Origin of the sequence: Butyrivibrio sp. TB (assembly GCF_900110805.1) — a bacterium.
Lineage (GTDB): Bacteria > Bacillota > Clostridia > Lachnospirales > Lachnospiraceae > Butyrivibrio > Butyrivibrio fibrisolvens_C.
On the sequence record NZ_FOER01000005.1, the window covers coordinates 57,672 to 115,342 of the forward strand.

A 57,671-nucleotide genomic window follows, 5' to 3' on the forward strand; every position below is an offset into this window, starting at 1 on the left:
GTTGTTATAACAACTTCAAGCCTAGGATGAGGAATTGTCTTAGAATCAAGAAGTGCAAGACAATAAGCAACAGCAATACCGTCATCACCACCAAGAGATGTACCCTCAGCCCAGATCTTATCACCATCTGTAACAGGCTTTAAAGGCTGAGTAGCCATATCAATATCATAATCAGCATCATGAACAGCTACCATGTCCATATGCCCCTGAAGGATGATCGGCTCCCTGTCTTCATATCCTTCACTAGCTTCACCGAATATGATAACATTTCTGGTCTCATCCTGTATGTACTCAAGATTCCTATCCTTGGCAAACTTCACAAGATAGTCACTGATCATCTGAACATTATTTGATCCATGAGGGATCTGTGTTATCTCCTCAAAAAAATGAAATACTGACTTTGGCTCTAAATTATCTAAAACGCCCATTATCAAGTCCTCCTGTTAATACAGATTTATTTAGTATAAGTAAAATGTCTACGCTTCTAGTGTACTGACTCGTTCATATTTAATCAAATATGAGCCAGTCAGCATACTAGATGTAAATACTAATACTTAAATCAGATGTATATTCTATCACATATCAAAGCAATCAAAAAGACCCACGTCACACCTAAAGTGATCAGTGGATCTTTATAAATTCATGTTAAACTCACGAATTCTGTATATTAAGCGATCTGCTTCTTAGCAACTTCTGTAAGAGTCTTGAAGCCTTCTGCATCATTAACTGCCATCTCAGCAAGCATCTTGCGGTTGATTTCAACACCAGCAAGCTTGAGGCCATGCATAAGAGTGCTGTAGCTCATTCCGTTAAGTCTAGCAGCAGCGTTGATACGAACGATCCAAAGTGATCTCATATCTCTCTTCTTCTGCTTACGACCTGCGAATGCGCTTGTAAGAGCTCTCATTACAGACTGCTTTGCGATTCTATACTGCTTGGAACGAGCTCCTCTGTAGCCCTTTGCAAGCTTTAATACTCTATTGTGTTTCTTCTTGGCATTTAATGCGCCTTTTACTCTTGCCATTGTAATTTCCTCCTAAATAATCTAAAAAACTACGAACTGTCTTACTAAAAATTAAAGGTAAGGCAGGATCTTCTTCATTGTCTTAACAGATGTAGCATCTACAAGAGCTGGCTGACGAAGATTTCTCTTTCTCTTTGTAGACTTCTTAGTCAGAATGTGACGCTTGTATGCCTTGTTTCTCATAAGCTTGCCTGTGCCTGTTACTTTGAAGCGCTTGGCAGCTGCTCTGCTTGTTTTCATTTTGTGCTGCATAATAAAAATCCTCCTATTTCTTACGGTATCTGCATGTACTTTTTTATTTCTTCTCAGCTAAGAACATAACCATGCTTCTGCCTTCTGCTTTAGGCTGCTTCTCAACTACTGCGCAGTCTTCGAGCTCCTTGGCAAAATCAATCAGAACATGAACGCTCGCTCCCATATGAGCCATTTCACGACCTCTAAAACGCATAGTTACCTTGACCCTATTGCCTTTTTCAAGGAATTTCCTTGCAGCATTGATCTTAGTATTAAGATCGTTTGTATCGATGTTGGGAGAAATACGAATCTCTTTAATCTCAACAGTCTTCTGTTTCTTACGCGCTTCTTTAGCTTTGCGAAGCTGTTCATACTTGTACTTGCCGTAGTCAACTACTCGGCAAACAGGGGGTTTTGCATTTGGTGCGATCTTGACAAGATCAACTCCTGCTTCCTCTGCGACTTTGCGTGCATCCTGGATTGACATAACTCCAAGCTGCTCACCACCTAGTCCTATCACACGAACTTCCTTGTCTCTGATCTGTTCGTTAATAAATAAGTCGTTAATGGTTATTACCTCCGATTAAAATAAAAAAGTGGACACGCGAGACGCATCCACTTATAATCAAACCGTACAGACAAAAGAGTCTGTCTGAAGTTATAAACACCTGAAGCATATGCCGCAGGGTGAGAGTGGATACTCTGCTTTGTTTTCAAACATTAGTAGATTATCACGATAGTAACACTTTGTCAATAGTTTCAGTTCAAAAAGGCAAAATAAAAAAATGATCAAAAACAACAATTTAAAAAATAATATCAGCAATACAAACTTTGATGTCAATCTTGAATACTATAAGATATTCTATCATGTGGCCAAAAACGGCGGGATAACCGCTGCCGCCAAAGAGCTTAGCATGTCACAACCTGCTGTAAGTCAGCAGATATCAGGTCTTGAAAAGCAGCTGGGCGTATCTTTATTTAAAAGAAGCGGACGAGGCATCGCTCTTACATCAGAAGGAAGCCTCCTATATAAATATGTAGAAAAAGGCTACGAAGAAATACTTCAGGGTGAAAAACGCCTATCTCAGCTTCTGCATTTGGAAGCAGGAGAAGTCAGAGTCGGAGCAAGCGATATGACTCTTCGCTTTTTCCTTCTGCCATACCTTGAGAAATTCCATCAGCTATATCCCGGTATCAAAGTCACCGTAACCAATGGACCTACTCCCGAAACCCTCAAATACCTCGAAGATGACCGAATAGATTTTGGCGTTGTATCATCTCCGTTTCCTGAATATATAAATAAAGAAAACATCACTTATATAGATGTTCGCGAAATTCAGGACTGTTTCGTAGCAGGAAGATCTTTTATCCAATATAAAAATCATATGATAGATCTTCAAGAGCTTGAAAATCTGCCGCTTATAACCCTTGAAGGCCAGACGTCAAGCGGCAGATATGTAACTGAATTCTTAAAAAAGAACAATATAACCATACATCCTGAGTTCGAACTAGCCACCAGTGATATGATCGTTCAATTTGCAGAGAGATCTCTTGGCGTTGGCATGGTTGTCAGGGATTTTGCAAAAGAAGATCTGGACAACGGAAAACTCTTCGAACTAAGATTCAAGCAGCGAATCCCTCCAAGACACCTGCGACTTGTGACTGACACCAAACGTCCTCAGTCCCTTGCATCTGCAAAGCTGCTGGAACTGATCAAAGCCAAGGATTAAATGCGCTTTATTCCAAGCTTTTTAAGCTCATCCATCATCTGCTCGATACTTTGGAAATGGATACCCTTTATCCCTGATCTGATGGCTCCGATGACATTTTTCTCTGTATCATCTATAAATACGCACTTATCAGGGGTGAGGTCGTAGCGTTTTATGATCAGTTCGTAGATATCGCTATCAGGCTTGATCACATGGTCCTTATAACTTAAGATACCGCCGTCAACATAGTCCAAAAAAGCCATCTCTGCCTTGTTGGTATCTACTGCATTCTTGGAAAAATTAGACAGAACAAGCACTCTGTAATGTGCTTTCTTGAGCCCTTCGATAAGAGGAATTGATGTACTTCTAAGCTTAACTATGCCCTTGAAATCATCAAAGCCCATATGTATATACTCGGAAAGTTCAGGACTCTGTTCACAGAGCTTATCAATAATCTCTTCATGGCTCATGATGCCACGGTCAAACTCGTTCCAGATATCAGTTCTTACGGTTGCATCGCCAACCTTCTCAATAAGATCTTCAGGAATTCCCTTATCTGCAAGCATCTGCCTCCAGGAGAAGTCTACAAGAACATTGCCTATATCGAAGATGATCGTATCAATATAGCTTGAAGGCTTTCTCGGAACTGCATTACCATACTTGTCATGATCCTGATCGGAAGTCATAGCATCAAGAGAAGCTATTGTATGTCTTCCTGTAAAAAGACCTATCACCCATATCATAAGCCATATAAGTATCGTAATACCTACTGTTCCGCCTACAGCTGTTATAAACAGTTCAAAAGAATTGGCAGGAAAGATAAATGCCAATATAAGCAGGGCTACATACATCCCCACAAGAAGTACAATACCAATTATTGCGGCTATTCTCTTAGCCGTCCACTTATTTGCTGAATTATTATCGCTCAAAGTAAATCCTCCTAACTAAATTCATAAGATCGTCTATACCACAATATGACATATGCCTTTTAAAGTCAAAGAAGCTTTATAAAAATATCGCAGCCACGATCTTTGATCAATAGCTGCGATATACTCAGTCAACATTTTTCTGAAAAATCTTTTTTTCTAAAATGACTTTTTTAAAATATCTTTATTTCTAAAATAGATTTATTTCTAATAATTCTTTTTCTAAAATATCATTTCTTAAGAGGGCTCTCTCTGTAGATAATATCCTCACGAGCAGGACCATTAGAAACCATTGTGATCGGGAATCCAATCTGCTGTTCGATGAAGTTAACGTAATTCTTGGCATTCTCTGGAAGCTCGTCAAAGTTCCTTATTCCGCGGATATCGCACTTCCATCCCGGAAGAGTTACATATACAGGCTTAGCCTTCTTAAGCTCTCTTGTTACAGGGAACTCTGTAGTCTCCTTGCCATCAATCTCGTATGCTACACATACCTTGATCTCATCAAGATATCCAAGATCATCAAGTACTGTAAAGGCTACATCTGTAGCGCCCTGAAGTCTGCATCCGTACTTACTTGCAACACAGTCATACCAGCCCATACGTCTGGGTCTTCCTGTTGTAGCACCGTACTCTCCGCCGTCTCCGCCGTGATTACGCATAAGGTCAGCTTCTTCTCCAAAGATTTCTGATACGAACTCACCTGCACCTACCGCAGAGCTGTATGCTTTGGTTACAGCTACAATCTCTTTGATCTCATAAGGAGCGATTCCTGCTCCAAGTGCGCCATAAGCTGCAAGTGTGTGTGAAGAAGTAACCATAGGATAGATGCCGTGATCAGGATCCTTCATAGTACCAAGCTGTCCCTCAAGGAGGACTGTCTTGTTCTCTTTAAGAGCCTTATCGAGATACTCAGAAACATTACCAATATAAGGACGAACCTGCTCTCTCCAGTCTACGATCGTATTGAAAAGTTCTTCCTGGTTAATAGGATCTGTATGATACAGGTGTACTAAAAGTGTATCTTTAATAGAAGCGATATTAGCTATCTTCTCCTTGATAGTCTCATCATCCTGGAAGAACTCATTGATCTGCCAGCCGATCTTAGCAAACTTATCTGAATAGAAAGGTGCAATACCGGACTTGGTAGAACCAAAGCTCTTACCTGCAAGACGAGCCTCTTCAAGTGTATCGAACAGAATGTGATATGGCATCATAACCTGAACTCTGTCAGAGATCATGATCTGTGGCATCGGAACACCCTTTTCAGTAACTTCCTTAAGTTCTCTCATAAACTTAGGAATATCGAAAGCCATACCATTACCAATAATATTCATAATATTCGGATGGAATACTCCGGACGGCATTGTATGAAGAGCAAATTTACCATACTCATTTACAATAGTGTGACCTGCATTGGCACCACCCTGAAAACGGATAACAACATCTGCGTTATCTGCCATCATATCTGTAATCTTTCCCTTGCCTTCGTCGCCCCAATTGGCTCCTACAACTGCCTTAACCATAATTATTATCCTCCTGAAATTGTTATCTCCAAATAACAAATAGATTTTAATGACATAAGACATGAACCTGTCACCGTGATTACTATAAAACATTTTTGCTCATAAGTAAAATCAATATTTTTTATATTACGCATAAGCCACGCTTATATATTTTGAAAATTGTCAATATCGAGCAAAATTTAGCCAAAATTAGCATTATATTAGATTGCAAGCGCCATATTTTTATATTAAAATATAGTTGTTTGAAATATTTTAGTAATTTGTAAATCATTATGGTAAAGATGACAGATCTCATCATCTTATTCTTAAGGTCAAATGTGTTTTCTTCAAACACAAACGTCATCATATGTATTGATCATAAGCAGATAAATTGAATTACTGTATAGGGGGTATCATGTTACATATCAAATCTCTTTCAGAAGGACTGGACCTGTTCAAAGCACTCGGATCAGATATCAGAGTGGAGATCGTTAAGATTCTTTTGGACAATAACGGAATGAATATGAACGAGCTTGCATCTCGTCTCAATATCACCAACGGTGCTCTTACAAGCCATATCAAAAAGCTTGAAGAATGCGGAGTTGTCACAGTATCATCTGAAACCTCAGGACACGGCAATCAAAAAATATGCTCAGTACATCTTGATAAAATACTAATCGACCTTCAAGATGAAGCCAAGGATGAAAACGTATATACTACTTCGATAAAAGTTGGTCTTTTTTCAGACTATGAAGTATATCCTACCTGTGGTATAGCATCCGGATCACAACTCATAGGCCAGGTTGATGATACAAGATACTTCTCTCATCCAGACAGGTATCATGCTGATATTCTATGGTTTACTAAAGGTCATGTAGACTATGTGATTCCTAATTTCATTCCTTTTTCACAAAAAATTGATGAGATCTGCATCTCAGCAGAGCTTTCATCAGAAGCACCTGGTGTCAACAACGTATGGCCATCTGATATTTACTTTTATCTAAACGATGTAAGCCTTGGCTACTGGACATCACCGGGAGATTTCGGAGATGTCAAAGGAATCTTCACCCCTGACTGGTGGTTCCCTAACTGGAATCAGTATGGTCTTCTAAAGATGCTGGTAATAAACCATAAGGGCACCTTCATTGATGGTCTTCAGATATCTGACGTTACCATCGACCGATTCAATCTTACAAGTAAGAGCAACATCAAATTCCGCATGGAAGTTCCTGATACAGCTGAGCATGTTGGTGGTCTTACTATCTTTGGTAAGTCATTTGGCAATTACAATCAGGATATCGAAGTCAGAATGAGCTACAGTCCAATAGACTCAGAATAAAAAATGGTATTCACAATCGCACATTCTTCGAAAAACATGTTCTATCTTTCGTGACATGAAGTCAAAACATTTTATAAACACCTGAATCATAAAGAATAAAAAATTATATCACTAAAAAGAAAAGGGGCTGTGAAATAATCAGCTCATGAAAAAAAGAGAAGAAGCTGTGAAATAGTACCAACCATCATCTCCCTTGATCACATAAGGATCTGCCCTTTGAAGTATCCAGGGTTCATTAAATTTAAGTTCTGTCTCTTTCATGCTCATGCTCCTTACTATTGCAATAGTTTTCTACTATTTTTGGGGTTGTGTAGTGATTGTTTTGAAAAAGAGATTAGTATTTTGTACTTCTTAAGTTTTTCTTCAATATTTGCTTGTGAAGCTCAGCGAATTGTGCTTTTGATCTCAAAACTTTTATGCAACATAAATTACTTTACTAATTTCTAAATTATATTTGCCCAAACCGTTTTTGGCAAGCCCATTTTCATGAGTTTGCTCTAAAAATCGCTCTATTTTTACATTTTTATCAATTATCACCAAATTGCTTTAGCAAAAACTGTAACTATTTTATTCATGCATTTCAATTTAAAGCCAAAAAAAGGCCAGCCATTTCACTATCTAGTGAAACGCTGACCTTCTTTGCCGGCAAAGACAAAACTAAAAAACAAAGCTTCACGCCATCAAACGTTGATTTCTGCCGTAAGGCCGAGTTCATCCTTATTGGCATCAAGGATAGGTGTAACTACCTCTGCAAGGAACTTCTCAACCTGATGAGCGCTGCAGCCCACGTACTTGGAAGGATCCATGGATTTCTGAAGATCCTCAAGTGACATATGGAATGCAGGATCGGCAGCGATAAGTTCAAGGAGGTTATTGTCCTTACCTTCAACTTTGACATTCTTGCCGGCTTCCATAGAAAGCTCTCTGATCCTCTCATGAAGCTCCTGGCGGTCTCCACCTGCCTTAACAGCATCCATCATGATATTCTCAGTAGCCATGAATGGAAGCTCAGACATAAGGCGCTTCTCAATAACCTTAGGATATACCACAAGGCCGTCTACAACGTTGAGACACAGATCCAGAATACCATCTGTTGCAAGGAATCCTTCAGGAACTGAAAGTCTCTTATTGGCAGAATCGTCAAGTGTACGCTCAAACCACTGAGATACCTCTGTGATTGCAGGGTTAAGAGTATCTACCATGACATATCTTGCAAGAGAGCAGATACGCTCTGATCTCATAGGATTGCGCTTATAAGCCATAGCTGATGATCCGATCTGGCTCTTCTCGAAAGGCTCTTCTACTTCCTTAAGGTGCTGAAGAAGTCTTATATCCTGTGCCATCTTAGTAGCAGACTCAGCGATACCTGCAAGGACATTCACAACCTTGACATCGATCTTACGTGTATAGGTCTGACCTGAAACTGATACCCACTTATCAAAGCCCATCTTCTCAGCGATCATGGGATCAAGCTTATCAACTTTAGAAAGGTCTCCTTCAAAAAGTTCAAGGAAAGATGCCTGTGTACCTGTAGTACCTTTGCATCCAAGGAGTCTCATATTATCGAGAACATAATCAAGATCTTCAAGATCATATGTAAAGTCCTGAAGCCACAGACAAGCTCTCTTACCTACTGTAGTAGGCTGAGCAGGCTGGAAATGTGTGAATCCAAGTGTAGGAAGGCTCTTATATTTATCAGCGAACTTAGACAGTTCTGCAATCACATTAACAAGCTTCTTACGAACAAGCTTTAAGCCTTCTGTCATTATGATAATGTCAGTGTTGTCACCAACGTAGCATGATGTAGCGCCAAGGTGGATTATAGGTTTAGCCTTAGGGCACTGAACACCAAAAGCATATACATGGCTCATAACATCATGACGAACTTCTTTCTCACGAGCCTTGGCAACATCATAATTGATGTCATCCACATGCTCTTTCATCTCATCTATCTGTTCCTGAGTAATACCAAGTCCCAGTTCTTTCTCTGTTTCTGCAAGTGCGATCCAGAGCCTTCTCCAGGTTCTGAACTTCTTATCCTGTGAAAAAATATACTGCATCTGAGGGCTTGCATAACGCTCAGATAATGGACTGGAATAACGATCCGTACTCATAACATCCTCCTGACCTTTGCTATAGATATACAAACTGATTCTATTTGGCATATGCTTAAGACTAGTGCACTTTCTTTGTCACATCCTAATGCAATCGCCTTTACATTTATAGCAAATCTCAAAGAGATAATCAAGCATTTTTGAACAGTTGTTCAAATTTTTATTTATCCAAAGGCTTCCCACTTGTAAAAAGTACACCGCCCATTGCGGATCAACTTGCAATGGGCGGTGTACTTTTTCCTACAACTCCACTCCCTGGAATCTTGCTACCTGGTCAAGGATTTCGCTAGCATAGCGCGGATAGGTACGCGCCAGATCTTCTATTTCTTTCCTGGCTCCGCCTATGACCATCTCTCTGTTATAATCCATACGTTTTCTAAGGGACTGTCGTTGAACGATAAGATTATGGCGCACCTCCACTTCCTCATTATGATTGATGAGTGCCTCAGGCTGGTGAAGCCATATTTCAGGTGTGCGTATCTGAGAATTCCTAAGAGCACGAAGGAGCTCTCTTTGATCATCAGCAAGTTCTTTTTCCGCTTCTTCAAACTGAATGCGCTGAGCTCTTTCTTCATGATACCTCTCTATCATGGACTGAAGCTGAGAACTTGATTCGACACCATATTTTAGATACATATAATCAAGGAGATTAAGGTTATTAACATATCTTACCTTAACTGTATTCTGAAGCTGTATGAGCCTTGCCTTGGCAGCTCTTACAGCCTTCCTTTCCTGCATGCAGGATCCGTGCCTCATATATAGGCCTACTATGGATAGGGCAGCCACTAGTATTACCAGCATATATGCAAGTGTCACATCAAGTCTCATAACCGTCTGTAACGATACAAGAACTATCAAGATAACCAAAAGTGCCACTACTGTAAATATAGAAAGATTTCTATTAGTATTAAGCGCTTTATCCGCCTCTATCTTCCTAAGGTCATAGGCCTGACGCTCATTATCAAGCCTGATAAGGTCTTTCCTTATCTTCCTGTGATAATCCTCAGACTCTTTCATCTTCTTTATTATCTCATCTTCCTGACCCTGGAGCTTTTCTACATGCTCGTATTCTTTGTCAGTCATCTTGCCCTGACGTTTTAGATATTTCTGGCGCTGCTCTTCATTATCATAGATCTTTTTGGCATAATCGTTGATAATGGCACGCTCTTCTTTGGGAAGCTCATTTATAAGCTCCATATCATGAAGATAACCGGTTACTGTCCTATACTCATATTGAAGTGCTTCTATCTGACGAGTACCTTCTTCCATCTGTGTCAGACAGCTTTGAACATAGCCTCTTCTCGAAGCGGCATCATCGATATTGACACCTTCTCTTGAATAGACTACTTTCTCCCAATCTCCTACTTGATGCCTTCCACGACCTTGGCTTTTGGAAGGCTTCTCATCATCAGATTCTTCAAAGTCACCTTCATTATCTGCAAAGCCGGATAGTTCAAGGTCTTCATCATCTTTTTTTCTTCGAAACAAGTCCAGGATTCCCATAATTCAACCTCATGTCGCGAGTGAAACGAGTGACTAATGGTTCGATATTGGTGTCGCGAGCGGCACCAATTCGGGTTTGAAAGCGTTCCACTTTCAAACTTGTACTCATTCCTTTCCCAAAGAAAAGATAAACTTCAGCTGCACATACCTCTATATTCTTCTTTCATATTTCTTATTATCTCATTCATTCCGTCTTTATAAGCAGTCAAATTACCTTCTGCTTTGTATACAGACAATGTAGCAAGCTGATGCTTGTCTTCGCCTGCATCATATATAAGTCCTGCATCGCTCATCTTCTTTTCAAGTTCCATCGAAAGAAGATATGCATCCTTATTGTCGGCCATATAATCAATATACTGCTTCTCTGTCATGCATATTCTTACAGCATACATATAGGACATTAGCGCACTCTTGGTATGAGCTATATCATATTCTTTCCTGAAGCGCTCTGCAGCCTCCATAAAGTAGAACTTTCTGGCAAGGATAACGCCCTGATTGTGATATACAACAGCAAGTTCATTAAGAGCACCATCCGGAAGGCTGTCTTCAAGATATCTGTACTCTTCTTCTGCACTTGAGAGCTTGCCCTGATCCAGATACATACGGGCTTTATTAAGCTTTTTGTCAAACTGATCCATGTGAGAGCTTTGTTCCAGCAAGGATCTGACTTCTCTCATCTCCTTCTCTGTATTGTAGCCAACGTAGCCCAGGATCGTCATGACTATCTCAAAAAGACCTGCCTTACCGTTTTTGAGATTTATAAGCATATCTGAAAGAGGATTAAGATGAAGGCGGTCCCTTATCCATTCTATAAGATTATCATCGAAGTCTTCCTCTTCCAGCAAAAAAGCATTCTGGGTAATGATGTAGCACAGCTCTTCTATGCTATAAAGCTGCGTATCAAAGTGCTTCATATAATACGGTGTATCTGATCTGGCACCGACACACATTTTGACATTGCTCATACTAACTCCACCAATATCTCAAATATTTTTTAGATAATATTCTCTATTTCTATATTTCTCTTACATGGAACATCAAGACTCCATGTAATTCCACTTGCAGGGAATATCTCTCCAAATCCCTGATCCTCAACATATACTGTCAGTATCTCTTCGGATTTCATTTTTAGATCTATCCTTAGCCTTGTAGTTCTCTCAGGCCGCTGGGGCAGTTCTTTTAGTTCCAAAAGCTCTTCGTGCTGCGTTCCTTCTATGACTGATGTCATGATCAGCTTAAGTTCAGGTTTCTTGTCCAGTATCACACTTATGGAAGCTGCGGCATCATACCAGGATATTCCTGCATCCAAAAGGGCATGGTATACCTCTTTGCCGGACTTATCAACAAGCATTCCGACATTATAGAACAGCTTGTCTTTCCTAAGAAATACGTAGTCAGAAGCAAAACTACTGGGACTTATCTTCTCCCTTGCAGCTATACTTGCACCTTTAGAAAAAAGATTATTGCCAAGAAAAACCCTTCTGCCGGTACATAAGAATTTAAGACTCTTATGCATCCATTGTGACCTGAAGCCGTTACCAAGAAGATATACGGAATTAACGACCGTATTCTCCATCAGATGACGAAGGATGAATGAAAGCTGCTCATCCATCATATCAATCTTCTCCTGCGAAGTTGGAAGCTCCGGATCAGCCAGAGCCAGATCATCATAATACGAAGTATCTACGCAGGATACGATAGGACTAAGTCCCCTGTTATAACGAAGCATATATACATACATCCTGCCAAAGTCATAACTTACAGCTACAACGTTCTGTCTCTTCAGATCCTCTGTCTGATACAGCATATAATAATATAAACTTTCTTCATAACTTTGGTAGAAGATATCGCAGCTATCAAGACCCAGATTCTCTACTACCGCAGATAAGGCTTCTATCATCTTGTCATCAAGATCTCTTGCTGTAAAAACAATTGCCTTGACAAGCTCCATGGACATCTCCATGGACAAAAGTGACAGACTCTTTTTGATAAAAAGAGAAAGAATAGCTACCGGATTATACTCGGTACCATCAACTTCTATCATGTCCATCTTGCCGACCTTCTCAATAAGTCCTCTTATCTCAATATCACCATTTTCTTCGATTCTCTTTTGAGCTTCCTTGCCATAATACCAGTTGGAAGTTCCTTTTTCTTTGGAGAGAACTGTAGGAATATTATAAAGTTCAGCTCCTGCCAAAACAGACAGAGTCTGTGGCATATCACTGTCAGATGACAGATAAGAGATCTGACAGAAGGAATCGGACAGATCATATCCTAGTACATAGCTTTTGGATTTTTTGGTATCAAATATCATACAGGTTTAAAAAACTCCTCCACAAGGAATTTATTCTTAAAATATTCTGATGCGAGCTTGAACTGCGCTCTGTCATCATTTAGTGCTTCAGACATCATCATGTCATTGATAAGGCCATACATACCCTGCCTAAGACCTGCAGTAAAATTCTCATCTGTAACAGACAAAACGCCGCTTTCTGTAAGCTTTTGCGGCTTAACATGTCCATTTTCATCAAGTCTTTCTTCGGGTTCTTCTGTAATATAATACTGAATCTGCTCACCGTAGAAGACTATAAAGCTTGTAGCATAGATTCCATCATACATCTGCCTTAGATCACAGACCTGATACTCACCGGTATCATCTGTGTTCTCATCTGTAATAAGAAGGTAGTGCACCTTGCATCTGATGTTCGGTCTTGTATGGTATTCAAGAATAGTCCTATCTGCAAATGAATACATCATAGATGACAATGTAGCATAGTTCTTAAAGAATCCGAAATACAGATCCTGAGACATAAGATCTTTGAGGAAAGCTTTACATACCTCATTATTCCTTGTGATCCCGTTATCTTTTTTGTAGGATTCAAGATTTTTGACTACAACTTCTCTTTCGATAGGATCGGCATAAGCATAAAACTTAAGATAAGCCATCTTGGTAACAAGAGGAAGCAAAGCCCCGCTTTTATACAGTGCCTCTATACGGCTGTAAATGTAAGGCTCTGTAACCTTGTCTCTTACCATATAGTCATAACAGCACTGTGACAGATATGCTATCTCAAGATCAGGATAAGCGCCTGTTCTAACATAGTTCTTATAAAGCTCCACATGATCGCCCAAATAAGAACCTGTATATAGCATCTGCTCAAGGATTCTCTCCATAAGGTCTCTGTTCTCCATGCCATAGGATTCAGACGCTTTGAACAGATCTCTCATCTCCCTTATAGTCCCCTTAAAACAGTTACACAAGAACAAAAGGGTAGGTTCATCATACTTGCCCTGCTGGAATGCATACCATGCAATCTCGCTAAGAACCATGTCACCATAGTCTCTTTGATAATCAAAGGCTCTTCCACACAGGCGCATTATGATCTTAGGATCTATGTTATAACAGCCGTAGCGCCTTAGCCACTTTATAGCCTTTTCAAACATGCCTGTGAGTACCATGAGCTCCAGCATCTCACCGCGCTGCCTTTGTGTAAGTTTCTCGGGCTCTATTATGTTAAGATATTCCGACAACTGTCTCATAAAATCATTCTCATAATAAAATCTTATAAGATCTGATCTTATCTGCGCACGGACATCTTCTCTTATTACATCTGAATCCGCAAGATCTCTGTATCTTGAAGCATTCTCAAGCGTTATGGTATATGCGCTTCTTCCAAGCTCGCACAGGAACTGATCAAGGTTCTCAGTTCCGCTTTGAATATAAGGTGTTGTAAGAGATATAAGATCTCTTGGATTCATAAGCTTGGTAATAGTATACGGCGCAGAAGCTGCATGGCGGTCTCCGTTAGCATCAGCAAGAAGTATCGTATACTCGCTTCCGTATAAAGGAAGGTCACATATTCTGCCTACAACATCATAATGCATCTGGCTTCGGCACTTATCATATATTACTATTACTTCACGTATATCAGGATCTTCTACAACTATTCTGCAGGTATACAGGATAGCAAGAAATTTCTGTGCATTCTGAGCATCTATCATCTGGGCAGTCACTACATGCTCATACAACCAGCCAAGAGCCGGACTTATATGCTTTTTCTCAATCTCTCCCACAAGGAACTTCTCTATCTGGAACCTGTAAGATTCATAGAGCTCCGGATAATCATCCTTATGCTCATATATATATCTGTACAAAAGTGCATTCTTGTCCCAGGGAAGACTACTCTGATAGGAAAAATACATAAGGACAACCCTTGGTATATCTTCTATAGCTCTTCCATCCTCGTCTTCAGGCAGGGACATCATATAATATTCGTATAGTCTTGTGAGACGAAGCTGCTTAAGTGCACCTTTTCTATACCATGTATAGCTCTCCTTGTCGCACCTTTCACCTTTCATCAAAAGAGAGCATAGTGAAAGCAGCGCGTCATCACTCTCCTGACTCTGGTAACATGCCTTCAGAATCTTAACAAGACGCTTATCATAGCTTCTTGCATTGCCGGACAGATATATAACCTGCTCCATTACAGGTATAGTAAGTATGCCCTGATCTGCCGCAAACTCAAGAACAGATATAGTAAAATCATCTATTCTAAGGAAAAGATCCGGCTTGTTCTTAAGAATCGTAAAAGCGTCCATATACACAATAGGAGAGTTACATCCACGCTCATACTGACTTTGGAGAAGCATCCACTTATTCTGCGGATTAAGTGAATACTCATCAGATACATAACCTAGTATCCATGCGATACGCCAGTTATCCGGATGCCTTTTGAACACCTCTTCTATAAGTTCTGTCGCTCTTTGTATATCAGATTCTTCTCTGCTTATAAGAGTCTGAAGATAGAGATAATAACAGTATGTCTGCTGTCCATATTCGTTGCCAAGGCGGGCCAGTCTGTCTATCTCCGGCATGATCTGCTCGAGTATATATTGTCCCTGACTAAGTCTTCCTGCCGTTATAAGGAAGTGAACACCGTACAGTTTGAACTCTATATCATCGGGATCCTCTGTGAACATGCGGCTTATAAGCTTGCCTGTATCAGCCATCCACTGCCTTGAGGATACACGTCTTCCTCTGAAAGCAAGATATGATCTTAAAAGTTCATGTGTAAGACGTTTTTTCCTTACATAAGAGCTGTGCTTTTTCTCATCAAAATCCACTGTAGATACAGTTACAGGGATCTTGATATGTGTATACTCATTATATATTTTTATACATCCAAAGTTTCGACCACCATGGAGAAACTGAGGATCTATCCTAAAATGAAGATAGGCTTTACTTCCAAGAAAATCATCATCTGTCAGGTAGTTCTTCTCACCATACAGGAAGTCTCCCTCAAAATCCACCTTAAGATGAGCATATCCCCATCCTCCCTTGGTTAGGACGATACTTCTGTCTGTGATCTGACTTGGAGCCTCTTCCTCAAAGCTTTGCACGTCACATTCAATGGTCACAGGGTGCTTTTTACTTATAGCAACAAGGAACTCATCCATGTTGTGCTGTGACATGTTCTCCTTGGCAAGTCCTCTGTAAAGGCTCTCGTACTGGGCATCATTGCCCTTAAAAATATAATGGAACTGATTGGAATAAAATAGATGAAGTGCCTCATCCCAATGCGTCCTTGCAAGGTTAGCAAAATGAAACAGATTCCTGATATCTCCCAGGCTTGAAGATATCTTGGGCTGTTCTACCGTTACAGTAAAGGGAAGCATATACTCTCCCCTGTTAGAGATAATTCGAAAATAGCCTTTTATGACATCAGAACCAGTAAGGCCTTCTCCATGGAAACGATAAGAGATCTCGCTCTTTTCTCCTGAAAAGCTGTCAGTAAGAACCTCCATTCTGATCTCTGTAGAGGAAACTGTCCCTTCTGATAGCTTCTCTTTAGGGCCTGTAACAGTAAAAGATCCTTCTATCTCTTCTCCCTCATGTATGTTAAGTTCGAGATGCAGGAAAGAAAACGAAAGCTCACCTCTGTCATACTCAAACTGTCCTTTTAATATCCGGTCAATACATTCTTTCAAAAAAACGTCCCCCGCCTAAGCATTTAATATAATTATGATACCACAAAAATCCCCGAAATACATATTTCTACGTATTTTCGGGGATTTAATCATTTTATACTTTTAGTATTAATTTTTTTCTTCAGTAAGAAGTACCATAATGTCGTTGGAACGGTTTATGAACTTTGTCATGTCATCACCACTAAGTGGAGCATTCTGGATTCTGGCAAGGTCATAGAGCTGTTCGCAGATCATCTTATTGTTCTTATCATCTTCATGCTCCATTACATACTTAACAAGTGCATGATTAGCATTAAGAACAAGTGTCTGACCTTCCTTGGACATATCAGGCATAGAACCCATTCCGTTAAGAGCGTACATCTTCATCATATCCTGCATACGACGACTCTCTTCAGATACTGTAAGGATCGCTGATACCTTCTTGTCCTTGATCTTCTGGATCTTGACTGTAAGAGTGTTGTTATCAACAGCCTTACGCATCTTGTCCTGAAGCTTAGTAGCAGCCTCTTCAAGTTCCTTCTCTGCCTTCTTGGATGTCTTAGCTGTAAATGTATCAGTAAGATCAGCATCGATTCTCTGGAACTTGATGTTCTGATTCTTCTGCTCTATTGACTGCATGAAAGGTGTATCAATGTTGGAATTAAGAATGAAAGCAGTCATCTTGTGAGCCTTGAACATATTGATGTACTGGCTCTGCTGCTGTTCATCTGTTACGTAATAGATGGTGCGAGGCTCTTTTTCCTCTTTTTTCTCTTCTTCCTTATCCTTGGAAGCATCATCTGCCTTGTTTTCAGCAGTTTCATCAACTACGTCAACATCAACCTTGTTGCCATTTTCATCTACAGCGCCCTCTTTGGCAGCCTCTTCTTCTGCTTCCTTATTGATCTGAAGTGCTTCAGGAAGTGTAGAATACTTGCCATCAAGATCCTTGAAGAGGATATAATCATTGATCTTCTCTGCAAACTTCTCATCCTTGAGATAGCCATATTTGATAAAAGGAGCTATATCATCCCAATACTTGTCATAGTTCTCTTTATCAGTCTTGCAAAGGCCTGAAAGCTTATCAGCAACCTTCTTACTGATATAATCAGAGATCTTCTTAACAAATCCATCATTCTGAAGTGCTGATCTTGATACGTTAAGAGGAAGATCAGGACAATCAATAACACCCTTAAGAAGCATCAGATAATCCGGGATTACTTCCTTGATATTATCAGCGATGAATACCTGGTTGTTATAAAGCTTGATAACACCTTCAATGGACTCGAACTCCATGTTGATCTTAGGGAAGTAAAGAATACCCTTTAAGTTAAATGGATAATCCATATTCAGGTGGATCCAGAACAGAGGCTCCTTGTAATCGTTGAATGTCTTTCTGTAGAATTCAAGATACTCATCCTTAGTACAGTCATTAGGAGTCTTGGTCCATAGAGGATGTATATCATTAAGAAGCTGTGGACGACGACGGATCTTGAACTTCTTTTCTTCAGGCTTCTTGTTTTCTTCCTTCTTGTTTTCTTCCTTCTTGTCATCAGAAGGCTTAGCCTCTTCCTTGACTTCTTCAATTACTACGTCACTGTCAAGCTTCTCAGATTCCTTAACAATCTCTGTTCTATCTTCTTCTGCCTTGGAAAGGTAGATTTCGTAAGGCATGAATGAACAATACTTCTGAATAACTTCTCTTGCCTTATATTCATTACAGAACTCAAGGCAGTCCTCAGAAAGGTGAAGTGTAATAGTAGTTCCTACACTAGTCTTATCACTGTCTGTCATCTCGAATTCAGATGATCCGTCACATGTCCAGTGAACTGCTGTGCTTCCTTCTTTATAGGAAAGAGTATCGATATCTACTCTCTCAGATACCATAAATGTAGAATAAAAACCAAGTCCGAAGTGACCGATGATCTGATCATCAGAAGCCTTGTCCTTGTACTTCTCAAGGAATGCTGTAGCTCCTGAGAATGCAACCTGGTTGATATACTCTTCGACTTCATCAGCTGTCATACCGATTCCGTTATCGGTAATTGTAACTGTCTTATCCTTGTCATTAAGAACAACATCTACTCTGGGTTTGAAGCCTTCAGGGAGTTCATAATCTCCCATAGCATCCATCTTTCTGACCTTTGTGATAGCGTCACAAGCATTGGAGATTACTTCACGATAGAAGATATCATGGTCTGAATACAGCCATTTCTTGATGATCGGGAACATATTCTCCGAATTAATACTTAAATTACCCTTTCTCTGTGCCATTCCTGGTGCCTCCTGAAACAAAAAAATTGATAGGCTCAAACTTCTCACTTTGACGATGGAATACACTCAAAGGCTTGACGGGAGCACGTGAACTTCGGGCGGACAGAATATAAATTATCGCCACGCTGTTAATCATTCTATAAATTCATGGCATGATATCTGGATTTTTTATTCTGTGGTCCAAACTCGCTTCGCTCAGACATGTGGACCACAGGCAGAATAAAAAATCCATATATCACACTCATGAATTTTATATAATGATTAAAAAGCGTGTCACTAATTTATATTCTGTCCGCCCGAAGTTCACGTGCTCCCGTCAAACCTTTGAGAATAACAAGCCGTAAGGGGTGAAGTTTGAGTTATTATTAGCAGCGTTCCGTCAAGATGTGGAACACTTTGCACTTTTATTTAGTTTACTTTGTAATATTAATTCTCGGATGACTAAAAGTCAATAAAAAATTAGCACTCAGATAGTGCGAGTGCTAACAAAAAGCTCTTATTGCTGTATTTATGCGGGTTTAGGGAGTTCTTAAACTTTTATAAACTGCCCCTTTCTGTAAATTTCCTGGTGATACTACGCCGCCTAAGCGGTAATTTTCGGGTCAGTTATTTCTACTATTTTTGATCACTCTTTTTATGACTTTCCAGGGATAGAATATAAACTCGGGGTATACCATCTTTTCAAATATGAAAGCGGTAAGTATAGAGCCTGCAGTTCCTGCTGTAAATCCAAGGAGCAGGTGTATCCATACTGACTTGACACCTGTAAATATAAGCAGTGTCCTGACGCTGGCTGCATATATCGTATGTAATAAATATATTGGGAAGGAATACTTTGCGATCAAGGTTACAAATCTGCTATAAAAGCCGCATGCCTCTATATATCTAAAAAGCATTGAAAGTCCCAGGCAGGCAAGCGTTCCAAGGATGATCGTAAAGATTGTGAATGTTGCTCTGTATCCATATGAATATAATGCACAGGACGTGCCTGTAAAGATGATAATAAGAACCAGTGATGCAAAAATAAGGCTTGCAGATTTTTTCAGATCTCCAAAGCCAAGATTACACATCAGCATACCAAGGACGAACCAAAAGCCGTACTGTGCCATAGAATATAAAGCAAAACTAAATACAAGTCTTCCTGATATCAGGTACAAGCCAAAGAATCCGACAGCAAGAGGTATAAGTATCTTATTGTTCTTGATATTTGGGATAAAGAGAAATAAAAAGAACAGGGTGTACAGATACCAATACTGAGCCAAAGCAGGCGATGTAAACAAAAAAGCTATCAGATGTCCTGTTCTTATATTAACAAGATCTATGAATCGGCTTTTTAAAAGCCAGGTAATAAGTGAAAAAGAAAAGTATGGGATACCAAGCGCCACAAACTTATATCCTATGTAGTGCAGCCAGTCTCTAAGGCTCCCTGCCTTGTCTTTTTTCTCATGCAGATAACCACTGCACAGGAAAAACAGCTGTACATGAAACAGGTATATAAACCAGAGAAAAAAGGCAAACTTTCCATTACGCACAAGTATCCCCGTGCGCTGAAGTCCTTGGACCAGATGCCCCACAAGGATAAGAGTACATGCCAGAACTTTTATGCTGTCTATCCAGTTCTCTCTTTTGTCCATGTCGCCTAATCCTCAAAATACTTATTGTATATATCAAAAAAGTTCTTAGTCGTAACTTCCGGATCATCGCATAAAGTGATACTATCCCACAAGGAGGAGTTGATCTCTTTGGTAAGTCCCTTGGCAAATTCATCATATTCTGTAGCAAAGGCTTCACTTCTTCGCTCTTCTGCTATTCGGATCTTATTAAGCTCTGTCTCTTCCTTATCGAAGGTAGTAACACACTTTATAAGCATATAACCATCTTCTGTTTCTATTATATCTGAAATCTGATCGGTTGACAGATTAAAAGCTGCCGTCTCAAGACTTTCATCAACTTCGCCTTTACCAAAAGAAACGGTTCCTTCATCAGCTTCATTATAGGTTTCTACCATGCTTTCGAAGGATGCACCTTCATCAAGTGCTTTGACGATTTCTTCCATCTTTGCATAGACAGTTTTTTTCTCGCTATCAGACATCGCGGTGCGATTGCCGCTATCATCTACTGTATAAGTCTTTAATAGGATCTGCTGGACAGTCAGCGTTCTGGCCTCGTCATCGCTTACTTCAGGATTTATATCTCTTATCGTATATTTATATAACTTACCTGCAAGGGCCTGTTCTTCATAAAGATTTTGTATAGTATCTTTTGTAACATTGTCCATTGCCTTGATATCAGCTTCTGACAAAGATTCATAGTATTCATTTGCAGCATTTAGCGCAGCTTTCTGCTCAGACTCATCAAGCATGATCCCGTTGTGCTGAGCCAGAAGTACCATGGTCTTGATCTGAGCAAGTCGGGCAAGGCATGAAGACTTGAGGTTCTCAGAAAGTGAAGAGTCAGTCTCCCATATACCATCCCCCAGAGTACTCTGGTAGGAATTCTGCATATTCACAAGGTATACTTCCACTTCTGCAAGGCTGCAGGATATATCCTCTATACGGAATACCTCATCTTTTGAAAAGCCTGTAGTAAGGACTACGCTGATACTGTCTTTGCCACCCTCAAAAGGGTTGGCACACCCTGAAAGAACAAGGCATGCCAGTATAGTTATCGCATATATTTTTATTCTTTTAGTATTAGATAAAATATTCTGCCACGAATTCATATGTTAAATTCTCATTATTCTTTTGCTGCAAGGATACTTCTAGCAACGCTTATACCGTTGGCACTGGCCTGCTGAAGTCCTCTTGTAACACCTGCTCCGTCACCAATTGCATGAAGTCCTTTGATGCTGGTCTCGAAATTCTTGTCAACGATTACCTTGTTGGAATAGAACTTAACTTCAACGCCGTACATAAGAGTCTCTTCGGATGCAATTCCGGGAGTTACCTTATCAAGTGCCTGGATCATCTCATCGAGGTCTACCATGATCCTGTGAGGGAATACCAGTGACAGATCGCCGGGAACCGCATCCTTGAGTGTAGGAATAAGGTTGTTCCTGCACAGACGCTCGTCTGTTGTACGTCTTCCACGCTTAAAATCTCCATAAGTCTGAACAAGTATTTTGCCACCACAGAGCATATTAGAAAGCTGTGCGATCTGCTTACCATATTCAATAGGTGTATTGAAAGGCTTTGTAAAGTTCTTGGATACAAGAAGCGCAAAGTTAGTATTATTGGTCTTGTACTCCTTGGCCTTATATGCATGTCCGTTAACTACAGCAAGATTGTCATCATAGTATTCTGTAGCAACCTCTCCTGAAGGATTGGTACAGAATGTACGAACCTTATCATCAAATGTAGGAGTGTGATATATAAGCTTAGCTTCGTAAAGGTTCTCATTAAGAAACTGCATTACTTCATCACGAACCTCAACTCGTACACCTACATCTACTGTTCCCGGCTTTGTCTCAATTCCAACTTCATGACATAGATCCTTGAACCAGTCAGCGCCGTCACGTCCAACTGCTATAACTACTCTGTCTGAATTAAAGGTCTCACCCTTTTCTGTAGTAACGCTTGTAACTCTGCCATTTTCAATACCAAGAGAAGCTACCGGGCTATTGAAGAGAAGATCAACTCCTGCTTCTTCAAGATGCTTTTGTAAAAGGCCATAGATCTTGTAGCCCTCTTCTGTACCAAGGTGACGAATAGGACACTCAACAAGCTTAAGGTTAGCATTAATAGCTTTTCTTCTGATCTCGCGGATCTCTTTGGCCTTGTCTACGCCATATACGCTCTTGTCTGCACCAAATTTAAGATATATCTCGTCAGACTCATTGATAAGCTTGGTAGCTTCATCATAGCCCAGAATCTCAGGAAGGTTACCGCCAACGTCAGGTGAAAGTGAGAGCTTACCATCCGAGAATGCTCCTGCTCCTGCAAAACCTGTTGTGATAGAGCAAGGCTGGCAATGAGCGCATACTCCTGTAACACGCTTAGGACACTGGCGCTTTTCAATGCTGCGTCCTTTCTCTATTAATAGAATCTTCATGTCAGGCTTTTTCTCTTTAAGCTCATAGGCACAGAAAATGCCTCCCGGGCCTGCTCCGACAATGATAACGTCATAATTTTTGTCCATAATAAAAATCTCCTCTGCCAAATAATGATATTAAGGCTTCCCCCATTAAGCCCATATCAGCATATCTAAAACATTGCCCAAATGCCGTTAATAAGCACTTCTATAATACCACAAATCAGTCTCTATGGGGACGTTTATAGCTTAAGGGCCAAGCAAATATAGTACAGTAACTGCCTGCTCATGTCAAAGGAGTTTTCACTTATTTTTATTCAACCTTCCCAATTGGACGGTGCAGCATCATCAAAGCGGGAAGGTTGAGTAAATTATACAAAGAAAAGAAATACATTAATTTTTATCAACCAAAGTGATTAAATTTATCACTATTATAATTAAATTATTGTGTTAAGATAAGTTTTATCAACTAAGATATTATAAAAATAATATGTTGTTCCGATGTATGTATAAATAAGATCAAGAAATAAGACCTTAAACATTGTAAATTCAAGTTTTTTAGATATAACCGGATTATGGAGGAGCAGTACAATTATGAAGAATTATCAGAAGTACCAGAGACAGTATTTCATGCCACCGACATGCACCTACGATTGGGTCAAAAAGGACTATATAGATCATCCTCCAATCTGGTGCAGTGTGGATCTGCGAGATGGCAACCAGGCACTCATCGAGCCTATGAGCCTTGAAGAGAAGCTTGAGTTCTTTACTATGCTCGTAAAGCTTGGTTTTAAAGAGATAGAGATCGGATTCCCGGCTGCATCGGACACTGAGTTTGAATTCGCAAGAACTCTTATCGAGAAGAATATGATCCCTGATGATGTTACTATTCAGGTTCTCACACAAGCAAGAGAACATATCATCAAGAAGACTTTTGAAGCTGTAAAGGGAGCACCAAGAGCCATCATCCATCTCTACAACTCTACTTCTGTTGCCCAGCGCGAACAGGTTTTCCATAAGGACAAAGATGAGATCATGAAGATCGCCGTAGAAGGTGCCAAGCTTCTTGATAAGCTCACCAAAGAAACCGACGGCAACTTTTCTTTTGAGTATTCACCTGAATCCTTCCCGGGGACTGAAGTTGACTACGCTGTTGATGTATGTAATGCAGTTCTTGATATATGGAAGCCGACTCCTGATCACAAGGTCATCATCAATATCCCAACTACAGTTGAGATCGCAATGCCTCATGTATTTGCAACTCAGGTTGAGTATATTCACAAGAACCTCAAATACCGTAACAGCGTAACATTATCACTTCACCCTCACAATGACAGAGGAAGCGGCGTAAGCGATGCCGAGCTTGGAATGCTTGCGGGCGCAGACCGTATCGAAGGAACTCTCTTTGGTAACGGCGAGCGTACAGGTAATGTTGATATAGTAACTCTTGCTGTAAATATGTTCTCACATGGTATCGATCCTGAACTTGACTTCTCCAACATTCAGGAAGTCGGCGAAGCCTATGAAAGGCTTACAGGAATGCATATCCACGAACGTACTCCCTATGCAGGAGCCCTTGTATTCACTGCATTCTCAGGATCACATCAGGATGCTATCTCCAAGGGCTTCACATGGCACATGGAAGGCAAAGACGACGGATTCTGGACTGTGCCTTATCTTCCTATCGATCCAAAGGATCTTGGAAGAAAGTACGAAGGCGATGTTATCAGGATCAACTCCCAGTCCGGTAAAGGCGGCGTAAGCTTCATCTTAAAGACCAGATACGGACTTACTATTCCTAAAGAGATGCAGCCTGATGTCAGCTACACCATGAAGGGCATCTCAGACAGAGAGCATGCAGAGCTCACACCTGAGCGTATCAGAGATGAATTCGAAGCTAAGTATGTCAGAGGCGCAGGCGTATTCCAGATCCTGGAATGCCACTTCAAGCAGGGCGAAGGCATCCTTGCAGAGCTCACCATCCTCCACGGAGGCAAAGAGCACGTTATCGAAGCTTCCGGTAATGGTCGTCTTGACGCTGTAAGTAACGGTCTTAAGCAGTATTTTGATATTACTTATGAACTTTCCACCTACGAAGAGCACGCTCTTTCAAAGGGATCCTCTTCCAAGGCTATCGCTTATGTTGGCATAACCAAGGACAACCAGACCTACTGGGGCGTAGGCAATGATGAAGATATCATCCGCTCTTCCATCAACGCTTTGTGCGTAGCTGTAAACCAGCTCGAGCAGATCAAAGAGCTCCTTAGTAACAAGGACGAGCGTATCAACGCCATCATCAACTATATACAGGAGAACTTCCTTACAGTTACACTTGACGATCTCTCCCACAAGTTCTATCTCTCAAAGCCATATCTTTCCAAATACATCAAGGAAAAGAGCGGCAAGACATTTGGTGAGAACTTAAAGCAGGTAAGACTTAAGAAAGCTTCTACACTGCTAAAGAACGGAAATATGAAAGTAGAACGAGTCGCAGAAGCATCCGGCTACCAGAACGTGGAACACTTCAACAGACTCTTTAAGAAAAAGTATGGAATGACACCTGTACAGTATCGTACAAGTGCAAGAAACTAAATCAATCATGCCTCGTACTGCCACTGGCTGTATGAGGCATGATAAGCGTTATATTCTAGTATTTATCTAACCAATATCTTTAGAAGTTCCTCACAGCCGGCATATGTCTCATCATAGCAGGTCTGGAAATCTCTGGTATACCAAGGATCTGCGATCTCACCGCTATCGCCTGTATAGCTCTTTAAAAGGTGAACCTTATGTCCTATATCAGGGCCGCATATTCTGGCTATCTCTCTTACATTCTCATTATCAAATGCAATAATATAGTCCCAATCCCAGTATTCATCATGTTTGAGTCTTCTGGCTCTCTTCTTGCTGCAATTAATGCCATGCTCTTCTAATAGCTTTTTAACAGGCGGATAGACATGATTGCCTATCTCCTCTGTGCTTGTGGCAGCTGACTCTATAAGAAGATCAGCTTCTGTCCAGCCCTTTCTGGCTGCTATATCTCTTAGTAAATATTCTCCCATTGGAGATCTACAGATGTTGCCGTGGCAGACGAATAAAATTTTTATCATAGATTTTGGCTCCTTGTAATTCTGAGTTATTCCCTGTAATGCGCACCGTTACGGGATATAAATAGTGTTCATATATCACGGTGACAGCCTTCCTATAAACAACGTTATATCTAGTTGTCTTTTAATTGCTCCATAAGCTCCGGAATATCGTATTTGAGCGTTTCATACACAATCTCAAGATCCACATTTCCATAATCATGTACTATCCGATTTCTAAGCCCCGACATTGCATCCCACGGAATTTTACTATTTTCAGCCTTATACTCCAGTGATAGCTTCTTAGCATTTTCAGAAATCTGAATCATTCTAAAGAGCATTGAATCAAGAAGGATTTCGCTTTCATTTAGCCCCTGTAAATCTACATCCTTCATGTGAATTACAATAAATGCGATATCTTTCTTTATCTTTTCAAGATAATAATGATCATTTTTAATATTATCCATAAATTCTAATACCATCCCTTAATATTTCATTTGTAAGTTCCAGATTATCTTTAAGCTGATCCAAATTAAGGACATCTACTCTTTTATGCAATGTCGTTCTTAATTTCTCGACAAGGCCATAAAATTTCAGTCCCTTAATATCAGTTGATATAAGAAAATCAAGATCACTGGACTCGTTGGCTTTTCCCTTTGCATAAGAACCAAACAAAATGCAATAATGGACAGGATATTCATCAAATACTTCTTTACACTTGCCTTTGATAAAATCCATATCTAAAATACCATGCTCTTCATCAATAGGATTCAATGCCTTAAGTCTATCCAAAATGTAGGCATATTTGATTGTACCCTCTTTATCCGTATCGTTTTCATATGATTTATATGATCTAAGCGAGATTCCAATCAAATCTGCAACCTGCTGTTGTGTAAGTTTTTTTTCTAATCTCAGTTCTTTAATCTCGCTCATTTTGCACCTCTTATTCAGAACGAGTGCAATATTTGCACTTGCATATATAAATTATGCAATATTTGCACTTTATTGTCAAATCCGAGTGCAATTAGTATAATCCTGCTTTCTTTATAAAAAGAGGAATGTCATATTCATCTTTGCCATTTGGAGTAAATCCAATAGATTTCCAAAATCTGATTAAGTCCTCTTTAGTACTGTTTATTTGTTTTAATATATTACTGAACCCAAGAATATTTAATACTATTTTTTCTTCAAATTCTTTATTTTGTCCTTCCATCGCGGTTCTTTAAAATTTATTTGCACTACAACTTGTGGCGTAATTGATAGATAATAAAAAACAGGGAAAAATATAGACCAGTACGGGATGGACTTCCCCAAGGGTACTGGTCTATGTAAGGTTCTATTTAGTTTTCAATCGATATACAGGCATTTACGCAGTTAGCTTCGAAAATAATCTGCATATCACAAAAATAAATCATCTAATGTTATTATGTTAGTAAATATCCCGCTATATTCATTTTTCTTCAGTCCAAAAGTTGTTATCAAGGTGCTCCGAACGACAGTCTTTTTATTAACTTCTTTCACTAACATCTCCTGCCTTCTAAGCAGTTTTCGATAATAATCGCCCGTTACAGCAAAATCATCGCCATAGAATTTTACTTCACACATATTTAATACATTGTCATTTCTCAAAAGCAGTAAGTCTATCTGTGCTCCTTCTTCATCATCTTCACGTTTCGACCAAGCTGACGCAGAGGTTGTAACGCCTGATATTCCCAGTGCTTTTTTTATTTGAGGAATATGGTTGAAGCATACATTTTCAAACGAATATCCTCGCCAAACAACTACTGACTGAGATGCCAGATTATGTTGCCAATACTCATCGTCACCACTTTCGATTGCTTCTCGAAAATGAAGATAAAAAAGGCAAAATGGGTCAGTAAGTTTATAATGCTCCTCTCTCTTTCCCAAACCAAATGGCACATATTTTACAACAAAATCACTGGTCACCAAAGCTTTTAAGTATCTGGATAATCCACCTCCATTTGAAAAACCGGTTCTTTCAGATATTTCCTTCCTGGTGTAACCGGCGTTTCGTGTGAACAACACCTCCAGTATTTTTTTCATTGCTTCAGGATTAACAAATATCGATTCAAATAAACGGTTATATTCATCCTTAAGTGCAGCATTTCTTTCAAAGAAAAGCTTATCTATATTTTGAGCCAAACTTAATTCCGGGTCAAAATATCCCATATAATACGGTATTCCACCTAATATCATATAGCTTTGGACTATATCATAGCTTGATAATGCAACATAATTCTCTTTATAGAATTCCTCACATTCTCTTAAAGAAAACGGGGATAGTTTGATCTGATAAGTAACCCTGTTATACAGTCCACCATGATTATTTATAAGGTTATCGAGAATCCAAGAATTTGCACTTCCGCAAACTACAACCATGAGATTCTTTCTGTGACAACCCCAATTATTCCAAAAGCCTTCGAATGCCCTGAGGAAATCTGATCTGGGTGTATCAAGCCATGGCAATTCATCTATGAAAACCAATTGTCTGGATCCATCATCTATTTTCTGAAGGTATTTTTCCAACAAAAGAAAGGCATCAAGCCAATTATTCGGTTTTTCACACTCTTCCATTCCTTGAATTATCAAAGAATTATAGAAGTGATCCAGTTGTGCTCTTAATAGGCCGTTAGCTTCCTCGCCCTCTGGAGATAAGCCTGCATGTCTAAATGTTATTCTACCTGCAAAAACTTCATCAACCAAAAAAGTCTTTCCTACGCGACGTCTACCATAGATAGCTACCAGTTCTGCCTTATTTCTGTCATATAGTCTATTAAGATCCTTAATTTCCTGGTCTCTTCCTACCATAATATCCGCCTCCGTTTATTTGGCTCCGAATTATATTTTTTTCATTTCGGAGCCACTTTAATTTTATGATATTGGTTTTTAATTTGGCTGTCAACTGATTTTTTCTTTGTTCGGAGCCACTTAAAGCCAAAATATGGCATAATCTTTCATTCAATATCTATATTCCATGGTGTACCATCAGAGTTAGTGAACGGAGTTGTTTTATTTATGCCTGCAATCAATTTTTGAAGTTGCTTTGCTATGATTGCACGCTCTTTACCATGAATTTCAAGAGTATTAAGAGCTTCTTCTAATATTGTTAGTTTCACTATGATTCACATAAAAAACAGCCGATGATTTTCTTCATCAGCTGTTTTTTCTCAATATCTCTGCGTATTTCTTTAACTTCTACTTAAGATATACTCAATTTGTCCATATTTGTGCCAATCCATTCAGTCATTGCCTTGTTAGTCCTGTACAGTTCCTCGTATTTATCTTTTCCTGCAAAGAAAGCTGTAGACACAAACTGATTTGCCAATATCATATATGGAATAGCTTTCTTTTCCGCTTCTGTCAATTTTACAACACTGTCATATCCGTACATGATCTCTTTCATGACTTCTACCCAGGTAAGTAACTTTTCTTCATTTCCTTCTTCAAAAGTCTCTGACAGTATGGCTGTTGCCGCATAACATGGATCAAATATCCGGGCGTTTTCCTCGCTTAGTTCAAAATCAATAAATCCCCACTTGTCCTTCGCCAGGATAATATTGCTCGGATTCGGATCCCTATGAATCACCTGGCGTGGCAAATCCCTATAGAGATCACAAAACTGCGCTGCATATTTCTCCATAGCTTCCGGATTCATATCGATTTTACCCTTCAAGGCCGGGACCGCCCACTCCCTGACACTCTTTCCTAAGTCCGCTTCATCCGCAATCGTGTCTATCTTGGCAAGCGCAAGATCCAATTGTCCAACGATTTCCCCGATAAACCGTGCTTTATCTTTATAATCGTCAAGATAAAGCCCGCTCGCCATAACTCTCTCGCCTTCAACCTTCCTTGTAAGCGTAAAGTAGAGTTCTCCGACTGTAACATATTCTTTACCATCAATAGTCGGAATAACCGACGGAGCAGTAAGTCCAACACTGTTAAGCGCTTTGGAAATCTGGGTTGCCTTCTTCACCGAGCCAAGATTTGCCGTAAACTTAATCACCATATTGCTTCCTACATACTTTGCGCAGTCGCTGATCTCTCCAGTCTCCGGAAAGACGATATCAGATACTTTCTCATCCTGAAGTTCCCAATTTAAAAGCACCTCAGATATTAACTTGTTACTTACCATGATGTGTTCCTCCTGAAAAACATTAATCCTATAAGGCTTTTTTGCCTTATATTCCCGGAGGTACTGCGCCGGCGTATATCCGATCTCGCGGATAAAAGCTCTATAGAAGCCCGAATATGTTTCGAAACCATACTCGTAAACCACTTCGTTTTTCTTTCGTTCCAAGCCTATCTCATAGATAACATACAAGAGCTTTCTCCTTAAAACATACTGCATAACCGGTATTCCAACAGCTGATTGGAACAATCTGTAAAAGTGAAAAACAGAATATCCCGCAACTTCAGCTAATTCTTCCGCAGTAATGTCTTCTTTTATGTTGCCATCAACATAATCCAATGTTTTCTGGATCATCTCCCTGATCATGCGCAGTTTCCTCCTTTCTGTAATATTTCGTAGCTACACACCAATCTTAGTCTTCTATCATCATAATAGTATTTCCGTTTTTGCTATTTATAAAAAAGCATGTTGCTCGCAACATGCTCGCGCCGAGCGCGGTTGCATTTATGCAACATATACCTTACGCGCGAGTGCGCATCCATAGCGGAGCGCTTTTTATGATATAGGAATTTCGGAGAAATTTCCTATATCATAAAATACCCGCGATCATCCACGTATAGCAGATAACCGCGGTATCATTATTTAGATTTTTGTGTTCAGGACCCAGGCAAAAGCCTTTGCAGTCCTAATGTCAGCATCTTTGAAATGATTGCCCTTGTTCCATTCAAGAATACAGTTCACGCCTCTTTCTTTTAACAGACTCTGAGCTTCGCGTATCCTGTTACCTACAGTCGCCATAACAGGATTACGTGCCTTTTCCTCCTTATCTCCAAGACTAAGATAAACTGTATCCGTTTTAATCTCATTCTTTTTCATATAATCATCAAAACCCGGGAACCACATGGAAGGGGACGCAGCTGCAACGCCTTCAAAAATATCAGTCTGATAAGCAGCCCATAAGGCAAACAGACCTGCCAGAGAATAACCGCCAATGAAATATCTTTTATCCTTGTCATCACATAGCCTGACCAATTCACTAAGAGTCTTTGATGCATCGCCGCCAAAGTTATCTTTACCAAATACAGCCGGCGCCTCCCAGGGGGATAGCTCATTGTTCCAATTATTTATCCTGACAGCAGTCAGGCGCACGCTCATACCGCAGCTACTGGATATTGCCTCAAATTCATTTTCGATTCCCTCAAGGTCATGATCGTCAACAGGCTGGATCAGGACAATGTTGGAACCTGCATTTCCAAATTCGTATGTTTTCATAACTTTTCCTTCTATAATCTGCATCCTGTCAAAAAACATGGTTTAAAAGTTCCGGTCATACCTACAGAAATATATCTGACAGATATTGTTCTCATTTCCTGTATTATACTAAATAAAGTTATACAGCTGTTCCTTATTCATATGATCAAAAAGCCTCCTCTTAGGATAGATTCAGACGTCCTAAGAAAAGGCTACTCGAATTAAAAATTCTTTTCAAGTTAAATCTAAAAATGATAGGTATTAAATCCGCCTAACCATGTTGCCTATCTATAAATCACTGACGTTTTTATCCCCAAACTTCGTTAGCAATTTCTTTAACAAGCTTAAGCTTAGCCCACTGCTGTTCTTCTGTGAGCTTATTGCCGATTTCACATGATGCAAAACCGCACTGAGGACTAAGATAAAGCCTTTCGAGCGGTATATAATTTGCTGCCTCATTGATTCTTGCGCTAACTTTTTCTTTATCCTCAAGAACCGGAGACTTTGTGGTAATAAGACCAAGAACAACCTTTTTATCTTCAGAAATCTTTGAAAGCGGTGCAAAGCCGCCGGATCTCTCATCGTCATATTCAAGGAAAAGGGCATTCACATTTTCTTTTGCAAAAACATAATCAGCAACAGTATCATATGGTCCGCTGGTAAAGTATGTAGAATGATAATTACCTCTGCAGATATGAAAATTGATCACCATATCCTCTGGCTTGTTCAAAAGTGCGAAATTGTTGACTCTAAGAAGCTGCTCCTTAACTTCCTCAATATCTATTCCAACCGACTCATTATTATTCGCTACCCTTCTTCGTAATATAAAGCACATAAGTATCATTAAAAACGATCCTGTCTCCGGCTTCCTTCACCGCACTTCTAAGAGCTTCAAAAAACTCTGTACGGATCGGTTCCGGAATCACAATATGATCACAATGCGTTCCAGAAAAAGCCACATACTCGTCTGCGCTGAACACTCTTTGACCTTTGAACTCATGCTTTTCGACTTCGGTGTATCCGTACTCCGGAGCCGCAGTGTAATGGAACGCTCCATGTTTGTATGGAATGTCCGGCTTATAGTACCTGTCATATAATCCCTGAATCTTATCATACAGCGCTTCATTGGTCGATCTGTACTCAGCGGAAGTAAGCATCATTGCAAGCGTTCCACCGGGTTTTAACAGTTCAAAGGTTTTGGTAAACGCGATCTCCTCCGGAATCCACTGAATGGTAGCCGCCGAATATATCATATCAAACTTCATATCGCCAAAATCATGGGTGATAAAGTCATCGTTCACAATATTAAAGTTTGGCAGCTTTCCGAACTTTTCCTTCATCTTACGATACAGATGCACTCCTAGTTCAATCGCATGATATTCACATCCTGTGCGAAGCACAGGCTCTGTCGCCTGACCGGTTCCAGGGCCGATCTCAAGTACGCGTTTGCCGGGGCCGATCTTTGCTACGGCATTAAGAAAATCAAACAGTTCTTCACTATACTCAGGCCGAAACTTATCAAACTGATCCGGGATAGTGTCAAATACTCTTCTAAATTCATCCTGCTCCAGCTCTTTGATATCTTCGTCCGTAATCGTGCGAAGTTCTCTGTTTTCAACGCGCCAGATCGTTCCGACAGTTTCTATCCGCCCTTCTTTTATAAAAAAAGCACTCATGTCTTCCATTGCATAAACCACGCGGTCCTCAGACATGCGAAGTGTCTGTTCATATCGCCATGTATCCTTCGGATCGTGATGACAGCTTACCGTAATGTTAGTAAACTCAAGTCCCCGGAAAGGTTCCATCGATTCTGAAAAATCCACGGTATTTATGGCCATGTTCATGGAGCCTGCACTTACTCCGAAGATTGCCGCATGAGAGTCAAGTAGTGCCTCGTAGCAATCCTTCCTGCGAATCAGGTCAAGCTGCTCCTCACATACACCGCCGCCCATAAGGAAAATACAATCTGCATTCTCCACCATTTTCTTTGCATCAGAAGGTTCAGTTCTATTATCTATTACACAATGATTCTCAAAAGAAAGCCCCTGCTCGGCAAACATTTCATGCATGCCATCGCAGTCATCATCATTCTGAGCATAGTCATTCGGACACGCCGTAATAAAAACTATACTTTTTCTATGCTTCAGCTCTTCCCGTAACCGCTTCGTTATTTCTTCTGAAAAGTGATGATCCGGAAAGCCGCTGAATACCGCCAATAATTCTTTTCTCATGATCCCCTCCATAATAATCTCATTTATTCAGGCTCATTATATTTTTAATATACTTGTCCCACCTTTATAAAATCTTCAAAATGACTCGCCTAGTCTATACTCAGGGATCCCCAGCTCCTTCGATGCCATTTCAAAATAGTGGTCATCGATATTGGGCCAAGGCGTTGTATCGCCAGCCTTCCTAGCAAGTTCTGCTGCAAGCGATACCATATCTGCCGCATGGTCTATTCCTGTCAGAAGTATCTGGATGTTACTATTAACAAACCACTTTCCCTTTTCATACATTCCTCGGTAAAAGATGTCTTCAATCACTTTATGATTATCGTAAGGAATCTTCAAAAATTCAGGTTTCCAGACATCTTTTCCATCCTGAATATCATCCCATAATATCATGCACTGGGCAAAGCCTGCATCCTTAATAGCTATTCCGACGCATCCAGCATTGAAGTAATATTTATCTTTATAAGCAAACTCTCCCGGAAAATGAGTATGCGCGCAGATCATATAGTCACAGTCGTTCTTCTCAAGCCAGTACTTGGCTTCGTCACTTCCAAGCTGAACAAGCTGCCTTGAATTATCAGGAGATCCGTGACAGCACTTGATAGTAGGATAGCCTTCCTTTACGTAATCAAAACTGATTGGGAGGCTTTTAAAGAACTCAAGATCCTTGTCATCAAGCAGTTCATAAGCATATTTAAGATTCCCGCTTGCTGAATTATAAAGCCATATATTTTCACTAATACCAGTTTCTATATCCCTTTGCTGACCCAGCATATAATCTTCGCGATTACCTCTTAGAAGATGGCATGTATGCGTATCTATAAACTCATACAGATAATCAAGTGTCTCTCTCGTATAAGGTGTGTCAGAAATATAATCTCCAAGGAATAGATCCTCATCGCACCCTTCCTCTTCCAAATACTTGGTGCAAGCTTTAAAAGCCACAATGTTACTATGTATATCTGAAATTACGCCTATTTTCATTAACCTAGACTCTCCTTAACTAGTATTGCTCCACAATAAAAACTATTGTAATAGTAAATGCGAAGCCATGTAAAGCAGATCTTCTATAAAACACTTTCTCTGTAATACGCTTCTTCTGTAATACACTTCCTATGTAAAGCTCATCTTACGCATCTTAAAAATCTGGTATTAATAAAATATCCAAAACTGAACATTTCAACAATACCAAAGTTCAGAGTATATTATTTGTCATAGCAAAGCGTTAAAGGAGTAAAGAAGCGATGAAAAAAACAGACAGCAGAATCTACAACATAACACTAACAGGAATATTCGCAGCACTTATCACTATTTTCACAGCCTATATCGGACATATCCCGGTGGGGGCCCATGGAGGCTATGTCCACTTTGGTGATGGACTTATATATCTTGCGGCAGCAATACTGCCAGCTCCCTATGCAATGGCTGCCGGAGCAATAGGCGGAGGACTTGCAGATCTTCTGACTGCACCGGCATGGGCGATCGCTACCATCATCATCAAGGCACTTTTAGTCCTTCCTTTTACAAACAAAGGATCAACTATACTAAATAAAAGAAATTATATTGCTCCGATAATAGCATATTTAATCTCTCATACTGGTTACTTTATAGCTGAAGCGGTAATGTTCGGGATTAAAACAGCGCTTCTTTCAGGGCTTACAGGAGGTCTGGTACAATCAGGAGGAAGCATGGTCTTCTTCATTCTCCTTGGACAGGCTCTTGACAAGATCAGCTTCAAGTCAAAAGTGGAGGTAACCAATGGCTGATATAATCTACACCTACAAAGACAGCGTATATGCCAATATTACCAACAAGTGCAACTGCCGCTGTACCTTTTGTATAAGATTTGTAAAAGATGGAGTTGGCGATGCAGATACATTGTGGCATCAGGTTAATCCGTCAAAAGAAGAAGTTATTGATGCGATCAAAAGCTTTGATTTTACAGGATATAAAGAACTGGTCTTCTGCGGCTATGGTGAGCCAACCTGCCAGCTTGATATTCTCCTTGATGCTGCTGCCTATGCCAAAAAAGAAAAAGGCCTTAAGATAAGGCTCAACACTAATGGACAGGGCTCAGCTGAGAATGGCCGTGACATAGTCCCTGAGCTTTCCAAAGTAATCGACAGCGTATCTGTAAGTCTCAATGCTCCTTCAAAAAAAAGAATACGAGGATGTCACAAGGCCTATTCTCACCAACGGTTTTGAAAATATGGTTGAATTCACCAAAAGATGCAGAGAGGTTATAGGGGATGTCAGATGGTCTATAGTAGATGTACTTCCGGAAGAAGAAAAGGATAGGTGCATTGCTTTATCAAATGAACATAATATACCGCTTAGAATCAGGAAATACAGCAATAACTAAACATCAATTCTATATAAAATGGGCAGTCGCACTAAGCAATTAGTGCGACTGCTCATTTTCTCTGAACACTTTACACTCTTCTTTGACGAGCAATCTCTACAGCATAGCTTTTTTCTGCCAATTCTGTCGTTTCTGTCAAATCTGTCTAGAAACATTTTTTCTACAAGTTATCCAGCATACAATCTTTTCGCTTTAGTACATTGCCCTGAAGTTTAAGCTCTTTTCCCGAACCAGTAAAAATCAGTATTAAATATCATATTCCTTGGATTTAAGAATCGTGTATTTATCCTCAAACAGTTCCTGACACATCCTAAGCTCTAACTCCTGCCTGTGCTCTAAATGCGCAAGCAGTCCTTCATTCCCGGATACACCATACTTCTTTGCATAAGGCGATTCATCAAAATACCTGATCATAAGCGGATACCACATCTCATTACCATCATCATCAGATCGTTCCTTCCTTATAATATCTATACTTTCAGGAATATTTTCCGTTTTTAAGTAATAGATATGCATGTCCTTACCCTCAAGAGCCTTACAAACTTCTCTATAGAAATCGATTATCTCTTCATCTGACAAGCACCTGTACAGGATCATATCTTCAACTGTATTCTGGAAAAGAGAGCATTCAAAGATCATCTTATCCGTATTCCACCTGCGATATCTGCCAAGTACGATATCCTTAAACTCGTCAAAATCCCTTCGCCCATTATAGATCTCATGCTGCTCAAGATCCCTGTGGAATCCCGGAACATCAGTAATGATCTGCGTATAGCAGATGATCATATGTCCATCTTCCGAGACGCTCTTAGACTCTATTAAAGGCTTTATCTCACTATATTTTTCTAAAATACTGTCGTACTGATCCATGCTCACATAGGCACACCATGCAAGCTCAACCGGTGAATAATCGCCTTCACGAACGGCTTCATGATCCTTATATTTATCTGATAGTTTCCCTACCAGAGTACTCTTACCACTTCCCTGCAATCCTTCAACGAAATAGTTCATATATCACTCAAGTCCTTTCTCTGTCAATCTATATGTTCTGGTACATACTTCTTCTATATATTTTCTGTCATGTGATATACTTATCACCGCTCCTGGAAAAGAAGCTATCATCTTCCTGATAACAGGTCCTGACAGGGGCGAGAAGTTTCTCGTAGGCTCATCCAGAATAAGCACATTGGCATCAGACAGACTCATTTTAAGAAGAAGCACCTTGGCCTTCTGACCACCGGATAACTCTCTTATTGGATGATCCATCTCATCAGCTGTATATTTTAGCGATCCAAGATAAGTCCTGATGCGGGTCCTTACTGCCTTATCTCCTGTATCATCAAGAAATTCAACAGGAGTCACATCAAGATCTAGAAGTTCCTCATAGTTTTGTGGCATGTACTGCGCTTTAATATCGCTCCTTGCAAGAAGCTCTTTAGCCACCTTTTTAAGAAGCGTAGTCTTACCTGCGCCGTTAGTTCCGACTATGCATATCTTCTCGGGCCCTCTTACCCGTAAGAAGATGTCTTTGGCCAGAACCTTAGAATCATCAGGCGTTCTCAGCTCATCGAGACTATACTCTATAACGGTCTTACCGGCAGGCATCGCGGCATCTTCCTTGCCCAGTTTTAAAAAAATAGCCTCTTCCTTTTCAGGCATCTTGGTCATATTTTCATCTTCCTTAGCAAAACGCTTGCCCATAGTTTTTACCGTATGCATCTTGTCTTTGAGATTCTTGCCTACTGCCGGCGCCTGCCTGGATACATTAGATAGAGCATGCTCAACGCTGTTATATACTCTTGCATACTTTTCATCGCGGCGCTTTTTCTCTTTCTTGTCATTAATAGCCAGCTGTTCCTGACGCTGGAAATTCTCAGCTCTTTTTTGTATATAATTTTTGTAATTGTCTCTGACAATAGTATATCTACTCTTTGTTTTCCTAATGATCTGCTCAATATGGATCACCACATTGGCGGTGTTCTCAATAAGAGTCTCATCATGAGATATGAACAAAACTATGTGTTTCCACCCCTTTATAAGCCTTTCCAGCAGTTCCAGCGTACTTATGTCGATATCGTTTGAAGGCTCGTCCAGTAGAAGGACCGTAGGCTTATCCATCAGAAGTCTTAATAGCTGAGCCTTAACTTTCTCGCCGCCTGATAGACTTCCCATTTTCTGATCACTATAATAAAAATCTGTAGAAACCCTGAATTCCTTAGCAAGTTCTGATAATTCTTTTGGATCTTTGTCAAAAAATAGTTTGGCTTCCGAAAAGTATTCATACACCGTTTTATCTTTGTCAACATCTGGCAGTTCCTGAGGAAGGTATCCCATAACCTCTCCGGAAGTTATCAGCTCCCCATCGAATTCTGTATATTCTTCAGCCATCAGCGGATTATATATCCACTTCATAAGCGTTGACTTGCCATTACCTTCTTCCCCGATGATAACAGCCTTATCCCCATCATTTAAAACCATGTTGAATTTATCAAGAATAATCCGTAGATCCTTCTTGTGTGTGATAGTCAGGTCTTTAATCTGTAACATTCAGGCATCCCTCCTTAGACTAAATGCTGCACAAAAATAAGCCTACTTTGCATACGCAAAATAGACTCACACAAATAGACCTACTATTAGTATAAAAAAACAGGCCACGAATGCATGATAATCCAGTTTAAGCGTACACAAAACAGCTGCCATAAGCAGCATTTTCATTACTGATAGTGTTCACTCAAGCTAAATTATCTAATGCTCATTTCATCACCTGTACGTTAGACGCTCTTTCTTTATATTTTCAAAATGATGATAACATCAATGACAAATGGATGCAATCATTTATTTATAATCATGTATCCCTGTTAACTTTGCAATGTTCTCGTTATTCCAATAATCGTTTTCCCATCGAAAATAAACATCTTTTCGCTTTTTAAAAATCCTAATTGGGCTGTCTGTATTGTCATACACATGCAATATATCACATACATCAACCAACTGTCTTTGCCATCTTTGTAATAGTTGATTTTCCACTTCCATTAGGTCCAGCAAAAACAATTACCTCCGGCTTTAAACTCTTCTCTTTATCAGACATACCCTTTCCTCCCGTCAGGGTAAAGTATATATGCACGCTTTGATTCGGCATCATAACCTGACGTAGGAAGTCCTTTAATTTTTCTTATCTCTTCGTCTATACGTATGGATTCCTTAAATCTTTCAGTTAGTTCATCATCTGAAATTCCACAGGTATAATCTAGCTCATTTTTCTCATTTATTTCCTGCATAAGCAACTCCTCAGCTTACTATGTAGTAAAAAGCGACCGCTCTTACCAACATAATACTACAAATATTTTTTTCGCGCGAGTACGCATTCTTAGCGGAGCTTATTTTTGCGTAATAAAAACACTACCCTTTACACCATTCGATGATTATGCCCATCCCCCTTCAAGCGCCGAAAGGACTGCTAATGCAGCCCTTTCGCTCTGAACGTTTTACCATTACTATTATTTTTTCCTATAATCCGTTTAGATCGGACTCACGCTCTTTAACCAATTCCTCTACTTTGTCATCTGCAGACTCTTTTGCTGCTTCTATTTCTTTGTCGGTACTGCCAAGTAGTTTCTCCCATTCTTCATCAGTAAGCTCCCATAAGTCCTTATCTCTTTGTTGGGAAATGAAAAGATTCCGAGTATCTTCAAGCATTTTTAAAACAACTGATGCATCAATAGTCTCATTTGTCATAACTTTTGTAAATGCGATTTTTGACGAAGATATAGCATTATGCCAGTCTTGTTTCTTGGTGACTGCCTCCTCAATAGAGGCATAAATGTTTTGCCCAAACGGATCAACAACCGATTTCATGGAATGGAAGCTTCCAAACTTGTCTGAGGTTCCGGTTCCGTGTGCATCAGCATACTGACAAAATGCAAACATTTCGATAACAGTAGCATTCTTCGGGTCAACCTCATCTACATTTACATCAATAACCTGATCATGCACATGAACCCGAACTATCTTATCTTCAGATCCTGGCTTTATGACCTCAGAAGCGGTCATGACATAGTTGTTATTCTCTCCTACCGGAATTGATCCAATTCCGTGAAGCGGAGTCACTAGCAGTTCGCCAAGATATTCCTCACTTTCAGCTTCAGTAGTCTTTGTATCAACAAGTTCAGATGCATCTATATCTCTTGAGCTCTGATAGGTTATGGTCTGGAACTGGTGCATTATCCCTTGATAAGAATATGCTGTTCTTCCATCATCCAGCTGTGATGCACCAAATTCAGAGTTCCAGACATTAGCAGTTACGACTCTTGTATATCCTTTTTGGGCAGACTTATCATCAATAACTGCTTCCTTTAGTTCCAGTGTGCCATCATTTTTATCAATGACAGCGCTTTGAAAGTTATCTTTTCCAAAAGTCTGATTCGAATAATAGTGGGTACTCTGTACAAATGCACTTTGGGTGTAATAATAACTTCCGTTTGTAATTGTATCTGACATAAGTGTTCCTTTCTGCAGCTAATCTGTCATTCAAAGCCGCACCACTCTCCGTAAAGGGCCAAGTGGTCATAATAGTTTCTCTTTTACATCCCCATATCGTGCTCTTGACACAGAAAATGTACTCCCATCACTTAGTGTAATTACATAGTTCTTTAGTGATACAGCAAAATGGCGGTTTATCATGTAGTACCTATGGCACCTGATAAATCCATGTTTTTCAAACTCTTTCTGAAGAACATCCAGTTTTCTGTATATCTGGAACACTCTTCCATCTACAGTATGAAAAACACATTTCCGTCCGCAGGTATCAATGAAGACAATGTCCTCGTATCTCAAATCCGCATCCCCTTCTACCAACGGAAAACTCATTAGTGCATAAACACCTCCTTTCATAACTCAGGAAACAAAAAGCCGGATATCATGGAATTGTTCATTCCTTTGATATCCGGCAGATCCTTTGCTAATAACTGTATCGGCAAAACAATCAGTTAATTAACACCAATGTAATGAATAGACGGTAACGGTATCCATCAAGTTCCATATAGCTCTTTTCTACGCTCGATGGCTTTTTCGGTCAGCTTTTTGTTTAATTCTTTACGTTTCTGATGTTCTTCAAGCTGTTTTTTCTGCCTGGCTTCTCTTTGAGCACGGCGCCTTGCATTATCACTACTATTATTGCTGCGCCTTCTCTGAGAGCTCTCGCTGCGCATCTTCTCAAGAATCTCATCCAGCTTTTCTGCTGAGCTCAATAGCTCTGACTCACGTCCCTTAATTGCAAGGTCAACATGCTGAATTGTTCCTGCTCCACCGTTTTCCTTAAGAAAGAATCCTGTCTTTCTTACCTTACCGTCCAAGACTCCATCTGTACCATCCAATGTGAACTCAGTATTTTCTGCACCAAGGTATATGGCTCCTACTCCTGAATCTTTGAGGCTCTTTAGCTCATCCTTCCCATCATCTGTCTTGTTCCAGACCTTGAGCTTATCAAACGACTCATCATTCTCATCGATCCAGCCATTTCCATCAGTATCGTACTCCGCCAGATCCTTAAAACCATCTCCGCTCTTTACTCCAAAGAGCTCTTTGCCATCATTTATCTTGCCATCACCGTTTTTATCAATGGCAAGGAATCCGCTTCCAGCTTTGGTCATGGAGATCTCGTCCTTCTTACCATTCGCATCTAGATCAAATGTAAACTTCTTATCACTTAGCCCGGAAGTCTGCGCACTTGTATTAATGATCAAGGGATCAAAAAGATTATCCAGAGGTGAAGACATAGCTATGAAAGTTTCATGTTCTTTTTTTCTTGCCATGCTTACATCAATATCTACCTCGATCTGCCTTCCATCCTCTGTCTGTACCTTGCCGGATGCTCTGTAATCCGTTTTTTCTTTTTCAACATACTTTTCTACAAATCCTGCAAAAAATTCGCCAGTCCCTGCACCAGTTGTTGCCAAATCCTTTTGATAGCTGTAGTTTGCACCTGAATTCACAACACTATTGGCTATCTTCATAAAACTCACCTCTTTATCAACACACACTTATCTGTTTCCATTAAATCCAGCTTGAAAACATGGATGAAAGAAGTGATGAATAGCCTCCGTACCCGCCTAGAAAGCTGTTTGCTGCGTATATGCCATTAGGACCATATATTCCGCTCGTAGCTATGTTATACCTTGAAGCCGCCACAGCTGCCTGAGATGTAAGAGAAGCATTGCTTCTCATCCTCTGGCCAAAGGATGCACTTTCTCCAAAAGTTTTCTTTACTTCAGCTTTATCTGCGCCTTTAAACACAGCTTCATCAACAGACAGTTCACCTGTTTTGCTGTTAAAACCTATACCTATTTTCCTCAGATCTGATATATTTTTATATACATCCTCTCTCATCCATCCTGCTTGGTTTCTTACTGCTGTACTTGTGAAATTTCTGGCACTTCTATTTACTTCGTTATAGCCTTCCACAAAGTTCTTCACAGTCTTTAAAAGCTGATCAGAATTTTCTTCCTCATACAATGCATCATTTGAAAGCTTCATACCGGCATTCTCAACTTCAACTGCGCCAAGTGCAACGCTCTGATCTGACATATAGCTATTGTTGTACGTGGAATTGAAGGCTTTATTCATAGCCTTTATAGTATTCGGACTAAGCCCGAAATGACTATTATTAAATCCAAGCTGTGACGTTCGTGATGTACCACGAACACCTGTGATCATGTTCCTGCTGTTTATTTGAGACGTTCCATGTCTGTTCCAGATACTGGAGGCTCCGCCTATCCTGCTTGTAAGGACATCAAAATAGCTTTGTCCAAAGTTCATAAAATCACCTCCTTCTATGAACGTACGCTTTGTTTCAAACTTAACCTCATGTCGCGAGCAAAGCGAGTGACTAATGGTTCAAATTGATGGAGCTCGCTTCATCAATTTTGGTTTGAAAGTGGAATACTTTCAAACTTAGTATCGTCCTTAGAAAGAGGCGTATAAATAGCTTTGGCATGAATGGACATTCTGGTGTAATGAATAGTTATCATCTTGCATTTTGCAGCATTACTTTAACTTCAAAAGTCCTATCTTCTGTTTTAATATCTACTGCTCCCAGATACTTTTCTGCTATACTGGCAACACTCTTAAGCCCAATGCCATGAGGACCCAAGTCAGGATCAGTTTTCTTTTTGCTGATTATTCCATTATCATTATTCCGAATCACCTCTCCATCATAAGAGTTTTCGATTCTGATCAGATAAAAATTAGCCTTTGATGCTCCACTAAGCCTTATATATCGCTCATCTGCAGGAATAGATGTTATGGCTTCGATCGCATTGTCCAAAAGGTTGTTAAGAATAATTGCCATATCTATAGCCGTGATTCCTTTATCTTCGGTAAAAGAGAAATCGCAGTCAAATATGCATGACTTTTTCTCACAGATAGCTGCTGCCTCATTTATGACAACATCGGTAACTGCATTCCCTGTAGAGTATTTCACTGCGCCACTACTAAGTTCTATATCCATTTCACTAAGGAACTTCGAAGCATCTTTATATCTGCCACCATCCAGAAAGCTTTTCAGGATCATTAGTTTTCCAGCCATATCATGGCGGAGTGTTCTTATCTGTTCCTGATACTTTTCTGTGTACTCTATCTTTTTTCGTATATATCCCTGCTCCTGCACCTGTTCCTGAAGTAAAAGATCTTCTTCCTTTAATCTTCTGTATCTTTGCCATGTTGCAATGGCTGACATTTCACCTATAAAAATGAGAGTCGCCAGAACAGGCATCATCCATTCGAGATCTTTCTTTTCATCAAAAAGTATAAAGACCTCGTTTTCCAAGGGAACTATCATGACCTCTGCAATCATGTACACCATAAAATAAGAGATTATTGAATAGACAGACAGATACAGAGCTTCAGTCCAGGACATATCATATTTCTTTTTGCATATCATTTTAATAATACAATGCGAGATCATAGAAAAAACTATCAAAAGAATAATTGAGATGGCAAAAAGACATGCCATCCTTCCATACATCTCGTCCATTACATTTTCTGATGAATAATTCAAAGTCTCTATGAGCAGGTCACTAAAAATGTCATTAGTCACTATATTTATCAAAAACCATACATAGAAAACATTGGTCCATAGAAGCAATACAAAAGCGATATGCGGCATATACTGCCTGTTATAGAAAAAGAAGACAGCAAGAACCGTGATAAGACTTATATATGTCCATATACCTCTTGTTGATATGGGTAGAGAAAATAAAACTAAGCCTTCTACTGTCACTACTGCTGAAAGAATTATGTTTTTCTTTTTATCAAGTACAGAGTCACTGATAAATGTCTTTATCATCAGTCCTAGAAATATACCTCTAACCAGGATCATGGCATAACCATAGCCATCCTGAAATACAGAAAAAAGTTCTTTTGACATAAGCCATCAACTCCCAACTATTTTATGATATAAAATCCATGTATGCTTTGGTAAAGTCAGGATACTTATACTTCGAAATTAAAAGAAAATCACCATTGTCCATATAAACTTCTGTTCTTGAATACCCCTTGACATGCTGCATGTTTACCAGAAATCCTCTATGAATCCTGAAAAATGATCTACCCAGTATTTTCTCAAACTCCTCCATCTTTTTGTAAACATCATATGTATTATCTTTAAGATGGACCATAGTCTTTCTCCCGCTACTTTCAATATAGAGGATATCCTTAAGGGCTGCATTTACAGTTATTCTCCCAGATTGAAAGGTAATGCTCTCAGCTTCTTTTTCCTCATAAATGGTCTCGCATACCATCTGCGCATCCAGTCTTGACAGCTCATCTACTGCTCTTTGAAGCTCAGCTTCGAACATTTCACGTGTTATAGGCTTTAACAGGTATCCATATGCCCTTACCTCAAAAGCATCTCCCATCCTGTCTGGAATCCCTGTTACATATATTATCAGAGGCCTTGAAGCACGCATACTTCTGCCACTTTTTTCTATTCTCTTACCAAGTTCTCTTGCAGTATCGATACCATCAGCCTCGCCCATTGCTATGTCTAGAAAAAGGATATCAAGCTTCGCTCCGGCATCAATATCTTTGAGCAGCTTTTCCCCAGAATCATATTCTTTTATCACCCCTTTATATGGGCTCTTTAAAAGCCAACCGGCAATCAGGCTTCTGACAACTTCCTCGTCATCACATACTGCAAAATGATATTTATCCATTTGCATTTTCCTCAATTCGCATTTGTTTGGTGATATGCCTTGATAACACAAAAATGCTTAGCACGGACATCCATGTAAGCATTTATACTTAAACTATATTTATAATATTATCATGAATCATACTCTTTATATATTCATGTCATGAACGGACAGTTTATTGTAATGAATAGAACTTAAATATTCATAAAAGTCGAAAACAGCGCTTATCCAATCAACAATCAAAATCAGGTGCCTTGGTTCCTACTTCTAACATAATAATCCTCCTCTGAGATTGAATTTACGTTCTATACAATCTACCAGGTCAAATCTGATCATCTATAGCACTTCCTTTTACATCGTTTGATAGAAGACTCAACTTGTTGAGAATATTGTTAATCTCAAGGTTAACTGCATCCTGAGTATCCTCCATAGACGCTCCGTCTGAGATTATCATCTTCTGCATACTATCAGCATCGATATTATCTGCTTCAGCGCGCTCACGCCTTGCTACAGCTCTCTTAGCATCTGCGCTAGTCCTCTGGCTCTCTGCAGCATGTTCTTTGATATTTTCGATCATCTCCTGCTGCATAGCTTCTTTTTCAAGCTTCTTCGCCTCTTCCTTCTTCTCTTCTTTCTTCTCTTCTGCAGCCTCTTTTGCCTCTTCTTCGCGCTCTTTCTGCTCTTCATCCACATTATCGATCATTTCCTGTGTCAACAGAGCTACCGTCTCATCATTCGAAGCCTCCATGATTTCCTCAGCTGCATCCTGTGCTTTGAGCATATCCTGGGATTTAAGACGTTCTCTTTTCATGTCAGCATATCCTTGAACATTCCCTGCCTGCTGAGCTTTGGCCTGATCGATATCGAGCGCATTCTGCTGATTCTTCGCCACATAGAAAAGAGCCTGCTGCTGATACTCTGAGAGCTTTCCCATCTCTTCGTCTGAGAGACCGTCTTTTGAATGATTCAACTTAAGAGCAAGCTGGTCAAGATTCTTATTTTCTTCGCTGTCTGGATCAATCCCATATTGTTCCTGAAGCTCTTTTAACTTAGCATCATTGTCCCTGGTATCAGTGCTCTTCTCATTGATCACATCCTGCAGACGCTTGATCTCATCTTTGATCCCCTGCATCTGCGCATCAAGCTTCTTCTCGCCTCCAAAAGCATCGGAGACAACCTTAAGTGCCTGCTTTCTTGCAAGTCCCTTGCGCTGATCTATCAGGCTCTCACCCTTAAGATTGGCGCCTGAGATCGAATTCATGTTGCCATTCTTATTAGTTTTATTTGTAGCGCCATTGATTAACTGTGTATTGTCATTACCCTGAAATGGGGGCTTTTGTATCTTCATAATTCACCTCGTGCATATGAACGACATAACTCCTTTTCTGTTATATCGTCATATAACCTTTAGCAGCTTATAGAAATGTCACCAATGGATTCATTTATGTCATAATTAGATAGCTCAGGCTCTGGCATCGAAATTCCCAAATGGATTAAATTGCGTTTGTTCAGACAGCTTCCCGGAAAACTTTTTGGTCAGGTCCTCTAAGTCTTTTCCATGTATCTCCATGGAATGCATGCCATCTTGCACTTCCAAAGCTTTTTGTTCCTGCTCAAGTCTCTTTTCCGCTTCCTTCTGCTCAGCCCGTTTCTCTTTTACTCTTTCAAGCCATTTGTCTATCTCGGGATCGTTTCCTCCGCCATCCGTTACAGTAAGTGTACACATTGTGCTGTACTCTTCACCAAATTCGATTGTCACAGACTTAAGCGTTGCCCCATGAGCTTTTGCAGACTCTTGAGCTGCCTTGATGTAATCAGGAGCTTTCGCCAGCTCTCTTTCAAGCCATGCGCCTGTCTTCTCATCTGCCATAGCCTTTTTTAGAAGTCCACCTGTGACAGAAACAGCTGAATTTGGTCCCCGAGTCAGGCAACCGTATTTCTGTGTCAGGTAGTTAGAATATTCTTTAACTGAATTTGGCTTTTTCTGAGTTAATTCTTTCCCGGCCACCGGGTACCTATCGGATAGACCAGCAATCTTCATGCTTCTGTTCCTTTCTCTTTTGAGCTGTAGTAATCCTCAAACAGTTTATTCGCTGCGTTCATAGTCTCCTTACATATGGATGGCAACTCTCTGCCCCAGGTCTTGGTAGCCTGCTTAAAGCCTTTCTCCATAGCTTTTTGCATCTCTTTCATCTTGTCTACATCATCGCCGGCAAGAGCTGATGCGAAATCAAAGAGCCTTTGGGAAGTCTGCTTTACGCCGTAATAGCCGTCTTCTGAAATATCTTTTTGCGCCTGAGCCTTGGTCGCAGCATCAACTGTAAATTTCCCACCTGCAAGCTGCCTCCAGAAGTCATCACCCTTGGCAGTTCCATAAGCACCCACCTGACCTTGCAGCGTTTTCTGAACAATTGAGATCAGATTGTTTCTCTGTTGTTCTTCTGCAGCCTTGAGCTGCTGGACTATGGCAGCCCTGTCTTCTTTGGACTTCTTATAGATAGCCTTTTCATCAGCTTTTTCACTCTTTGCTGCCTGCGCACTTGCATCCTGCTTATCATAGATAACTCCGGACTGTGCTGCAGATGCAGCTTTTTCTTTTCCCTTATCATCATTCTTGGTCCAGTCAGGCTCCGTGTTCCCATTTACGCCAATATAATTGTTTGTTCCATAATTAGTGTTAATTCCTATACTCATAATTCCTGCCTCCTTTGTTCTTCCTTGAAAAAATACCTTGCTCCGTTCCCAGAGTTATCTTGCTTCTTCTTGAAATGCCCCATAGCCTAGTCTCCAGGAGCTCTTTTGGATTAACATCTGTTAATCCTTTTATCAAAAAAATATCACATCTCTGCATCAAATGCTCCGCCTGTTTCTACAGTTGTATTTGCCGTTCCTGTATCCATCACAGTCATGTCCACACCTCCAAGCGATAGCATCACTCCGCTATCATATGCCCCAGCTCCTGCAAAAGAGCTTTTTCCGGCATTCTCCTTCTCCGACTGTAGCCGGTCAAATAGCGCCTTGAGATACTTAAGATCTGCCTTTAATATATCTCTTGCTTCATCTGATCTATGCTTGACCTTGAGCTGCTCTAAGTCCTCAGGTGTCATGGATCCTGAAAGAGCCTCTGCCATCTCGTCAAGCTCTTCGTCCAGCTCTACCGTCTCCTTTGCCATCTCCATCATCTCATCAGCGCTTAGTTCTAACTTCTCCATAAGGGCTTCAAACTCGGCCTGCTCAAGCTCTTTGATCTCTTCCTCAGACTCTGCTTCATCAGGCGATTCCTCCGGCTCTACTGGCATTTCCTCCTCAGCCTTGATATTCCTTTCTGCAGCCTCTTCCATCTTAAGGTTTTTCTTTTTCTTATTGCATGCCCTCATCACCATCTCCGCATGCAAGATTGCCCGCAGTACCTCTTCTTCATCCGTATCACCGTTTTTTAGCTGCTTTTTCAAAAGTCCTATTTTCGCCCTGATGCTGTTAGACACCTGCATTGCTTTAGTTGAGGTCTTGGCCTGAAGAACCTGAGATGATACCTGCTTGAAGCTATATAGGGCTGGTTTCTTTTTCTTTGCTGTCTGCTTCATCGGCCTGCTTATTCCAATGGTTCCGACATGATTGCCGTATGCATCATAGAGTCTTTTTCTATAATGAGTTGTGTTACCACTCACAGTGACATCCCATCCGTTCATATGACCACCTCCTGTCATGGGAGTACGTGCCGGATCTTCCTTGATCCAATGATCGTATATACAATCCCGGTGATGAGCGCTTATGCGTTAATATTTTGTTTCTCAATTACCAACTTTTTGAGGGCGTTTTGGTTCCCTTGACTCCGTCTAGGGGTCACTTTGGTGCATTGCAGTAGCTACAGCCACATGATGATGCGATTCCAGATATCGATTTCAGTATGATTGATTATTGTTATAGTACCGCTACTTATATCACCTGCATCAATTTCTCCCCAGCCTCCGCCGCCACCGATTCCGGGAATCTTATAATATCCTCCTACTGAAAAATAAAAATATCCGCCCCCGGTTCTTGCTTCCGGATATTTTTCAAATAGTGCATCTGCATCAACATAGATGTACTCATCGTCATAACCGGTTACTACAGACTGGTCATAGTCTACAAAAATATCACTAATATCATTAAAATTATTCGAAAAGCATACAGAGCTGATTTCATCATTGTAATTGATTCTTTCGTAAGAGCCTGCCTTAACCAGGCCTATTCCTGCTACGACTAGCATTATAGTCACCACTATCAAGGCCGTAAGTGTTCTTGTGTTATAAGCTTTGTGACAAGCGATCCTTTCAAGGCGTTTTCTAATTGCCATAAAGCTATCATCTACAGCAAAAGACATCCCGTTTTCAAGTCCAAGTTTCTTCCTGATATCAAGCATATCCTTCGCACATCCAATAATTGCCTCTCCATAATCATATGCATTTATCCTGCCTCTCTGGATGGTAACTGCATCGCATACATCCTCAAGATCTCTTTTAAAAAACCTGACACATATATGAAGTAATATATTGGGCCACAGAAGTGTTCTGAGAATGTCATATGCAAGTAGTATCCACAGGTGTCCAAGCCGTATATGCGTTTCTTCATGTCTTATAACTACAAAGAGCCTACTATCATCAATATCTTCCGGTATGACAATGACCGGCTTAATGCATCCTGTGCAAAAAGAAGACACCTGCCCCGGATACTCTTTGATCGTATATTTGGAACTAAATCTTTTGGAATCATACAAATGGTCAACTCTTCTACGAAGTCTCTTTCTTTTTGTAATAAACACAAGACCTGTAACAGCTATACCGGCACAATACAATACGCTTATCCATCTGGTAACACACAGTTCATACCACCAATAGAATAGTTTAAATCCTACATACGTCTGATAATACAGATGCAGCTTTCCGCAAAAAATAACAGGGATCAAAAGACACCATAGAGCTGCTCTTCCAAAAATATGTTTTGAAAAAACAGTGCTTCTTAGTATCAAAATGATTCCTGTAACAAATACAGACATAATAGCGCAAAAACCAAGTATGGTCGCAAAATAGACACATACAAATTCTAAAAAAAAGTATAGATTAGATAAGAATAATTGCGTTCCCTGCATATTAACCCCTTTGCTCATCCTTGAGCTGTCTACTTATTCTTCTTTGCTCTTGACAGTATGTTTTCAAGCTCTTTAATCTGATCATCCGACAGTTTCCCTGCATCAAGTAATGTGAACGCAGCAGACAATCTATTGCCTTCAAAAAAGCTTTCTGCAAAAGCACTGCTTTTAGCCTTCCTGCATTCTTCCCGGCTTTTTACAGGCATATAATGATAAACCCTACTATCATCAGGATCTATGGTATATGTAAGCATCCCCTTCTTACAAAGCCTGTTGATCAAAACCCTGACCATTCTCTGAGTCATAGTCGAAGACTTTGGAAGCTTATCGCATATCTGAGCCGACGTAAGATCATGCCCGCATCTCCAAAGCGTCTCCATGATCATCCATTCACTTTCACTTGGTAACATCTCTTCTTTGGTCATAGCTCCACCCGTATACTGAATCTGCAATTTTTCGCTGTATCCGCCCGTATTCTGAATCTACAATTTTCGCTGTATCCACCTATATTCTGAATCTGCTATTTTTCGCTGTATCCACTTGTATTCTGAATCTACAATTATTCGCTATATCAAACACGCTCATACATCCTGCCTATCTTTGCTTATATATCGGTTAATGCATGTTAATAATTAATAGATGTTATCTTTTCCCTAAGAAAAAAACAGACACAAAATTAACATAAAAGTCAATTCTACGTCTGTGTTATTAATATCTCGCTCAAACTTCGCACTTGGATGGCACTTGGTCGGGACCATGCCCGAGGAAACCTCACCAAGTGCGAAGCCCCAATCTCTCAAAAGAAGCTTAGCTGATTGTCAATATAGGACTTCATCTCGACATCATGGATCACGTCTGTCTCATTGTAATTACCGATCAGGAAAGGAGAATTCGGATCATTCAGTTTCATATTCCTTTTTACAGCTTCTATATCATTATTGGCATAACAGTATCTGCAAAGATGGCCGCAGCTATCATAAGCTCCAATATCTCCTGAAAGATAGCAGGCGCACTCTTTTCTTGCAGGCTTCTTATTAGGGACTATAAGTTTTTGTCCTATAGCCTTCTCATAAGTTGCAATTGTCATGCAGCCGCTGCAATCAGCGCCGTATTCTGATAAGAACTGTCCTTCACCGCAGGGTCTTACAACCATACCATAGGTCTTGGCTATCTTTATTATCTCTTTTCCCAGATAATACTTATCTTCTCTTGATACGGCTCTTGCCTGGGGGTAATTACGCTTAACCTTCTCATATAGATCAATAAAGCTGATAACTACAGTCCGGGTATAGCCGCTAAGAGCTGCTGCCATCTGCTCAAAAGCCTTAAGATGGTACTCTACTGTATACCTCTCATTAACAAGGATCGGATCATATCTCCAACCTATGCTGTTAATACCGACCATGTTAGAGAGTACTTTAAAATCTTCTAAAATCTTGTGTTTATCAGGAACATGCGGCTCGATATCCCTTCCATAGGGAGTGATAGTAACAAACCAGTACTGCCCATAGTCCTTAATCTGATCCATGTACTTAAAAAACGGCGCCGGATTCTTGGAACAGAATCCGACAACATCCACTGTTTCAGGACTAAGTCTGTACCTGCTGACCTGCTCCTTATTAAAAGGATTTCTGACACATACAACCTGCTCCTTAAACCTGTTTGCAAGCCACTTGGGATAGAATGCGGGAATATCAGTCCTTTGACCCGTATTGATGATCATGTAAAACTCCTTAGCTATAGTAAAAGACCATTGTCTCCGTCCCCAGGGATCACTCTACAACTTTCTTCTTGGTGCTAAACCAGAAGATAACAAGAACCAATGCAATCACGAAACTGCATATCGGTGCTATAGGCTGTGTTACTATCACATCACTATTAGTGCTTTCAAATATAAATTTTAATAGAATACTTACGATAAGATTAAGGAAGGAATGAATCATATACAATACAAAACCTGCGCCTTTATTAGCAAGTGCAAGGAGTACGCCAACTACTGCCCAGAATAATGCCAGTCCAACCATAATATAGGAAAAAATTTTAATTCCGTTTACAGTAGCCTGATCTTCAGATGGTAATGAAAGAAAACTGTCATATTTGTTCATGAAGTTCATAAGTCTGCCAAGCTCCATATATGACAATCCGCTATCTCTTATAGTCTTAATAATACCCTTAAGATCATCAAGACCTTCTTCAAGATCATCATTATCATCAAGGATTTCTTCCATAGAATCATCTGCCATGCCATCATCTATAGCCTCGATAGCAGCATCTACTGCTTCCTTCACAGATATCTCCTCTTCAATTAAGTCTTCATCACCTGTGATTTCAGCGATCATTTCAGATATCATATTTTCTCTTATGCTGGTTTCAAAATCAAACTGGATTACTTTTCCGAAAAAGAAAAATAATGATACTGCCAAAATAACTATTGCTATGCACAATCTAACGCTTTTTTTCATCTTATATACCTCTCAATCTTTAAGCATGATTTTTAATGCATCACTACCATTCTATAAGCTTCCCACCTGTACTTCAACAAAGATAGGTCAAAAAGCGCACTTTTTGAGAATTATATGTAAAAAAATGAATAGAGAATGCTTTTATTATTTCGCTATAATTACTTCTATAGGGTACAGGCCGTCACAAGGCCTTGTTGACATATGAACAAAGACATCACATGAAGGAGAAAAGGGTATGGACTACATCTATGAAATGCCGGCAAAAATGCTGGAAGAAGCTACTAACAGGGGGCATCTAGAAGTTGCCGAATATGAATCGCAGACTTATGGTGAGGATTCAAGACCTCTTCACAAGAAAGCTTTGGTATACCTTCCGTATGGTTATAATGAAAACAATAAATATAATGTTCTGTATCTCTTACACGGTGGCGGCTGCAATCACAATTACTGGTTTAAGGATTTCCCGGATACTGTGACAATTCTTGACAATATGATTGCTGATAAGATCTGCGATCCATGCATAATCGTAACACCTACTTTCTATCACGATGAAGAGGATCAGCATACACATGACGAGTCAAGATGTGAGAACTTCAAACATGAACTTCGTAATGATCTTATTCCTTTTATAGAACAAAAATATGCATGCTATACAGAAGGTGATGTGTCAGAAGATAATCTGATCAAAACAAGAGATCACCGCGCTTTTGCAGGTCTTTCGCTTGGTTCTATGACAACCTACCGTGCAGCTTTTTATAATAACTTCGATCTATTTGCATGGTACGGACCATTCTCAGGCTGCTGCGGGCCTTTTGGTAATCATGATGCTGAAGTAGACAGGATCTGCAAGACACTTACAGATGGTAAGTCAAAAGGTTACGAACTAAAATATATGTTCTGTGGTAACGGAGACAAGGATATCGCCTATGAAGAACACAAGGATATCATGGAAAGAGCTGTAAAAGCTTCAGAACTTCTCATCCCTGAAAAGAATTATTCATTCTACGTAATTCCGGGCGGCATACATGACATAAAAGCATGGCAGCTTCACTTATACCATGCACTGCAAGTATTCTTCAAATAATATGCTAAGATCATCCACTACATAGTAAATACTTCCCACTTGTGGCACAGTATTCCCAAAGATTAGCAAAACTTTGGGAATACTCACCATCAAGTTGGAAATCTTAACTGTATACCTTTTTGTACACTATCTTCAGCATCCATGCCTCAGATAAACAAGTGTACAAAAAGGTACTGTTCTCCAAGAACGTATACATATTAACCGAATGATCCTACCTTACCCGTATATCAGTAATTGCACATCTATCGCCTGTCAAAGCCACATATACTTTAGAAGGACTATCTTTTATAGTAGTGGTATTCTCAATGTATATTCCAAGGTTTACAGTAGTTGTTAAGATGCTGCTGCCCTTTCTTTCAATTACCACCTCGCAGTCAATACCTTTTTTGTTCTTCTCTTTCCATTCTTCCCACCCGGGGAAATCATCCTTCTTTTTCATAATGAAATCATTGTCAGCATATTCTTTACTTATATCACTCTCACCATTTATTTTGATAAGAGCATATTCATGGTAGTTATTGCCGCCGACTTGTCCATTATCAGAAGAGTATATGACAACATATGGACAATGCCAGATAAAATTAGCGACCGGAAGACTCATGCTATGAAAATATAATCTAAGTTTGTTCTTGAGCTCTATTCCATCAGTTGCAGCGGATCTTGTCTGGCTTATTTGAACATTTTTGATATCTGATTCTATATGATCTATATAGCTTATCTCTTCTGATATTCGAGGAATATAATTCTCATCAATTGCTTCATCAGTCTTTTCAATAGTTATATCTTTTATTTCACAGTTCTCACCGGTGATTCCTATATATGCAGATGTTGACCCATCTACAAGGGCAATGATATCTTGTTTTTCATAATCATTGCTCCTCATTATGACTTTAACATGATCTTCATACTTAGCAGCTATAATTTCGTATTCATCCTCACCAAGTTTATCAAAACTGCCTGTATTATCAAGTTTAGTCTCAAGTACCCTCCTTGCATGTGTATTTATGTAGTTATAATCAAACCAGATTTCTGCAAATTCCTGATAATTGTAAACCTTAATAGCTTTTTTATCGACATGTACACGTCTGTCATAAGAATCAAACAATATAATAGATGGTGCACTAAATCCATTTGGCGCATCTGTATCAAGCTTGCACTTAAATCTTATCTTAATGATATTCCCTTCAACAGGGATTCCGACAGAGATGCTGCTCCTATACTGCTTACAGGACAACTCTTTTTCTATTATAGACAGATCATCCAGATTCTTGTCCTTAGATTCCTCATCAATTATCTTGACCATTAGCTCTGCAAATTCAGGATCAAAAGCCTTTCCGGCGCCTGTAACAAAAGCTTCTCTTACAACAAAATCCGGACGCTCTTCACGATACCTTTTCTTAGTCGTCATAGTCACATAAGCATCTGCAACTGCAATGATTCTGGCAATCTCAGGTATCTTATCACCTGAAAGTCCTTCAGGATAACCTGTCCCGTCATATCTTTCATGGCTATAATAAGCTCCTATACTAAGAAAAGGATACTCTGTGATATTGGACAATATCTCTCTTCCTATAATAGGCTTTTTCCTGAATGCTTCCTGATCCCACTTGTTCGGGTCTCCTTCATTTTTTATTACTGAATCCGGCACGCCTATAAGCCCGACGTCATGTAATAGTGCTGCATAGTAAGCTTTATCGCAATGTTCATCATCCAGTCCACACCTTGCTGTAATTTTCTTAGCATATTCAGCAACTTTTACTGCATTGCCCTTAGCAAAATCATCCTTTTTCTCAACAGCTGATACAAAGGCCTTTGCAGTCTGATCAAAAAGCCTTTGCATACGCTTGGTTTCGCCTTCTATATTCTGAATTTCTATATTATGAGCATGCTCCACCGTATTATTAATATCAAGATATGTAAAGATATAAAGACTTATTGAAACCGACACCATCGCCATATTAACTAAAGATATACCATATGTAAATATCTGTATTATTCCGCATATTATAGGCACAAAAAGATACAGGACAATCGATATGTAGATCAGTTTACTAAAGTACTTCTTATACTTCCTCATTACCAAATACTGTATTATGGGACATACTACAGGAATAATATAAGCCAGCAAAAACCCCTTTCCTCTATGATATATATTATTTTCATCAAAATAGTAATATATATTAGCATAGGCAGATAAAAATGCCATAAACATTCCAAATACAGAAGCAATCCCAACCCCTTCAAGGCGTTTTGAATTAATCTTAAGTCCTTTTTCATTGACCAAAAGATTCTTAAGATAGATATTAAAGGAAAAAACAACTCCTGATGTCAGCACATATACAAGACAATTGCTGATCCGCACCATAATATATCCCTTAGGGCTTGTATCCCCGGCATAAATATATGCCTGTCTGTCAAACCATAGAAGGAAAAATGCGACTAATTCCATCAGGAACAAAGACCATTTCCTCTTCTCATCCAAAAATTTTGTAATAAGAAGCAGAATAGCCATCATCATACAGGCTCCGCATAAAAGAAGCATCAGATTAAGTTGGTATGTCCTTATTAATTCGATCATATGCCACCCTTACTTGTGCATGACAAAGAATTCATGAAGCTTTTCAAGCAGTTCTTCCCTTTGAATACTCTTAAGAAAGTATCCCTCAGGCTTAAGTGCTACAACCTTCATAACACTCTCCTTGTCACTCTTACCTGTCAGAAACATAACCGGAATATTTTTGGTCTCATCATCACTTCTTAACATCTCAAGAACCTGAGGCCCGCTGGTCACAGGCATCTCATGATCCAAAAGGATTAGATCTACAGTATTTTTGCCAAGCCATTTAATCGCCTGAAGGCCTGAGTTTACCATAAATACTTTATAAGTATCCTTGAGCCATTCTCTTACTATCGCCAGATAATTTGCATCATCATCTACTACCAGAATGCTTTTTTTGAACTCGCCGCTGTTGATCTTGTCAAAATAATTTGTGATTTCCCTGGTATATGCAGCATTATCTACAGGGCGAGAGAAGGTAGTATAGACAAGATGTTCCGGTATCTTGCCGACAAAGTGCTCCAGATCAAGTTGCTCACCTATAAGGATCACCTGCTGACCGTTTGCTTCCATCTTTTCGATCAGGTAATGAATGACTTCATCACTAGGATATGATGCATCAGCCAGATACAGTGTTATAAGTGATACCCCTTCAAGCTTTTTACTTATTTCTTCTACTTTGCTTTGAGCAAACTCACAGGAGATCCTGGCGCTTTGCGCCTTTTCAACAAGAACTCTGACTATAAATGATTCCTTTTCTGCTACTACTAGCATTCGATTATTAGGCATGATCACTCCTTAATCAAATCTTCTACTGATTTATAAGTGTCTCCATTCCATCCCAGTCGAACTGTTTGAGCATTTTTTCAAGATTTGAAATCTTTTCCTTGTCATCACAAGGCACCTTGTACTCTTTTAGCTGATTCAATATAAGCTCCACGGAATCATAATCCATCTGCGGGATTACATCCTTTAATGCACTATAAGCATCTTGCAATTCTTCCAGCGCAATCTCTTGCTTATTGGTATCATCAGATTCGTTTTCTTTAAGCCTGGAAAGTATATTCTCAAACTCAAGATATCCATTTAATAGTTCGTCTGTATACTTGTCTATATATTCTAGATTTTCTTTATTGCCGGCATCTTCAAGGCTTTCAGCCAGTTTGGACATATTGAGAGCACCAATTATTCTAAATGAGCTCTTTAATGCATGAACTTTGATTGTATAAAGTCTTATATCGCCTGATTCATACGCATCCTTTATAACCCTGGCATTGCCTTCTATAGTTTCTGTAAAAAGTTTTAAAGAGAAAATAAACTGAGATATTCCGCCTGAATTCTTGATGCCTTCATCAACATTTATCTGTTCAACTTCATAAATCCAGTTGAGTTCTTCCGGCATACTCTCATTATCTTCTACAACATCATTTATCTCAGGTTCAAACATTATCTGTTTGGGAAGGTGCTTCATGATAGCTTTTTCCAGCGCCCTGCTATCTATAGGCTTAGACAGATAACCTGTAAACCCTTTTGATTTATAGAATTCTT

At 39.8% G+C, this 57,671-nt stretch carries 53 protein-coding genes and 1 pseudogene (2 of these 54 cut by a window edge); 7 read left to right on the forward strand and 47 right to left on the reverse strand.

Features of this window, described 5'->3' with window-relative positions:
- From BMX21_RS04585 to infC, 4 genes are all read right to left on the reverse strand, one after another.
- On the reverse strand, positions 1-428 hold the 5' portion of the coding sequence (locus tag BMX21_RS04585) for an aminoacyl-histidine dipeptidase (protein ID WP_092041831.1). 1,015 nt of this gene lie to the left of the window's left edge; the window shows 428 of its 1,443 coding nt (coding positions 1-428); its start codon is at positions 426-428; the stop codon falls past the left edge of the window.
- Between the two features lie 239 nt (positions 429-667).
- Positions 668-1,024 (reverse strand): 50S ribosomal protein L20, encoded by a 357-nt coding sequence (rplT, locus tag BMX21_RS04590; RefSeq protein ID WP_022753648.1) that lies wholly within the window; start codon positions 1,022-1,024, stop codon positions 668-670.
- Between the two features lie 51 nt (positions 1,025-1,075).
- Positions 1,076-1,276, reverse strand: a complete 201-nt coding sequence (rpmI, locus tag BMX21_RS04595; protein WP_022753649.1) for a 50S ribosomal protein L35 — start codon at positions 1,274-1,276, stop codon at positions 1,076-1,078.
- Positions 1,277-1,319: 43 nt separating this feature from the next.
- Complete coding sequence (gene infC, locus BMX21_RS04600; protein WP_027217410.1) at positions 1,320-1,832, reverse strand: translation initiation factor IF-3; 513 nt, start codon at positions 1,830-1,832, stop codon at positions 1,320-1,322.
- A gap of 211 nt (positions 1,833-2,043) precedes the next feature.
- On the opposite strand from infC, the gene BMX21_RS04605 reads away from it, so the two are divergent.
- Positions 2,044-2,988, forward strand: coding sequence for a LysR family transcriptional regulator (locus BMX21_RS04605; RefSeq protein ID WP_022753651.1), 945 nt, complete (start codon positions 2,044-2,046; stop codon positions 2,986-2,988).
- Here the strand turns inward: BMX21_RS04605 and BMX21_RS04610 are convergent.
- Entirely contained in the window at positions 2,985-3,896 is a 912-nt protein-coding gene (locus BMX21_RS04610) for an HAD family hydrolase (RefSeq protein WP_022753652.1), read from the reverse strand. The two genes, BMX21_RS04605 and BMX21_RS04610, sit on opposite strands and share 4 nt — an antisense overlap.
- 227 nt (positions 3,897-4,123) lie before the next feature.
- Positions 4,124-5,419: an adenylosuccinate synthase gene (locus tag BMX21_RS04615; protein ID WP_092041834.1), complete on the reverse strand. Its 1,296-nt coding sequence runs from the start codon at positions 5,417-5,419 to the stop codon at positions 4,124-4,126.
- 394 nt (positions 5,420-5,813) lie between these two features.
- On the opposite strand from BMX21_RS04615, the gene BMX21_RS04620 reads away from it, so the two are divergent.
- Positions 5,814-6,737, forward strand: a complete 924-nt coding sequence (locus BMX21_RS04620; RefSeq protein WP_027216902.1) for an ArsR/SmtB family transcription factor — start codon at positions 5,814-5,816, stop codon at positions 6,735-6,737.
- A 138-nt stretch (positions 6,738-6,875) separates the two neighbouring features.
- Here BMX21_RS04620 and BMX21_RS18990 read toward each other — a convergent pair whose 3' ends face one another.
- The 10 genes from BMX21_RS18990 to BMX21_RS04665 form a co-directional block, all read right to left on the reverse strand.
- The gene (locus BMX21_RS18990) at positions 6,876-6,998 is read right to left on the reverse strand and encodes a hypothetical protein (protein ID WP_022753655.1); all 123 of its coding nucleotides are present in this window, start codon (positions 6,996-6,998) and stop codon (positions 6,876-6,878) included.
- Positions 6,999-7,417: 419 nt separating this feature from the next.
- Entirely contained in the window at positions 7,418-8,851 is a 1,434-nt protein-coding gene (gene purB, locus BMX21_RS04625; RefSeq protein ID WP_022753656.1) for an adenylosuccinate lyase, read from the reverse strand.
- A 240-nt stretch (positions 8,852-9,091) separates the two neighbouring features.
- Entirely contained in the window at positions 9,092-10,354 is a 1,263-nt protein-coding gene (locus tag BMX21_RS04630; protein WP_092041839.1) for a hypothetical protein, read from the reverse strand.
- Positions 10,355-10,488: 134 nt separating this feature from the next.
- Positions 10,489-11,319: a hypothetical protein gene (locus BMX21_RS04635; protein ID WP_022753658.1), complete on the reverse strand. Its 831-nt coding sequence runs from the start codon at positions 11,317-11,319 to the stop codon at positions 10,489-10,491.
- 29 nt (positions 11,320-11,348) lie between these two features.
- The gene (locus BMX21_RS04640) at positions 11,349-12,668 is read right to left on the reverse strand and encodes a DUF5716 family protein (RefSeq protein ID WP_092041843.1); all 1,320 of its coding nucleotides are present in this window, start codon (positions 12,666-12,668) and stop codon (positions 11,349-11,351) included.
- Positions 12,665-16,342 carry a DUF5717 family protein gene (locus BMX21_RS04645; protein WP_092041847.1) on the reverse strand — a complete coding sequence of 1,226 codons (3,678 nt, stop codon included), beginning with the start codon at positions 16,340-16,342 and terminating at the stop codon, positions 12,665-12,667. The genes BMX21_RS04640 and BMX21_RS04645 overlap by 4 nt, the downstream gene beginning before the upstream one ends.
- Before the next feature lie 108 nt (positions 16,343-16,450).
- Positions 16,451-18,595, reverse strand: coding sequence for a molecular chaperone HtpG (gene htpG / locus BMX21_RS04650; protein ID WP_092041850.1), 2,145 nt, complete (start codon positions 18,593-18,595; stop codon positions 16,451-16,453).
- A 602-nt stretch (positions 18,596-19,197) separates the two neighbouring features.
- Positions 19,198-20,229: an acyltransferase family protein gene (locus tag BMX21_RS04655; RefSeq protein ID WP_092041855.1), complete on the reverse strand. Its 1,032-nt coding sequence runs from the start codon at positions 20,227-20,229 to the stop codon at positions 19,198-19,200.
- Positions 20,230-20,234: 5 nt separating this feature from the next.
- Positions 20,235-21,317: a peptidylprolyl isomerase gene (locus BMX21_RS04660; protein ID WP_022757219.1), complete on the reverse strand. Its 1,083-nt coding sequence runs from the start codon at positions 21,315-21,317 to the stop codon at positions 20,235-20,237.
- Between the two features lie 14 nt (positions 21,318-21,331).
- Positions 21,332-22,732, reverse strand: coding sequence for an NAD(P)/FAD-dependent oxidoreductase (locus tag BMX21_RS04665; protein ID WP_027203722.1), 1,401 nt, complete (start codon positions 22,730-22,732; stop codon positions 21,332-21,334).
- Positions 22,733-23,218: 486 nt separating this feature from the next.
- Here BMX21_RS04665 and BMX21_RS04670 point away from each other — a divergent pair, with 486 nt between their 5' ends.
- The gene (locus BMX21_RS04670) at positions 23,219-25,216 is read left to right on the forward strand and encodes a 2-isopropylmalate synthase (protein ID WP_092041859.1); all 1,998 of its coding nucleotides are present in this window, start codon (positions 23,219-23,221) and stop codon (positions 25,214-25,216) included.
- A gap of 62 nt (positions 25,217-25,278) precedes the next feature.
- Here BMX21_RS04670 and BMX21_RS04675 read toward each other — a convergent pair whose 3' ends face one another.
- The 10 genes and pseudogenes from BMX21_RS04675 to BMX21_RS04720 all read right to left on the reverse strand — a co-directional run bounded on the left by BMX21_RS04675 (position 25,279) and on the right by BMX21_RS04720 (position 34,326).
- The gene (locus tag BMX21_RS04675) at positions 25,279-25,734 is read right to left on the reverse strand and encodes a low molecular weight protein-tyrosine-phosphatase (protein ID WP_092041863.1); all 456 of its coding nucleotides are present in this window, start codon (positions 25,732-25,734) and stop codon (positions 25,279-25,281) included.
- Between the two features lie 110 nt (positions 25,735-25,844).
- Positions 25,845-26,177: a HepT-like ribonuclease domain-containing protein gene (locus tag BMX21_RS04680; protein WP_022753667.1), complete on the reverse strand. Its 333-nt coding sequence runs from the start codon at positions 26,175-26,177 to the stop codon at positions 25,845-25,847.
- Positions 26,170-26,643, reverse strand: coding sequence for a nucleotidyltransferase domain-containing protein (locus BMX21_RS04685; RefSeq protein ID WP_092041867.1), 474 nt, complete (start codon positions 26,641-26,643; stop codon positions 26,170-26,172). The genes BMX21_RS04680 and BMX21_RS04685 overlap by 8 nt, the downstream gene beginning before the upstream one ends.
- 91 nt (positions 26,644-26,734) lie before the next feature.
- Complete coding sequence (locus BMX21_RS04690) at positions 26,735-26,923, reverse strand: hypothetical protein (protein WP_092041871.1); 189 nt, start codon at positions 26,921-26,923, stop codon at positions 26,735-26,737.
- A gap of 185 nt (positions 26,924-27,108) precedes the next feature.
- Positions 27,109-28,539 carry an AAA family ATPase gene (locus BMX21_RS04695; RefSeq protein WP_092041873.1) on the reverse strand — a complete coding sequence of 477 codons (1,431 nt, stop codon included), beginning with the start codon at positions 28,537-28,539 and terminating at the stop codon, positions 27,109-27,111.
- Between the two features lie 391 nt (positions 28,540-28,930).
- The gene (locus BMX21_RS04700) at positions 28,931-30,226 is read right to left on the reverse strand and encodes a helix-turn-helix domain-containing protein (protein WP_092041877.1); all 1,296 of its coding nucleotides are present in this window, start codon (positions 30,224-30,226) and stop codon (positions 28,931-28,933) included.
- Between the two features lie 276 nt (positions 30,227-30,502).
- On the reverse strand, positions 30,503-31,132 hold the full coding sequence (locus BMX21_RS04705; RefSeq protein WP_092041881.1) for an alpha/beta hydrolase: 630 nt from the start codon (positions 31,130-31,132) through the stop codon (positions 30,503-30,505).
- A gap of 286 nt (positions 31,133-31,418) precedes the next feature.
- Positions 31,419-31,901 (reverse strand): annotated as a pseudogene (locus BMX21_RS04710) (5-methyltetrahydropteroyltriglutamate--homocysteine methyltransferase); the annotation flags it as partial.
- A gap of 10 nt (positions 31,902-31,911) precedes the next feature.
- Positions 31,912-33,342 (reverse strand): Type 1 glutamine amidotransferase-like domain-containing protein, encoded by a 1,431-nt coding sequence (locus tag BMX21_RS19300; RefSeq protein WP_177173920.1) that lies wholly within the window; start codon positions 33,340-33,342, stop codon positions 31,912-31,914.
- A gap of 75 nt (positions 33,343-33,417) precedes the next feature.
- On the reverse strand, positions 33,418-34,326 hold the full coding sequence (locus BMX21_RS04720; protein ID WP_092041884.1) for a metallophosphoesterase family protein: 909 nt from the start codon (positions 34,324-34,326) through the stop codon (positions 33,418-33,420).
- A 260-nt stretch (positions 34,327-34,586) separates the two neighbouring features.
- Between BMX21_RS04720 and BMX21_RS04725 the strand changes: the two genes are divergently transcribed.
- Genes BMX21_RS04725 through BMX21_RS19920 form a run of 3 tightly spaced genes read left to right on the forward strand, consistent with a single transcriptional unit; the run spans position 34,587 to position 35,704 of the window.
- Positions 34,587-35,108: a TIGR04002 family protein gene (locus BMX21_RS04725; RefSeq protein WP_027206721.1), complete on the forward strand. Its 522-nt coding sequence runs from the start codon at positions 34,587-34,589 to the stop codon at positions 35,106-35,108.
- Positions 35,101-35,547, forward strand: a complete 447-nt coding sequence (locus BMX21_RS04730) for a TatD family nuclease-associated radical SAM protein (RefSeq protein ID WP_330390148.1) — start codon at positions 35,101-35,103, stop codon at positions 35,545-35,547. The genes BMX21_RS04725 and BMX21_RS04730 overlap by 8 nt, the downstream gene beginning before the upstream one ends.
- A gap of 4 nt (positions 35,548-35,551) precedes the next feature.
- Complete coding sequence (locus BMX21_RS19920; RefSeq protein ID WP_330390149.1) at positions 35,552-35,704, forward strand: hypothetical protein; 153 nt, start codon at positions 35,552-35,554, stop codon at positions 35,702-35,704.
- Between the two features lie 246 nt (positions 35,705-35,950).
- Here the strand turns inward: BMX21_RS19920 and BMX21_RS04735 are convergent, their stop codons facing one another.
- The 18 genes from BMX21_RS04735 to BMX21_RS04815 all read right to left on the reverse strand — a co-directional run bounded on the left by BMX21_RS04735 (position 35,951) and on the right by BMX21_RS04815 (position 52,482).
- Positions 35,951-36,715, reverse strand: a complete 765-nt coding sequence (locus tag BMX21_RS04735) for a P-loop NTPase family protein (protein ID WP_092041887.1) — start codon at positions 36,713-36,715, stop codon at positions 35,951-35,953.
- A 3-nt stretch (positions 36,716-36,718) separates the two neighbouring features.
- Positions 36,719-38,251, reverse strand: coding sequence for an ATP-binding cassette domain-containing protein (locus tag BMX21_RS04740; RefSeq protein ID WP_092041892.1), 1,533 nt, complete (start codon positions 38,249-38,251; stop codon positions 36,719-36,721).
- Between the two features lie 533 nt (positions 38,252-38,784).
- Positions 38,785-38,982 (reverse strand): hypothetical protein, encoded by a 198-nt coding sequence (locus tag BMX21_RS04745; protein WP_242952874.1) that lies wholly within the window; start codon positions 38,980-38,982, stop codon positions 38,785-38,787.
- Positions 38,983-39,211: 229 nt separating this feature from the next.
- Positions 39,212-40,201, reverse strand: a complete 990-nt coding sequence (locus BMX21_RS04750) for a hypothetical protein (RefSeq protein WP_092041897.1) — start codon at positions 40,199-40,201, stop codon at positions 39,212-39,214.
- Between the two features lie 66 nt (positions 40,202-40,267).
- Positions 40,268-40,570: a LytR/AlgR family response regulator transcription factor gene (locus BMX21_RS04755; protein WP_177173921.1), complete on the reverse strand. Its 303-nt coding sequence runs from the start codon at positions 40,568-40,570 to the stop codon at positions 40,268-40,270.
- 161 nt (positions 40,571-40,731) lie between these two features.
- Complete coding sequence (locus BMX21_RS04760; RefSeq protein WP_092041907.1) at positions 40,732-41,715, reverse strand: hypothetical protein; 984 nt, start codon at positions 41,713-41,715, stop codon at positions 40,732-40,734.
- 40 nt (positions 41,716-41,755) lie between these two features.
- A complete protein-coding gene (locus BMX21_RS04765) occupies positions 41,756-42,517 on the reverse strand; it encodes a hypothetical protein (protein ID WP_092041912.1) in 762 nt (253 codons plus the stop codon).
- Between the two features lie 208 nt (positions 42,518-42,725).
- The gene (locus tag BMX21_RS04770; protein WP_092041915.1) at positions 42,726-44,126 is read right to left on the reverse strand and encodes a sensor histidine kinase; all 1,401 of its coding nucleotides are present in this window, start codon (positions 44,124-44,126) and stop codon (positions 42,726-42,728) included.
- Positions 44,127-44,148: 22 nt separating this feature from the next.
- The gene (locus BMX21_RS04775) at positions 44,149-44,913 is read right to left on the reverse strand and encodes a LytR/AlgR family response regulator transcription factor (protein ID WP_177173922.1); all 765 of its coding nucleotides are present in this window, start codon (positions 44,911-44,913) and stop codon (positions 44,149-44,151) included.
- Between the two features lie 301 nt (positions 44,914-45,214).
- Positions 45,215-46,240: a hypothetical protein gene (locus BMX21_RS04780; protein ID WP_092041921.1), complete on the reverse strand. Its 1,026-nt coding sequence runs from the start codon at positions 46,238-46,240 to the stop codon at positions 45,215-45,217.
- A gap of 114 nt (positions 46,241-46,354) precedes the next feature.
- Entirely contained in the window at positions 46,355-46,933 is a 579-nt protein-coding gene (locus tag BMX21_RS04785) for a hypothetical protein (RefSeq protein ID WP_092041925.1), read from the reverse strand.
- Positions 46,930-47,586: a hypothetical protein gene (locus BMX21_RS04790; protein WP_092041930.1), complete on the reverse strand. Its 657-nt coding sequence runs from the start codon at positions 47,584-47,586 to the stop codon at positions 46,930-46,932. The genes BMX21_RS04785 and BMX21_RS04790 overlap by 4 nt, the downstream gene beginning before the upstream one ends.
- Entirely contained in the window at positions 47,570-47,743 is a 174-nt protein-coding gene (locus tag BMX21_RS19305) for a hypothetical protein (protein ID WP_177173923.1), read from the reverse strand. Before BMX21_RS19305 ends, BMX21_RS04790 begins: the two co-directional genes overlap by 17 nt.
- Positions 47,730-48,581 carry a hypothetical protein gene (locus BMX21_RS04795; protein ID WP_092041934.1) on the reverse strand — a complete coding sequence of 284 codons (852 nt, stop codon included), beginning with the start codon at positions 48,579-48,581 and terminating at the stop codon, positions 47,730-47,732. Before BMX21_RS04795 ends, BMX21_RS19305 begins: the two co-directional genes overlap by 14 nt.
- 176 nt (positions 48,582-48,757) lie before the next feature.
- Entirely contained in the window at positions 48,758-50,020 is a 1,263-nt protein-coding gene (locus tag BMX21_RS04800; protein WP_177173924.1) for a M56 family metallopeptidase, read from the reverse strand.
- A gap of 29 nt (positions 50,021-50,049) precedes the next feature.
- On the reverse strand, positions 50,050-50,472 hold the full coding sequence (locus tag BMX21_RS04805; RefSeq protein WP_330390151.1) for a BlaI/MecI/CopY family transcriptional regulator: 423 nt from the start codon (positions 50,470-50,472) through the stop codon (positions 50,050-50,052).
- A 344-nt stretch (positions 50,473-50,816) separates the two neighbouring features.
- Entirely contained in the window at positions 50,817-51,743 is a 927-nt protein-coding gene (locus BMX21_RS04810; RefSeq protein WP_092041942.1) for a DUF1848 domain-containing protein, read from the reverse strand.
- Positions 51,744-51,792: 49 nt separating this feature from the next.
- On the reverse strand, positions 51,793-52,482 hold the full coding sequence (locus BMX21_RS04815; RefSeq protein WP_092041944.1) for a GAT domain-containing protein: 690 nt from the start codon (positions 52,480-52,482) through the stop codon (positions 51,793-51,795).
- A 235-nt stretch (positions 52,483-52,717) separates the two neighbouring features.
- Here BMX21_RS04815 and BMX21_RS04820 point away from each other — a divergent pair, with 235 nt between their 5' ends.
- Positions 52,718-53,566, forward strand: a complete 849-nt coding sequence (locus BMX21_RS04820; protein ID WP_092041946.1) for an alpha/beta hydrolase — start codon at positions 52,718-52,720, stop codon at positions 53,564-53,566.
- 211 nt (positions 53,567-53,777) lie between these two features.
- Here the strand turns inward: BMX21_RS04820 and BMX21_RS04825 are convergent, their stop codons facing one another.
- The 3 genes in view from BMX21_RS04825 to BMX21_RS04835 are tightly spaced (at most 22 nt apart) and all read right to left on the reverse strand, a layout consistent with a single transcriptional unit that may run on beyond the window.
- Positions 53,778-56,144, reverse strand: a complete 2,367-nt coding sequence (locus BMX21_RS04825) for an HD domain-containing phosphohydrolase (RefSeq protein WP_092041948.1) — start codon at positions 56,142-56,144, stop codon at positions 53,778-53,780.
- A 9-nt stretch (positions 56,145-56,153) separates the two neighbouring features.
- Positions 56,154-56,912, reverse strand: coding sequence for a response regulator (locus BMX21_RS04830; RefSeq protein WP_242952875.1), 759 nt, complete (start codon positions 56,910-56,912; stop codon positions 56,154-56,156).
- A 22-nt stretch (positions 56,913-56,934) separates the two neighbouring features.
- Positions 56,935-57,671, reverse strand: partial view of an ATP-binding protein gene (locus tag BMX21_RS04835; protein WP_177173925.1) — the final stretch only. It continues 3,454 nt past the right edge of the window; only the last 737 of its 4,191 coding nucleotides appear in the window; its start codon lies off the right edge, out of view; the stop codon is at positions 56,935-56,937.

What these genes read in the sequence shown, in the direction of transcription:
- BMX21_RS04740 (WP_092041892.1), bottom strand. Translation starts at nt 38,251, where the DNA reads ATGTTACAGATTAAAGACCTGACTATCACACACAAGAAGGATCTACGG.
- BMX21_RS04780 (WP_092041921.1), bottom strand. Translation starts at nt 46,240, where the DNA reads ATGAAGATACAAAAGCCCCCATTTCAGGGTAATGACAATACACAGTTA.
- htpG (WP_092041850.1), bottom strand. Translation starts at nt 18,595, where the DNA reads ATGGCACAGAGAAAGGGTAATTTAAGTATTAATTCGGAGAATATGTTC.
- BMX21_RS04750 (WP_092041897.1), bottom strand. Translation starts at nt 40,201, where the DNA reads ATGTCAGATACAATTACAAACGGAAGTTATTATTACACCCAAAGTGCA.
- BMX21_RS04785 (WP_092041925.1), bottom strand. Translation starts at nt 46,933, where the DNA reads ATGAAGATTGCTGGTCTATCCGATAGGTACCCGGTGGCCGGGAAAGAA.
- BMX21_RS04700 (WP_092041877.1), bottom strand. Translation starts at nt 30,226, where the DNA reads ATGATCAGGGAGATGATCCAGAAAACATTGGATTATGTTGATGGCAAC.
- BMX21_RS04665 (WP_027203722.1), bottom strand. Translation starts at nt 22,732, where the DNA reads ATGGACAAAAATTATGACGTTATCATTGTCGGAGCAGGCCCGGGAGGC.
- BMX21_RS19305 (WP_177173923.1), bottom strand. Translation starts at nt 47,743, where the DNA reads ATGCAGAGATGTGATATTTTTTTGATAAAAGGATTAACAGATGTTAAT.
- purB (WP_022753656.1), bottom strand. Translation starts at nt 8,851, where the DNA reads ATGAGTACGGATCGTTATTCCAGTCCATTATCTGAGCGTTATGCAAGC.
- rpmI (WP_022753649.1), bottom strand. Translation starts at nt 1,276, where the DNA reads ATGCAGCACAAAATGAAAACAAGCAGAGCAGCTGCCAAGCGCTTCAAA.
- BMX21_RS04695 (WP_092041873.1), bottom strand. Translation starts at nt 28,539, where the DNA reads ATGGTAGGAAGAGACCAGGAAATTAAGGATCTTAATAGACTATATGAC.
- BMX21_RS04755 (WP_177173921.1), bottom strand. Translation starts at nt 40,570, where the DNA reads ATGAGTTTTCCGTTGGTAGAAGGGGATGCGGATTTGAGATACGAGGAC.
- BMX21_RS04660 (WP_022757219.1), bottom strand. Translation starts at nt 21,317, where the DNA reads ATGAATTCGTGGCAGAATATTTTATCTAATACTAAAAGAATAAAAATA.
- BMX21_RS18990 (WP_022753655.1), bottom strand. Translation starts at nt 6,998, where the DNA reads ATGAAAGAGACAGAACTTAAATTTAATGAACCCTGGATACTTCAAAGG.
- BMX21_RS04825 (WP_092041948.1), bottom strand. Translation starts at nt 56,144, where the DNA reads ATGATCGAATTAATAAGGACATACCAACTTAATCTGATGCTTCTTTTA.
- BMX21_RS04680 (WP_022753667.1), bottom strand. Translation starts at nt 26,177, where the DNA reads ATGGATAATATTAAAAATGATCATTATTATCTTGAAAAGATAAAGAAA.
- BMX21_RS04815 (WP_092041944.1), bottom strand. Translation starts at nt 52,482, where the DNA reads ATGAAAAAAAGCGTTAGATTGTGCATAGCAATAGTTATTTTGGCAGTA.
- BMX21_RS04615 (WP_092041834.1), bottom strand. Translation starts at nt 5,419, where the DNA reads ATGGTTAAGGCAGTTGTAGGAGCCAATTGGGGCGACGAAGGCAAGGGA.
- BMX21_RS04705 (WP_092041881.1), bottom strand. Translation starts at nt 31,132, where the DNA reads ATGAAAACATACGAATTTGGAAATGCAGGTTCCAACATTGTCCTGATC.
- BMX21_RS04765 (WP_092041912.1), bottom strand. Translation starts at nt 42,517, where the DNA reads ATGAACTTTGGACAAAGCTATTTTGATGTCCTTACAAGCAGGATAGGC.
- BMX21_RS04630 (WP_092041839.1), bottom strand. Translation starts at nt 10,354, where the DNA reads ATGGGAATCCTGGACTTGTTTCGAAGAAAAAAAGATGATGAAGACCTT.
- BMX21_RS04800 (WP_177173924.1), bottom strand. Translation starts at nt 50,020, where the DNA reads ATGCAGGGAACGCAATTATTCTTATCTAATCTATACTTTTTTTTAGAA.
- BMX21_RS04675 (WP_092041863.1), bottom strand. Translation starts at nt 25,734, where the DNA reads ATGATAAAAATTTTATTCGTCTGCCACGGCAACATCTGTAGATCTCCA.
- BMX21_RS04640 (WP_092041843.1), bottom strand. Translation starts at nt 12,668, where the DNA reads ATGATATTTGATACCAAAAAATCCAAAAGCTATGTACTAGGATATGAT.
- BMX21_RS04790 (WP_092041930.1), bottom strand. Translation starts at nt 47,586, where the DNA reads ATGAGTATAGGAATTAACACTAATTATGGAACAAACAATTATATTGGC.
- BMX21_RS04735 (WP_092041887.1), bottom strand. Translation starts at nt 36,715, where the DNA reads ATGAACTATTTCGTTGAAGGATTGCAGGGAAGTGGTAAGAGTACTCTG.
- BMX21_RS04820 (WP_092041946.1), top strand. Translation starts at nt 52,718, where the DNA reads ATGGACTACATCTATGAAATGCCGGCAAAAATGCTGGAAGAAGCTACT.
- BMX21_RS04795 (WP_092041934.1), bottom strand. Translation starts at nt 48,581, where the DNA reads ATGAACGGATGGGATGTCACTGTGAGTGGTAACACAACTCATTATAGA.
- BMX21_RS04655 (WP_092041855.1), bottom strand. Translation starts at nt 20,229, where the DNA reads ATGGACAAAAGAGAGAACTGGATAGACAGCATAAAAGTTCTGGCATGT.
- BMX21_RS04720 (WP_092041884.1), bottom strand. Translation starts at nt 34,326, where the DNA reads ATGAAAATAGGCGTAATTTCAGATATACATAGTAACATTGTGGCTTTT.
- BMX21_RS04810 (WP_092041942.1), bottom strand. Translation starts at nt 51,743, where the DNA reads ATGATCATCAATACGGGTCAAAGGACTGATATTCCCGCATTCTATCCC.
- BMX21_RS04830 (WP_242952875.1), bottom strand. Translation starts at nt 56,912, where the DNA reads ATGCCTAATAATCGAATGCTAGTAGTAGCAGAAAAGGAATCATTTATA.
- rplT (WP_022753648.1), bottom strand. Translation starts at nt 1,024, where the DNA reads ATGGCAAGAGTAAAAGGCGCATTAAATGCCAAGAAGAAACACAATAGA.
- BMX21_RS19920 (WP_330390149.1), top strand. Translation starts at nt 35,552, where the DNA reads ATGGTTGAATTCACCAAAAGATGCAGAGAGGTTATAGGGGATGTCAGA.
- BMX21_RS04775 (WP_177173922.1), bottom strand. Translation starts at nt 44,913, where the DNA reads ATGGATAAATATCATTTTGCAGTATGTGATGACGAGGAAGTTGTCAGA.
- BMX21_RS04670 (WP_092041859.1), top strand. Translation starts at nt 23,219, where the DNA reads ATGAAGAATTATCAGAAGTACCAGAGACAGTATTTCATGCCACCGACA.
- BMX21_RS04685 (WP_092041867.1), bottom strand. Translation starts at nt 26,643, where the DNA reads ATGAGCGAGATTAAAGAACTGAGATTAGAAAAAAAACTTACACAACAG.
- BMX21_RS04635 (WP_022753658.1), bottom strand. Translation starts at nt 11,319, where the DNA reads ATGAGCAATGTCAAAATGTGTGTCGGTGCCAGATCAGATACACCGTAT.
- BMX21_RS19300 (WP_177173920.1), bottom strand. Translation starts at nt 33,342, where the DNA reads ATGAGAAAAGAATTATTGGCGGTATTCAGCGGCTTTCCGGATCATCAC.
- BMX21_RS04745 (WP_242952874.1), bottom strand. Translation starts at nt 38,982, where the DNA reads ATGCAGGAAATAAATGAGAAAAATGAGCTAGATTATACCTGTGGAATT.
- BMX21_RS04770 (WP_092041915.1), bottom strand. Translation starts at nt 44,126, where the DNA reads ATGTCAAAAGAACTTTTTTCTGTATTTCAGGATGGCTATGGTTATGCC.
- BMX21_RS04760 (WP_092041907.1), bottom strand. Translation starts at nt 41,715, where the DNA reads ATGAAGATAGCCAATAGTGTTGTGAATTCAGGTGCAAACTACAGCTAT.
- BMX21_RS04605 (WP_022753651.1), top strand. Translation starts at nt 2,044, where the DNA reads ATGATCAAAAACAACAATTTAAAAAATAATATCAGCAATACAAACTTT.
- BMX21_RS04725 (WP_027206721.1), top strand. Translation starts at nt 34,587, where the DNA reads ATGAAAAAAACAGACAGCAGAATCTACAACATAACACTAACAGGAATA.
- BMX21_RS04730 (WP_330390148.1), top strand. Translation starts at nt 35,101, where the DNA reads ATGGCTGATATAATCTACACCTACAAAGACAGCGTATATGCCAATATT.
- BMX21_RS04690 (WP_092041871.1), bottom strand. Translation starts at nt 26,923, where the DNA reads ATGGAAGGACAAAATAAAGAATTTGAAGAAAAAATAGTATTAAATATT.
- BMX21_RS04620 (WP_027216902.1), top strand. Translation starts at nt 5,814, where the DNA reads ATGTTACATATCAAATCTCTTTCAGAAGGACTGGACCTGTTCAAAGCA.